General features: G+C 60.7%; 47 protein-coding genes and 4 pseudogenes (1 of these 51 running past the window's edge). 25 read left to right on the top strand and 26 right to left on the bottom strand.

Annotated elements, in window-relative coordinates:
- The 3 genes from DEIPE_RS08240 to DEIPE_RS08230 form a co-directional block, all read left to right on the top strand.
- Window positions 1-774, top strand: partial view of an IS4 family transposase gene (locus tag DEIPE_RS08240; protein ID WP_015231360.1) — the 3' portion only. It extends 327 nt beyond the left edge of the window; 774 of the gene's 1,101 nt are visible here — the last part of the coding sequence; its start codon lies off the left edge, out of view; its stop codon occupies window positions 772-774.
- A 2-nt stretch (window positions 775-776) separates the two neighbouring features.
- Window positions 777-1,097 carry a DUF305 domain-containing protein gene (locus tag DEIPE_RS08235; protein ID WP_083865762.1) on the top strand — a complete coding sequence of 107 codons (321 nt, stop codon included), beginning with the start codon at window positions 777-779 and terminating at the stop codon, window positions 1,095-1,097.
- Window positions 1,098-1,208: 111 nt separating this feature from the next.
- Entirely contained in the window at window positions 1,209-1,637 is a 429-nt protein-coding gene (locus DEIPE_RS08230; protein WP_015235523.1) for a four-helix bundle copper-binding protein, read from the top strand.
- A 215-nt stretch (window positions 1,638-1,852) separates the two neighbouring features.
- Here DEIPE_RS08230 and DEIPE_RS08225 read toward each other — a convergent pair whose 3' ends face one another.
- From DEIPE_RS08225 to DEIPE_RS24890, 3 genes are read right to left on the bottom strand one after another with little or no spacing between them, the layout of a single operon-like run.
- On the bottom strand, window positions 1,853-2,938 hold the full coding sequence (locus tag DEIPE_RS08225) for a sensor histidine kinase (protein ID WP_015235522.1): 1,086 nt from the start codon (window positions 2,936-2,938) through the stop codon (window positions 1,853-1,855).
- Window positions 2,939-2,947: 9 nt separating this feature from the next.
- Window positions 2,948-3,622, bottom strand: a complete 675-nt coding sequence (locus tag DEIPE_RS08220) for a response regulator transcription factor (RefSeq protein ID WP_041230778.1) — start codon at window positions 3,620-3,622, stop codon at window positions 2,948-2,950.
- Between the two features lie 58 nt (window positions 3,623-3,680).
- Entirely contained in the window at window positions 3,681-4,490 is an 810-nt protein-coding gene (locus DEIPE_RS24890) for a DUF305 domain-containing protein (protein ID WP_245557611.1), read from the bottom strand.
- Window positions 4,491-4,607: 117 nt separating this feature from the next.
- Here DEIPE_RS24890 and DEIPE_RS08210 point away from each other — a divergent pair, with 117 nt between their 5' ends.
- Complete coding sequence (locus DEIPE_RS08210) at window positions 4,608-5,684, top strand: flavin monoamine oxidase family protein (RefSeq protein ID WP_015235519.1); 1,077 nt, start codon at window positions 4,608-4,610, stop codon at window positions 5,682-5,684.
- Window positions 5,685-6,119: 435 nt separating this feature from the next.
- Here DEIPE_RS08210 and DEIPE_RS08205 read toward each other — a convergent pair whose 3' ends face one another.
- From DEIPE_RS08205 to DEIPE_RS08195, 3 genes and pseudogenes are all read right to left on the bottom strand, one after another.
- Complete coding sequence (locus DEIPE_RS08205) at window positions 6,120-6,404, bottom strand: AzlD domain-containing protein (protein WP_245557633.1); 285 nt, start codon at window positions 6,402-6,404, stop codon at window positions 6,120-6,122.
- Window positions 6,405-6,430: 26 nt separating this feature from the next.
- Window positions 6,431-7,132, bottom strand: a complete 702-nt coding sequence (locus DEIPE_RS08200) for an AzlC family ABC transporter permease (protein ID WP_015235517.1) — start codon at window positions 7,130-7,132, stop codon at window positions 6,431-6,433.
- 594 nt (window positions 7,133-7,726) lie between these two features.
- A pseudogene (locus tag DEIPE_RS08195) lies at window positions 7,727-8,615 on the bottom strand (IS5 family transposase).
- Between the two features lie 100 nt (window positions 8,616-8,715).
- Here DEIPE_RS08195 and DEIPE_RS08190 point away from each other — a divergent pair.
- Window positions 8,716-9,243: a helix-turn-helix domain-containing protein gene (locus DEIPE_RS08190; protein ID WP_015235516.1), complete on the top strand. Its 528-nt coding sequence runs from the start codon at window positions 8,716-8,718 to the stop codon at window positions 9,241-9,243.
- 29 nt (window positions 9,244-9,272) lie between these two features.
- Entirely contained in the window at window positions 9,273-9,767 is a 495-nt protein-coding gene (locus DEIPE_RS08185; RefSeq protein WP_015235515.1) for a transposase, read from the top strand.
- Between the two features lie 732 nt (window positions 9,768-10,499).
- On the opposite strand, the gene DEIPE_RS08175 is transcribed toward DEIPE_RS08185, so the two are convergent.
- Both DEIPE_RS08175 and DEIPE_RS08170 read right to left on the bottom strand, forming a co-directional pair.
- Entirely contained in the window at window positions 10,500-10,853 is a 354-nt protein-coding gene (locus DEIPE_RS08175) for a hypothetical protein (protein WP_157448811.1), read from the bottom strand.
- Between the two features lie 129 nt (window positions 10,854-10,982).
- Window positions 10,983-11,312 carry a hypothetical protein gene (locus tag DEIPE_RS08170; protein ID WP_015235513.1) on the bottom strand — a complete coding sequence of 110 codons (330 nt, stop codon included), beginning with the start codon at window positions 11,310-11,312 and terminating at the stop codon, window positions 10,983-10,985.
- Window positions 11,313-11,553: 241 nt separating this feature from the next.
- On the opposite strand from DEIPE_RS08170, the gene DEIPE_RS08165 reads away from it, so the two are divergent.
- Window positions 11,554-13,341, top strand: coding sequence for an RNA-binding domain-containing protein (locus DEIPE_RS08165; protein WP_015235512.1), 1,788 nt, complete (start codon window positions 11,554-11,556; stop codon window positions 13,339-13,341).
- A 290-nt stretch (window positions 13,342-13,631) separates the two neighbouring features.
- Here the strand turns inward: DEIPE_RS08165 and DEIPE_RS08160 are convergent, their stop codons facing one another.
- The 4 genes and pseudogenes from DEIPE_RS08160 to DEIPE_RS23880 all read right to left on the bottom strand — a co-directional run bounded on the left by DEIPE_RS08160 (window position 13,632) and on the right by DEIPE_RS23880 (window position 16,382).
- Window positions 13,632-15,584 (bottom strand): phospholipase D-like domain-containing protein, encoded by a 1,953-nt coding sequence (locus tag DEIPE_RS08160; RefSeq protein ID WP_015235511.1) that lies wholly within the window; start codon window positions 15,582-15,584, stop codon window positions 13,632-13,634.
- A gap of 19 nt (window positions 15,585-15,603) precedes the next feature.
- Complete coding sequence (locus tag DEIPE_RS08155) at window positions 15,604-15,798, bottom strand: hypothetical protein (protein WP_041230776.1); 195 nt, start codon at window positions 15,796-15,798, stop codon at window positions 15,604-15,606.
- A 211-nt stretch (window positions 15,799-16,009) separates the two neighbouring features.
- A pseudogene (locus tag DEIPE_RS23020) lies at window positions 16,010-16,158 on the bottom strand (integrase core domain-containing protein); the annotation flags it as partial.
- Window positions 16,158-16,382 (bottom strand): hypothetical protein, encoded by a 225-nt coding sequence (locus DEIPE_RS23880; RefSeq protein WP_157448809.1) that lies wholly within the window; start codon window positions 16,380-16,382, stop codon window positions 16,158-16,160. The pseudogene DEIPE_RS23020 and the gene DEIPE_RS23880, both read right to left, overlap by 1 nt.
- Window positions 16,383-17,094: 712 nt before the next feature.
- On the opposite strand from DEIPE_RS23880, the gene DEIPE_RS24885 reads away from it, so the two are divergent.
- The 5 genes from DEIPE_RS24885 to DEIPE_RS23875 all read left to right on the top strand — a co-directional run bounded on the left by DEIPE_RS24885 (window position 17,095) and on the right by DEIPE_RS23875 (window position 21,865).
- Complete coding sequence (locus DEIPE_RS24885) at window positions 17,095-17,550, top strand: DUF1152 domain-containing protein (RefSeq protein WP_245557610.1); 456 nt, start codon at window positions 17,095-17,097, stop codon at window positions 17,548-17,550.
- Window positions 17,551-17,934: 384 nt separating this feature from the next.
- Window positions 17,935-19,011, top strand: a complete 1,077-nt coding sequence (locus DEIPE_RS08145) for an AAA family ATPase (RefSeq protein WP_015235510.1) — start codon at window positions 17,935-17,937, stop codon at window positions 19,009-19,011.
- 10 nt (window positions 19,012-19,021) lie between these two features.
- Window positions 19,022-21,247 carry a vWA domain-containing protein gene (locus DEIPE_RS08140; protein WP_015235509.1) on the top strand — a complete coding sequence of 742 codons (2,226 nt, stop codon included), beginning with the start codon at window positions 19,022-19,024 and terminating at the stop codon, window positions 21,245-21,247.
- A 20-nt stretch (window positions 21,248-21,267) separates the two neighbouring features.
- A complete protein-coding gene (locus tag DEIPE_RS24880) occupies window positions 21,268-21,666 on the top strand; it encodes a transposase (RefSeq protein WP_083865759.1) in 399 nt (132 codons plus the stop codon).
- Window positions 21,667-21,721: 55 nt separating this feature from the next.
- Window positions 21,722-21,865: a hypothetical protein gene (locus DEIPE_RS23875; RefSeq protein WP_157448808.1), complete on the top strand. Its 144-nt coding sequence runs from the start codon at window positions 21,722-21,724 to the stop codon at window positions 21,863-21,865.
- 119 nt (window positions 21,866-21,984) lie between these two features.
- Here the strand turns inward: DEIPE_RS23875 and DEIPE_RS08130 are convergent, their stop codons facing one another.
- A complete protein-coding gene (locus DEIPE_RS08130; RefSeq protein ID WP_015235508.1) occupies window positions 21,985-22,908 on the bottom strand; it encodes a DUF3800 domain-containing protein in 924 nt (307 codons plus the stop codon).
- Between the two features lie 159 nt (window positions 22,909-23,067).
- Here DEIPE_RS08130 and DEIPE_RS25480 point away from each other — a divergent pair.
- Window positions 23,068-23,454 (top strand): annotated as a pseudogene (locus tag DEIPE_RS25480) (AlbA family DNA-binding domain-containing protein); the annotation flags it as partial.
- A 297-nt stretch (window positions 23,455-23,751) separates the two neighbouring features.
- On the opposite strand, the gene DEIPE_RS23015 reads toward DEIPE_RS25480, so the two are convergent.
- The 5 genes from DEIPE_RS23015 to DEIPE_RS08105 form a co-directional block, all read right to left on the bottom strand.
- Entirely contained in the window at window positions 23,752-24,708 is a 957-nt protein-coding gene (locus DEIPE_RS23015) for a serine aminopeptidase domain-containing protein (RefSeq protein WP_015235506.1), read from the bottom strand.
- Between the two features lie 2 nt (window positions 24,709-24,710).
- Window positions 24,711-25,067 (bottom strand): hypothetical protein, encoded by a 357-nt coding sequence (locus tag DEIPE_RS08120; protein ID WP_015235505.1) that lies wholly within the window; start codon window positions 25,065-25,067, stop codon window positions 24,711-24,713.
- An 86-nt stretch (window positions 25,068-25,153) separates the two neighbouring features.
- The gene (locus tag DEIPE_RS08115) at window positions 25,154-26,338 is read right to left on the bottom strand and encodes a type II secretion system protein GspD (protein WP_015235504.1); all 1,185 of its coding nucleotides are present in this window, start codon (window positions 26,336-26,338) and stop codon (window positions 25,154-25,156) included.
- The gene (locus tag DEIPE_RS22120) at window positions 26,339-28,288 is read right to left on the bottom strand and encodes a S8 family serine peptidase (protein ID WP_157448807.1); all 1,950 of its coding nucleotides are present in this window, start codon (window positions 28,286-28,288) and stop codon (window positions 26,339-26,341) included.
- Window positions 28,289-28,410: 122 nt separating this feature from the next.
- Window positions 28,411-29,556, bottom strand: coding sequence for an Ig-like domain-containing protein (locus DEIPE_RS08105; RefSeq protein WP_157448806.1), 1,146 nt, complete (start codon window positions 29,554-29,556; stop codon window positions 28,411-28,413).
- Between the two features lie 260 nt (window positions 29,557-29,816).
- Between DEIPE_RS08105 and DEIPE_RS23010 the strand changes: the two genes are divergently transcribed.
- Window positions 29,817-39,527, top strand: coding sequence for a PA14 domain-containing protein (locus DEIPE_RS23010; protein WP_169316596.1), 9,711 nt, complete (start codon window positions 29,817-29,819; stop codon window positions 39,525-39,527).
- Entirely contained in the window at window positions 39,524-39,853 is a 330-nt protein-coding gene (locus DEIPE_RS08095; protein WP_015235500.1) for a hypothetical protein, read from the top strand. The genes DEIPE_RS23010 and DEIPE_RS08095 overlap by 4 nt, the downstream gene beginning before the upstream one ends.
- Before the next feature lie 599 nt (window positions 39,854-40,452).
- Here DEIPE_RS08095 and DEIPE_RS08090 read toward each other — a convergent pair.
- Together DEIPE_RS08090 and DEIPE_RS08085 are read right to left on the bottom strand one after the other, a co-directional pair.
- On the bottom strand, window positions 40,453-40,770 hold the full coding sequence (locus DEIPE_RS08090) for a hypothetical protein (RefSeq protein WP_015235499.1): 318 nt from the start codon (window positions 40,768-40,770) through the stop codon (window positions 40,453-40,455).
- A 108-nt stretch (window positions 40,771-40,878) separates the two neighbouring features.
- Window positions 40,879-41,718 (bottom strand): hypothetical protein, encoded by an 840-nt coding sequence (locus DEIPE_RS08085; protein WP_015235498.1) that lies wholly within the window; start codon window positions 41,716-41,718, stop codon window positions 40,879-40,881.
- A gap of 104 nt (window positions 41,719-41,822) precedes the next feature.
- Between DEIPE_RS08085 and DEIPE_RS08080 the strand changes: the two genes are divergently transcribed.
- The 3 genes from DEIPE_RS08080 (at window position 41,823) to DEIPE_RS08070 (ending at window position 43,747) form a co-directional block, all read left to right on the top strand.
- On the top strand, window positions 41,823-42,146 hold the full coding sequence (locus DEIPE_RS08080) for a helix-turn-helix domain-containing protein (protein WP_015235497.1): 324 nt from the start codon (window positions 41,823-41,825) through the stop codon (window positions 42,144-42,146).
- A gap of 152 nt (window positions 42,147-42,298) precedes the next feature.
- On the top strand, window positions 42,299-42,880 hold the full coding sequence (locus DEIPE_RS08075) for a hypothetical protein (RefSeq protein ID WP_157448804.1): 582 nt from the start codon (window positions 42,299-42,301) through the stop codon (window positions 42,878-42,880).
- A gap of 12 nt (window positions 42,881-42,892) precedes the next feature.
- Window positions 42,893-43,747: an MAP7 domain-containing protein gene (locus DEIPE_RS08070; RefSeq protein ID WP_015235495.1), complete on the top strand. Its 855-nt coding sequence runs from the start codon at window positions 42,893-42,895 to the stop codon at window positions 43,745-43,747.
- A 302-nt stretch (window positions 43,748-44,049) separates the two neighbouring features.
- Here DEIPE_RS08070 and DEIPE_RS08065 read toward each other — a convergent pair whose 3' ends face one another.
- The 3 genes from DEIPE_RS08065 to DEIPE_RS23870 form a co-directional block, all read right to left on the bottom strand.
- Complete coding sequence (locus DEIPE_RS08065; protein ID WP_015235494.1) at window positions 44,050-45,945, bottom strand: hypothetical protein; 1,896 nt, start codon at window positions 45,943-45,945, stop codon at window positions 44,050-44,052.
- 309 nt (window positions 45,946-46,254) lie between these two features.
- On the bottom strand, window positions 46,255-46,491 hold the full coding sequence (locus DEIPE_RS08060; protein ID WP_015235493.1) for a MerR family transcriptional regulator: 237 nt from the start codon (window positions 46,489-46,491) through the stop codon (window positions 46,255-46,257).
- Window positions 46,492-46,615: 124 nt separating this feature from the next.
- The gene (locus DEIPE_RS23870; protein WP_015235492.1) at window positions 46,616-46,945 is read right to left on the bottom strand and encodes a hypothetical protein; all 330 of its coding nucleotides are present in this window, start codon (window positions 46,943-46,945) and stop codon (window positions 46,616-46,618) included.
- Between the two features lie 520 nt (window positions 46,946-47,465).
- Here DEIPE_RS23870 and DEIPE_RS08055 point away from each other — a divergent pair.
- The 3 genes from DEIPE_RS08055 to DEIPE_RS08045 all read left to right on the top strand — a co-directional run bounded on the left by DEIPE_RS08055 (window position 47,466) and on the right by DEIPE_RS08045 (window position 52,292).
- Window positions 47,466-48,599: a tyrosine-type recombinase/integrase gene (locus tag DEIPE_RS08055; protein WP_015235491.1), complete on the top strand. Its 1,134-nt coding sequence runs from the start codon at window positions 47,466-47,468 to the stop codon at window positions 48,597-48,599.
- On the top strand, window positions 48,596-50,923 hold the full coding sequence (locus tag DEIPE_RS08050) for a DUF927 domain-containing protein (RefSeq protein ID WP_015235490.1): 2,328 nt from the start codon (window positions 48,596-48,598) through the stop codon (window positions 50,921-50,923). Before DEIPE_RS08055 ends, DEIPE_RS08050 begins: the two co-directional genes overlap by 4 nt.
- Before the next feature lie 178 nt (window positions 50,924-51,101).
- The gene (locus tag DEIPE_RS08045; protein ID WP_015235489.1) at window positions 51,102-52,292 is read left to right on the top strand and encodes a tyrosine-type recombinase/integrase; all 1,191 of its coding nucleotides are present in this window, start codon (window positions 51,102-51,104) and stop codon (window positions 52,290-52,292) included.
- A gap of 262 nt (window positions 52,293-52,554) precedes the next feature.
- Here the strand turns inward: DEIPE_RS08045 and DEIPE_RS08040 are convergent, their stop codons facing one another.
- A complete protein-coding gene (locus DEIPE_RS08040; RefSeq protein WP_041230770.1) occupies window positions 52,555-53,358 on the bottom strand; it encodes an ImmA/IrrE family metallo-endopeptidase in 804 nt (267 codons plus the stop codon).
- A gap of 35 nt (window positions 53,359-53,393) precedes the next feature.
- Window positions 53,394-53,804, bottom strand: coding sequence for a helix-turn-helix domain-containing protein (locus tag DEIPE_RS08035; protein ID WP_015235486.1), 411 nt, complete (start codon window positions 53,802-53,804; stop codon window positions 53,394-53,396).
- Between the two features lie 162 nt (window positions 53,805-53,966).
- Here DEIPE_RS08035 and DEIPE_RS08030 point away from each other — a divergent pair, with 162 nt between their 5' ends.
- Genes DEIPE_RS08030 through DEIPE_RS08020 form a run of 3 tightly spaced genes read left to right on the top strand, consistent with a single transcriptional unit; the run spans window position 53,967 to window position 55,766 of the window.
- Complete coding sequence (locus DEIPE_RS08030) at window positions 53,967-54,248, top strand: multiubiquitin domain-containing protein (protein WP_015235485.1); 282 nt, start codon at window positions 53,967-53,969, stop codon at window positions 54,246-54,248.
- Window positions 54,223-55,407: a ThiF family adenylyltransferase gene (locus DEIPE_RS08025; protein WP_015235484.1), complete on the top strand. Its 1,185-nt coding sequence runs from the start codon at window positions 54,223-54,225 to the stop codon at window positions 55,405-55,407. Before DEIPE_RS08030 ends, DEIPE_RS08025 begins: the two co-directional genes overlap by 26 nt.
- Window positions 55,404-55,766 (top strand): ubiquitination-like system serine protease family protein, encoded by a 363-nt coding sequence (locus tag DEIPE_RS08020; RefSeq protein ID WP_015235483.1) that lies wholly within the window; start codon window positions 55,404-55,406, stop codon window positions 55,764-55,766. The genes DEIPE_RS08025 and DEIPE_RS08020 overlap by 4 nt, the downstream gene beginning before the upstream one ends.
- Window positions 55,767-55,817: 51 nt before the next feature.
- Here the strand turns inward: DEIPE_RS08020 and DEIPE_RS08015 are convergent, their stop codons facing one another.
- The gene (locus DEIPE_RS08015; protein ID WP_157448803.1) at window positions 55,818-56,327 is read right to left on the bottom strand and encodes a hypothetical protein; all 510 of its coding nucleotides are present in this window, start codon (window positions 56,325-56,327) and stop codon (window positions 55,818-55,820) included.
- A gap of 297 nt (window positions 56,328-56,624) precedes the next feature.
- On the opposite strand from DEIPE_RS08015, the pseudogene DEIPE_RS08010 reads away from it, so the two are divergent.
- Window positions 56,625-57,513: pseudogene (locus DEIPE_RS08010) on the top strand (IS5 family transposase).
- The last annotated feature ends 158 nt before the right edge of the window (window positions 57,514-57,671 follow it).

Raw genomic sequence — 57,671 nt, 5'->3', positions numbered from 1 at the left:
GACTTGAACGTCCTTGTGCTCGGCGTGGTGCTTGAAGGCTTCACATTACCGCTGGTGTGGACGGCCCTGCCCCATGGGGGCAGCAGCGACACCAGGACACGCGAGCGTCTGGTCGCTCGACTGCTGAAGGTGCTGCCTGCGAAGCAATGGCGCGTTCTGGTCGCTGATCGAGAGTTCGTGGGGCGGGAGTGGTTTGCCTTTCTCAGGCGTCGGGGTGTGAAACGCTGTTTGCGCATTCGAGGCGACAGCCGCGTGGATGATTTGCGGCTCGATGAGGGATGGGCGTACGTCGAGCCGGGACAGGTGGTCGGCCTGCTGGAGAAAGCCAATATCTACGGTCAGGTCATGCAACTGGTGGTGACGCGCACGCCCGAGGGTGAACTGCTCGCCCTGGCCACCGACCTGAAAATCGACGAGACCAGAGGCGTGTACCACTTGAGGTGGTCGGTAGAAAGCACCTTCAGCGCGCAGAAATCGAGGGGGTTCGACCTTGAGGCGAGTGCGATGACCAAACCCGCTCGGTTGGAGCGGCTGGTCGGCGTAGTGACGCTGGCGATGGCTTGGTGCTTGCGGATCGGTACATGGTGCCACGAGCAGCGGCCCATCAAGCGCAAAAAGCACGGACGCCGGGCGGTGAGTCTCGTCAAGTACGGCTTGGAACGCCTTGCTGCCGCTTTGCGCTGGGGAACGAGTGATCGAACCATCCTCCTGAGCCTCGTCATGCAACCTTTTCCCGCTCCAATACAGCACTCAGCTCAAGATGTGGGGTACTGAGCATGGGTGCCGTCATGGCCATCGTAATGCTCACGTTCATGCGCAGCATGTACAAGAAGCGCGGCGTAAACCTCGGCATCTTTGTGGGCAGTGCCGCCCTGCTCCTCATAGCGGTCTGGCTGGCCCGCGCGCAATTTGCAGTGGACGACGTTTCCTGGATGAAAGCGATGATTCCGCATCACTCCATCGCGATTCTCACCAGCGAACGCGCTGACATCACCGACCCGCGCGTGCAGGAACTCGCCCGGACGATCATTGAAACGCAGCGCCAGGAGATCGCCGAGATGAAGGCTCTCATCCAGAAACTGGAGAACGAGGAGTAAAAGGTGCGTGTCGTGCAGCCCACCAGAATACGCCCGAGTGAACACCGCTGAGTTCACCCAGCGAAGCGCGACATCCTCCCGAGCCCTCACCCAACAGAAGGAAGGTGCATCATGACGAACCCCATGACCCAGCCCCTGCAAGGCATGCTCGAAACCCACCCGCAGGCCGGACAAGGCAACCTCGACCAGCAAGCCTTGCTGGAGTGTCTTGCCGCGTGCTTCGAGTGCGCTCAGGTGTGTACGTCCTGCGCCGACGCGTGTCTGGGCGAGCAGAATCTCGACATGCTGCGCCGCTGCATCCGCCTGAACCTCGACTGCGCGGACGTCTGCGACGCCACCGGCCGCGTCCTCACCCGCTGCACGCAACCTGACATGAACGTTGTCCGCACGCAGCTGCAAGCCTGCCTGGCCGCCTGTGAAGCGTGCGGCGCCGAATGCGAACAACACGCGGAGCACCACCAGCACTGCGCCATCTGCGCCGAGTCCTGCCGCCGTTGCGCCGACGCGTGCCGCAACCTCCTCAGCGGCATCAGCGCCTGAGCGTTACGCTCACCTGCTGCACACCATCTTGAACAAAGCGCCTCTCACCCTCACCACTGGCTGCGTGATTGCCGGCGCGTGGTACGACGGGAATCTCGTGTATGACCACGGCATTCGCGTCAAGAAAGCCCGGCTGCCGGAAGACGCGCCACGCCAGGAGCAACCCACCAGACCGGAAACCGGGTGGACTCTCATAGTGAAACACTCTCTGCCGCTCAGCCGTGCGCGGAGGGCAGCGTGAACGTGAACACGCTGCCGCTGGAACTGGAGTCCACGCGAATCGTTCCGCCCATCCGCTCCACCAGGCCCCTGGCGATGGTCAGACCAACCCCGCTGCCCTCTCCGCGGGTCCGCGCCGGATCCACCCGGTAAAAACGCTCGAAGATGCGCTCCAGGTGCTCGGAGGGAATGCCGCTGCCCGTATCACGCACGGTGAAAGCCACGTCGTCGCGGTCACCCTGCACGCTGAGCGTCACCCGCCCTCCGCTCGGGGTATGCCGCAAGGCGTTCGAGAGGAGGTTCGTGAGCACCTGCAAGGCCCGCTCGAAATCCGCCGTGACGTCCGGCACGCCTGATGGCACCGTCCACTCCAGCCTCACGTCTCGCTCCTCGTACGCGTCCTTGAAGCGCTCGATTCCTGCCATGACGAGTTCGGTCGCAGGGAAGTTGCGCGGGTGCAACTCGACTGCGCCGGCCTCCACCCGCGACACGAGGCTGAGGTCGTTCGCCAGGCGTTCCATCGTCCTCATTTCCCGCAGGATCGCGTCCGCGGCCCGTTCTCGTGGCATCACGCCATCCTTGAGGGCTTCGGCGAACCCGCGCAGCGCGGCCACCGGGGTGCGCAACTCGTGCGCCACGTTCGTGATCAGCTCCACCCGCCCCTGCTCGACGCGTTCGAGCGTGCCCGCCATGCGGTTGAAGTGCCGTGCGAGATCACCGAGTTCATCCTGCCCATCCTCCGGCAGGCGCCGCCGGTACTCCCCCGCGGCGATCGCGTGGCTGCCATCCCTCAGGAGCGCGACGCTGCGCACGACGCGACGCGCGGACAGCAGGGCCGTCACGGCCGCGATGAGCACCGCGAAAGGAATGGCGGCCAGCAGCGCGGACGTAAGGGTGCCCCGCATGCCGTGCTCCAGGTCGGCGCGCAGGTTCGCGCCGTCCGGGCCAATCACTGCGACCATCTGCTCGACGTGCTCGCGGATGAAGGCGGACGCGAGGAGTTCACTGAACAGCAGCAGGGTGCCCATCGCAATCACGATGACCAGCAGGTGCGACAGAAACAATCGGGCGTACAGCTTCACGCGCTCAACCTATCCTGGAACGTCCGCTTTGAATTTGTACCCCACGCCGCGGACGGTTTCAATGAAGCGCGGATGGTCGGGATCGTCGGCGAGGCGTTTACGCAGGTTCGTGATTTGTACGTCCACCACACGTGCGGTACCCGGGTAATCTACACCCCAGACGCGCTCCACCAGTCGCTCACGCGTCCAGACCAGGCCGGGGTGCTGCGCGAGCGTGACGAGCAGATCGAACTCCAGCTTGGATAAATCGAGCGGCGTGCCGTTGAGCGTCGCAACACGCGTCTGAAGGCTCAGACTGAGCGGCCCCGCTTGCAGGACTTCTCGAACGCCGGCGCGGCGCAGCAGGGCATGCACGCGCGCCACCACTTCACGTGGACTGAACGGCTTGCTGACGTAATCGTCCGCTCCGGTGTTCAGCCCGTGCAAGCGGTCTTCTTCCTCCCCACGCGCCGTGAGCAGCATCACTGGCAACTCCGGGTAGAGTTCCCGGGCGCGCACGGTGAGTTCGATGCCGCTGAGGTGTGGCAACATCCAGTCGAAGATCGCCACGTCAGCCTGCGCGAGCAGGTCAAGCGCGGAGAGGCCATCCCTGGCTTCCAGCACGTGGTGCTGCTCGGCCTCCAGGTACAAGCGCAGCACTTCCAGGATGCCGGGATCGTCATCGACCACCAGGACGGTGCTCACGCGGCTACCCACCGGATTTGTGGGCCCACCACGCGGGTGGATCCTGAGAAGTTGCCGCTCAGCGTTTGAAGAGCCACAGCTTGTACGCGTGCATCTCGTCCGCTTGTGTGCGGATGATCGCCCGGGAGAGGTTCAGCACTTTTGTGTTGTCGCTGTACTGAAGGGCGAGGTTCGCCATGTCGATCGCGCTCGCATGGTGGGGCAGCATGCCCTCGACAAGCGCGCGGTCCGCATCCTTGTTCGCCTTGAGGACCTTGAGCATCCCGTTCATATCCTTGAGCATCGCGGCGTGCATGGATTTTTCCAGGCCCCCGAGCGGTTTGAGCAGGGCGGTCATTTCGTTGATTTCTTTTTGCTGCACGGCGATGATCTCTTGGGTCCACTTCTGCACTTGCGGGTCCTTAACGGTGTTCACGACCGCTTTGCTCATGTCGAGCGCGCCTTGGTGGTGGGCGATCATCATCGAGAGGAAGGCGCGGTCGAACGCTTTGCCTTTCAAGCGAGCGAGGTTCATGTCGCCCATCTCGGTCTGCCTGGTGCTGTTCGTCGCGGGATTGCCGGTGCCGTGCCCGCCGTGGTTCATCTGGGCAAGGGCGGGGGCGAGAGCGGCGCTGATGAGCGTGGCGGTCAGGACGTACCGGTGCAGTCTGGTGTTCACGCACTCAGCGTATGGGGGCGTTGTTAAGCTCTTGTAAAACGTGATGCACACTTCGTCAACAAGCCCGGTGATCAACTCAGGCCGAGGAACGAGGGCCCAGGGCTGGTGGCCTTGATCACAAAAGTCCTCAAGCAAACTGGCTGGGCCGGTCGCGTTCGCCGGTGTCGTTGACGCCAGTCCACGCGTCTCGCGCCGCGCGACCAGGTCCAAGATGCTCCGCGCCGCTTCCCCGGGAGTCATGGTCGACGTATCCAGGCTCAGGTCATACGTCACGGATCTGCCGTCGCTCGGCGGCTGTCGGCACCGACGAGCGCGTATACTCGCTCGATGAAGGTGGTCGTGATCGGCGCCGGCCTCTCCGGACTCAGTGCAGCCGACCTGCTCACCCGCTCAGGCATTCGGGTGCGGGTTCTTGAAGCGCGCGACCGGCCGGGCGGACGGACCCTGTCGCTTCCCCTGCAGGCGCGAAGCCGCGAGCACCTCGACCTCGGCGCAACCTGGGCCTGGCCGCACCAGGGCCACCTGCGGCGGCTTGCGAGCGAGTTACACGTGGACGTTTTTGAGCAGTACGTCGATGGAAACCTGACCTTCGACCAGGAACCGTCCGCTTCCCTTCATGCTTACCCTTCACCCATGACCGGCACCTTCCGCTTTGCGGGCGGTGCCATGGCACTCGCCCGCAGGCTGATGGAACGCTTACCGCAGGGGAGCGTCGCCTTCGACACGGTCGCCACTACGGTTGACGCCAGCAGGACAGCAGTGCAAGTCGGCGGGATACAAGCGGGCCGACCTGTTGCCTTCTCCGCGGACGCGGTCGTCGTGGCCGTGCCACCGCGCCTCACTGAGCACACCATCAGGTTCACCCCCGCCCTGGACATCCCTTTGGCTCACTTGATGCGTGGCACTCCGACGTGGATGGGTTTCGCCATGAAAGTCGGAGTGATCTACCACGAGCCCTTCTGGCGCGCGAATGGTCTCTCCGGTTTCGGTGTGAGCCACCTTGGGCCCCTGCAGGAAATACACGACGCCTCACCGAGCCAGCCGGGCATGGGTGCCCTGTTCGGTTTTGTGGGGTCCAGGGCATTGATGGAAACCACCAGCACTGAGGACCATCGTGCAATGGTCCTTCGGCAACTTGTGCGAATGTTCGGCCGGGAAGCGGCGCATCCGGTGGGGTACTTCGAGCTGGACTGGTCACGGGAACGCTACACCAGCGCCCCGCTGGATCGGCAGACGCCCACCGTGCACCCAACGTACGGTGATCCCCTCTTTGAAGAGCCCGCGCTTTTCGGCCGGGTGTATTGGGCTGGGGCGGAGACGACGGCGGTGGAAGGCGGACTGCTCGAAGGCGCCGTCCGTGCTGGGGTGCGGGCAGCGCAGGATATCCTGACGCGACTCAGGTGAGCTACGGGGGCCTTGTCTCGTTCAGTTTGCGGCAGGCCAAGAAAAGCAATGACGAAGTCAGGGCTGCTGTCGATTCGCGTGCTGCGGGCACCTCCTGCCAGGCCTGACAGACACCAGGTCGTTGCCCACTTCGGCCGTGCTCACAGCCCGACCGTGGTACATCACTTGAAGCATTCTCCGTGTCAACGGTTTGCCAGTTGGAAAAGTCGCGCGGGAGGGAACGCCGGCGGGCAAGGCCACAAACGACTGGGTGGCCTGTTCTGCCCAGCACAGGCGTCAGCCGTTTTGGAGGAGGGAGAAGATGGCGCAGAGGAAGTCGTACAGGTCGTTGCGATGGGGTCAAGCGCGACTGTTGGGGCCCTGGGGAGAAGCTTGAGGCGTCTCGACGGACGCTCGGTCAGGTCACTCGGGTCGTTACTCGGCTCAGGTGCTGAATCAGAGGGCTTGAAACGTCCAGAGCGCCAGCATGCCCACGAGGAGCGTCAACAGCACGTTGCGCCAGCGCCACGCCACGACGATCGCCAGCAGTCCAGCCCACAGCCGTGCATTGTCGAAGGACACGTCGACGTGGCCGCCGCGCCACAGCAGCTCCGGCAGGACCAGCGCGGAAAGCACCGCAGCTGGAACGAACGCCAGTGCTTCCGTCAGCCAGGCGGGCAGTCGTCGTTCCCCAAGAAAAAGGATTGACGAGCCGCGCATCGCGAGGCTCACGAGGCCCATTCCGAGAATCACCCACCATACCGTCATCAAGGTGTTCCTTGCCTGCGCGAGCGAGCCCAGCGCCGCGCGGCCATGCCGACGGCAATGCCGACGAGCGTGCCGATGATCAGGTTCAAGCGGTACGGCAAGCCTGCGGTGGCGACCGCCACCAGTCCCGCCGTGAGGGCCGCGAGCAGGGTGGCTTTATCTTTCACGGTGGGAACAGCGAGGGCGATGAAAGACAGCGCGACCGTGAACTCCAGGGACCACGCGGGTGGAATGCGCGCGCCGAGCAAGGCGCCTGCCAGGGTGCCAAGTTGCCAGGTGAGCCACATGATCAGGCTCGCCCCGAGGTAGTAGGGGGCGGTGCGTTCTCGCGGATTGGTGCGCGTCATGGCGAGCGCGTAGGACTGGTCGGTCAAACCGTACGCGCCGAGGAGCTTGAGTGGGGCGGGAAGTGACGCGAGGTGTGGCGTCATGGAGGCGCTGTACATGGCGAAGCGGAGATTCACGATGGCGCTGGTAGCGACGATCAGCAACGGCGGGACTTGCGCCGCAATCATCGAGCACGCCACGAGCTGGGCGGAGCCGGCGTAGACGATCAGGGACATGCCGCTTGCCTGGGTGGGCGTCAGGCCCGCTTGGAGGGCCGCGATTCCTGCAATGGCAGCGAACGGCACGACGCCTGGCAGCAACGGCAGGAAATCCAGTACGCCTCGCCAGAAGGGAGAGAGCGATGGGGTGGTCACGCCGTACTATACGGAAGCGCTCTACCGGATCAGCGGAAAACTTCTGTACGAGGTCATGATTCGCTTGATGCGATGGGCAAGATCAACGGCCTGACGCTTATCGGACGCTCTTCAAGGAAAGGCGTGCCTTGTCCTTGCCTTACACACACGAGAAGCCGCGGGATCACCCGGCCATCAAAGGGCAGGACATAAAGGGCAGGGTGCCGAGAAACGCGCAGTCGAGGGTGCGAACAGGCATCACAGTACATCAATCAGGTAGGACGCGAAGAAGTTGGCGAAGAGCTGTCGGAAACGCTTGGAGAACCGCATGGCAAGCGCCCAGCATCGCAGCACTCTGGGCGTACGAAGGTGCTCTGAATATTCCCCGAAGTACAGCTAAAGTGCGTCTGATAAAGCGCTGTTGCGGCGGAACTGTCTCAATTTGAAGGTCTCGTAGCGCAAGTGGGCTGTCCTCCATCCTGGGTTGCCGGCAAGGCGTTCCTGCCCTGTTGGGGCAGCTTCCGTCGCCAATGGCGAATGGTCGCTGTAACGACATCAAAGGCGTGAGCAGTCACCCTACGGCCTATAAACGACGCAACGCCAATTCCTGGCGATTCATACTCTGGCCAGCCATCTCAGCATCAGCCGGATCATCACCTCGTACACCACCGCTTCAGCGGTTTCCACCAGCGCCTCGTCATCCTTTGCCAACCGTCTCGATTTGCCCAACCAAGCGAAGGTCCGCTCGACGATCCACCTTTTTTTCAGTACGACGAAGCCAGCAGGAACCTCGATGGGAGCTGGCGCAGGGCTGTTCACTTCAACCCACGTTCCCTGCCACCCAGACCAGGGGTGCTTGATGATTTCCAGCTTCCAGCCCAGCTCTTCTTTCATCCAGTTCGCGAGTTTCCCGCTGTACCCCATGTCCGCGAAGACCACGTTCATGCGTGGGAAGGTCGTTTTGAGGTTATCGAGCAGCAACGTGGCGCCAGATCGGTCCTGGATGTCAGCCTTGTGCACCTTCACCCGCATCACCAGCCCGAGGGTATCGACCAGCAAGTGGCGCTTGCGCCCATTGACCTTCTTGCCACCGTCGTAGCCTCGTGGGCCGCCCGCCTCAGTGGTCTTGACGGTCTGGCTGTCAATGATTCCTGCGCTGGGCGTGGTTTCCTTTCCCGCTCGTTCCCGCACCATCTCCCGCAATCTCGTGTGCAACGCTTCCCACACGCCTTCAATGCGCCACAAACGATGGTAGTGATACACCGTCTGCCACGGTGGCAAATCGTGAGGCATCATCCGCCAGCGGGCAAGGCTCCAAAGCGCTTTGGAGCCTGCTCTGCCCAAGACAGGCGTTCCCGCCGCGCAGGATGTAGAACAGGCCGTTGAGGATTTCCCGCAAGGACCATTTGCGTGGTCGGCCAAGGTGGCGTGCTTCAGGAAGGTGGGGTTCGAGGATGACCCATTCTTCGTCCGTCAAATCGTTCGCGTACCCTGAGGTGGCCATCCCTCAGCCTACTCCCGGACCACAAAAATACCGTCTCAGCGCTTTATCAGACGCACTTTAAGTACCTCCCGGATGAGTTGATCGGATAAGGTGGGCAGAGATGGGCCGACCACACCGCTTTCTTCGACTCACGGCACAGCAAGACAACGAACTGCGCGGGATTGAGCAGAACCCCTTGTTACGGGAAAAGGTTCGGATGCGAGCTCGTATCATCCGGCTCAGCCACCAAGGCTTCAGCCTCGAACAACTGGCACAGCACTTTGGGCGAAACGTCGAAACGATCAGTCAGGACCTCGGGCGTTTCGAACAGCATGGAATCAACGGCTTGGGGGATGGGCAAGCTCCAGGCCAGCCAGCCAAGATCACGGATGAAATGGTGACCTTCGTGCAGCACAAGCTGGCTGAGCAACGGGTCTGGAATTGCGAGCTCCTCAGCGAAGCCATCAAGCAGCAATTTCAGGTGACGATCCAGCGCGAAGCCATCCGGGTGAAGCTCCACAAACTCGGCTACAGCTGGAAGCGAGGACGCTACAGCCCGACCAAGGCACCCGATCCTGCGGTGGTCGAAGCACATGACGCCTCGATCAAGACGCTGAAAAAGGGGCTCTGGACGGCAAACTCACCCTGAAGTACCTCGACGGGACCGGCTTCAGTTTGATGCTGAGCATCTGTAGCACCTGGTTCGCTCGGGGACGCGGGAAGCAGTTTGAGATTCCCACGCGGTGGCGTCGAGGCGTCTCGAGCCGTTGGGGGTCACAAGGGCGCATCAACCTGCTGGGTTCCCTATCACTGCACGGTGAGCAGCAGCAACTGGAGTACCGCCTACTGGACGGAACATGTACACGTACTGAGGTGGTGACGTACCTGGAGACGCTCGCAAAGCAGTGCCAGCCCAACGAGTTGACCGTCGTGGTGCTGGACAACGCGGGTTTCCATAAGGGCGGCGAGATGGAAAGGCACCGCGCAGCGTGGGAGCAGCAGGGGCTCTATTTACGCTACCTGCCCGCCTATTGCCCCTTCTTGAACTTGATCGAGGGAACCTGGCGCAAGCTGAAGGGCTTTTTGATGCCCAGACGCTGCTACAACAGCCTCGATGAGCTCAAAGAAGCTCTGCTTGCTGCACTCCACCTCATGCAAGCCGTACAACTTTGAAACTCATCCGGGAGGTACTTAGGTGTTTTTGAGCTCGGTCTCTCGGTAGCATGAAAAAGAAACCTCGTCCAGGACGAGATTGTGTTGGTGGAGCTGAGGGGATTCGAACCCCTGACCTCCTCATGGCGAACGAGGCGCTCTAACCATATTATAAAGTCGGACCCTTCCTGAACTTGCAGGCCCCTTGCGGCTTGCAACTTCAGAAATTGGAGATGACTCAACGCCTGTAAGGCACGAACAAGGCACGCGGGCGAATCGTAGGCCAAGTATGAAAGAGAAAACCCCCACCCAGTGGGGGTTTTCTTGGTGCACCCGAAGAGATTCGAACTCCTGGCCTTCTGATCCGTAGGTGGAAGCTCCGCCATGGTGGCTGATGGTTTTTGGTACCCGAGTGTGCCGTTATGTCCGTGTTTCTCGGCCTTCTGCGAGCGGCGCAGTTCCCTTTGGCGGTCGCATGACCCCATTGGTTCTTGTGGGCGTAAGGCACGAACAAGGCACGACACTCCTTATCATGCTGATTCGGCCAACGCATTGTCCTTCCGAAACACACCCCAGGAATAGCGGTTCGCCCGAGCCCAGGTATCGAGCGCCGCTGAAACCAAGTCGAAGACCCGCTGATCCTCCACTCGAAAAGCGCGAGGTGCCTTGGTGGAGAAGCTCAAGGTCAGGTGCAACAAACCCCGCCCTTTGCCAAGGGCGTGCAGCACTACGTCGGAGGTGTGCTCGCTCAAGTTAGGCAGGATCGTGAGGCGTGCGCGCTCGTCCAACTCGTTGTCGCGTGGGACTGTACTCCAGCACCAAAGCGTTGTCGCGCACCTCTGCACCACGCAAGACAGGCTGTTCCGCCACTGTCGTGTGCCCGACCCTCGCGCCTTGAGCGATCCACGTGGCGATGCGGCCAGCGGGGTTGTCGTCTCCATCCATGTCCTCGGTCACCCAGGCGTACAGCCCGTACGGAAACAGGCTGTCAGCCAAATGCGTCAACTCTTCCCGAGAGCCGCACACCTCGGCGCGCACCGTGCAGACCGGGGTGTTGTCAATGGACAAACCGCACTCGCGCGCGAGGTGATAGAGGTTCTGAATCAAGCCAAGCACGGCGTACGGGGAACGTGATCGGCGATGATCGAAGCTTCCCGCATAAAGAGTTCTCCTTAAACGCAGTTGAGGACCGAAGGGCTGGGTTTCAAGTTGTTCGACAGCACGGTTGAGCAGCGTTTACGTGGATGGCGTGACCCCAGGTGGTTGCACGGAGAGCGCCAGGGCTTCACGCACGATGTGGATCGCGTTCCGATCGCCGTCCTGTGCCCAGTGCAGGCCGAGCAATTCGACCTGTTCGCTCAAGTCGCGCGCCTCGACCCCTATAGCGTACCAATGCTGCACCCAGACATGCACGACGGGCTCCAGCAGGTCGTGGAGTTGCGCGCGCGCGGTCTGCGTGAGGGCATACCAACGGGCGCACGCGCTACAAAAGGACGCGCTCCGCTCGGGATGAGCGAGGGCGCGCTCGCCACACATGGTGCAGCTGCCGATGATCATCGCCGTCATCCTGCTCTGCCTCCTGACCGCGGTGCTAGGCGTTCCGCGGTTACGCCTCCACTGTTCGTCATCGGCTGAAAAAAGGCTGTCAGCGTTTTGACAGCACCTTCGCGTGACAAGACTTAGGGTTCAAGTTTGGAAAGACAACCGCGAAGCAAGTGAACCGAGGCATTTTTCCGCCCTTCATTTGAGGCGACGGTGAGTTCAAGCTGGAACGCGCTAAGGTGGGGAAAGCGTCACGAAGGCCAGCATGCGTACACGAGCGGAAATCCTCGAACTCCTCCACGAACTCAATGTCGTCATCGCCGACGATCTCGAGGACCAGACCCTCGACTTCAAAGAGCACCCCGGCAGCGCCAAAGAACTGTTGCGGATGGTGTGCGAACACGTCGTGTGCTTCGCCAACGCCAAGGGCGGCACGCTCGTCGTGGGCGTCAAGGACAAGCTGAGCGCGCCAAATCGAGCGCAAGCGATTCGGGGCCTGCCGCCCGAGTTCGACCTCGACGACGTGAGCCAGTTGCAGCGCTCGGTGTTCGATTCCACCGATCCGCACCTCACGCCCGAGATGGAGTTGCTGGACGTGCCCGAAGGGCGGCTGTTGCTCATCCACGTCGCCGCAGGCGAGAACCCTCCTTACACCTCCACGCAAGCGCCGACGAAGCGCCGCGTCGGCAAGAACTGCCTGCCCCTCACCGGCAGCATGATGCGCGACCTGATCACGCAAGCAGAGGCGGCCGATTTCAGCGCGCGCCTGATTTCGGACGCGCTGCCCGCCGACTTGGTGTCGAGCGCGGAGATGGAGCGCCTGCGCAGCTTCGGGCGGCAAAACCGCGCCCCGGCCGAGCTGATGGTGCAGGGCGACTTGGAACTGCTGAGCAGCTTGCGCCTCGTTCGTGACGGCTACCTCACCTACGCGGGTTTGCTGCTGGTCGGGCGCCAGGAGATGCTTGCGCGCTACATCTCGACGCACGAGTGGCGGTACCTGAAGATGCGCAGCGACACCGACATCGAAATCACCCAGGGCAACAACGCGCCGATTTTGGCCGCCCTCGAACGCATCGAGACGTATCTTTCCGCGGCCAACCCGGTCACGACTTTCGTGCAGGGCTTCCAGCACGCCGAGTTCAAGACGTACCCGGACATCGCCATTCGGGAGGCGGTGCTCAATGCCTTTGTGCACCGCGACTACGCGATTCCGAACCTCACGATCGTGAGGATGCTCCCGTACAAGCTCGAGGTCGAGAACGCCGGGGGCTTCATGTCGGACATCACGCCGGAGAACATCCTGCACCACCCGCCCGTGCATCGAAATCGACTGCTCGCCGACGCTTTGAACGGCTTGAACTTGGTGAACCGCAACAACCTGGGTGTCAAGCGCATGTACAAAAGCATGCTGGAGCAAGGTAAGGAGCCCCCGCTGTACACCGCCACTCCGCAGTCGGTACGGGTGAGTTTCCACGCGCAGGAACTCGACCGTGGCTTTTTGCAGTTGATGAATTGGCTCGGCGAGCAAAGCAGCCGTCTGCAGGAGCTGATCAGCGCGGACATGCTGCTGGTTCTGCACTACCTGCGCCGCTATCGCGAGGCGGACCTCGCCACCCTCGCCGTCGCTTGTCAGCTCTCGCCCGGCGACACCCGGCACCTGCTGTCGTTCCTTGAGGAAGGCGGCGCGGTGGAGCACGCCGGGTACGGCAAGGGCTTGTTTTACCGCCTCAGCCGCTTGGCGATGGACCAGCTCGGCGACAGCTTGCGGTACGACCGCAACGCACGCCTAGAGAAGGAAGCCGTGAAGACGCGGGTGCTGAGCCTCCTCAAGGAACGGCCCCTGACCAACCGGGAGGTGCGCGAGATCAGCGACCTCGACCGCGAGGGCGTGAAACGCCTGATGGAGGAGCTGCGCGAAGAAGGGCTGGTGCGCGTTGGGGGCCGCGGTGCGGGCGCGAAGTGGTACGGAACGGGCGCGTCCAAGGTGACCTCGTTGTTTGGCGCACACTTTCCCGAAACGGGCGACGACTTGTCCGCTGATGTGGAGGAGTAGGGGCAGTGCCTGTGGTCAATGGGACGGTCAACCCCATTGTGCCCCATTAAGCCCCATTAAGCCCCATTGTGGGCACTCGGCCAGGACACAGTTTTCCGCCCACTGGCCCCATTCGTGCCCCATTTGGCCCCATTCTTTGTCAATGGAAGAAGTAGAGCTTGCAAAGTAGTCCTGTCGCCAAGCACCCTAGCGAACTCGCAAGCACGTCCTGCTCGCGTATGTGAGTAAGGCCTTTTGCAGAGCGTTGGTTAACCAACATTCAATGAGCGGCAAAACGTTGCGTTCAAGCGTCAATGGCCGAAGCGGTTCCACCAGCCGCGCCCCAACCGCCGACCCAAAAACGCCTCGAGCTCCTTGCGGTGCAACACCAGATTGCCGCCCTTGGACGCCCCGTCGTTCACGAGGTACCCCGGCAAGTCGCGCTTCAGGCCCGGCACCTCGTACGTGCCCAACCGCAACGTCACCCGGTCCCCGCTGATCTGCCACGCCCGCGCGTTCGTGCGCCACAAGTCCAGCAGCACCTCCCGCACGCGGTCCTTCTGCAGCGCCTGCACCGCTGCGAGCGATACTTCCCCGCACCACTCGTACGACCGCCCCGTCGCTTCTCCCAGCAACCCCGCCACCACCCGCGACGAGAGGGCCAGCACGTCCCCCGGCGCTTCGCCCAGCCGCACGGCGGCGAGCAGCCGCCGCAGGTACGTTCGGTAGAAGCTTGTGCCTACCCCGTGCAGGATGTCGGTCACCAGCTTGTAGTTGGCGCGGAACGCCTCGCTCGACGTGTCCGCCGGGAACTGCGCGGGCGTGTAGATCATCAGGCAGCGCTTGCGAATTTCCTCGGGGAAAGTGCTGTTCTCGTCGGCGTTCATGCTGAACACCATCGGCGCGAGGTCCTCCTCCAAGTGCCCGTGATCGGTCGTCGCCTTGATCAAGGCGGGCGCGTGCTGCTGAAAGCGGGTGCGCTCCACGTCCTCGAACACCACCGGAAAGCGCCCCGACTCCGCCTGCAAACCCCGCAGGTGCGTTGCGGTGAGGTCGGCGCTTTCGCGGAAGACGTACGTGCCGAACATCGACTTCATCAGCACCTTGAGGAGTTGCGTCTTGCCGCAGTTGGCTTTGCCGTGCAGCACCGCGAACAAGGGGTAGGCGTACGGCGGCAGGTTCTGCGCCCGAGCGGCGTTGAGGAAGTCCACCATCAGGGGGCTGGCGTACAGCCAGGCCAGCAGCGCGAAGTACAGCTGCTGCTGGCGCGCCACCGGCCCCACGAAGCCAGAGCGGTAACTCTCGAAAAAGCGCGCGAGGAGCTCCGCATCGCGCCGCACCTCCTCCTCGGGCGCGTCGAGGGAAAGGGGCTCCCCGTTCAACACCAGGGCGTCGCGCGCCCCATGCAGGGCGAGGTGCGTGACTTGCTGCGCGTCGGTGGCGCGGGCTTGGCGCACGAGGCGGGCGAGCTTGCCGAGGACGCTCGGGGGAAGCTTCACGAGCGGCTGACCGCGCACCTTGTCGAGCTGCTCCGCGACGGGCCGGTAGCTTTTCGTGAGGCGCTCGGCGCGCGCGGTGAGGACGGGCGGCGGGGCGACCACGTTCGCGGGTAAGACAACGCTGCCCGACGACTCCGCCTCCGCGTTGACGGGCAGCCGTTCGAACGGTACCTCCGCTGTGTTGGGCGGCCCCCCGGGCAGCGTGAGGCGGTTGGCGCTGTGCTCGCGCACCACTTCGTACAGGCCTTCGTAGTGCGCCCAGGCGAGGTCGTCCTCGAAGGCGGCGAGCACTTCGAGTTGCGCTGGGCCGGTCGTGAGGGCGGGATCGAACAGGGCGCGCTCGGACACGTTGGCGGAGCCCATCAGGACGAGGTGGCCGTGCGGGCCGTCCAGCAGGTACAGCTTGGCGTGCGACAGGGCGGTCTTGAGCACGTGAAAGCGGGCGGTATGCTCGCGGATGCGCCGAAACAACTCGTTTTTGGGTTCGTCGTCGAGGGCGAGGGCTTCCTTGAGCAGGCCCTCGTGGACCACCTGCTGGTACGCCCACACCTGCTCGGCGCGCGCCGCGACCTGCTCGTAGCCGAACACGCACTCGAAGTCCTCGAAACGCTCCAGGAAGCGCAAGATGGTGGGGAGGCTGGCGGAGTACGTGAGGACGCGGGCGCGGGTATAGCCTTCGAGGAGGGCGAACGAGAACGGACGAACGGCCGTGGCGCGCGCGTATACGACGCTGGTGCGCCTTTCCTCCCCGAGGGTGGTGTGCATGCCTCAGCGTACGCCTCCCTCAGGTCACGTGCTCCAGCCAAGCGCGCGCCCATGGCGGCGCGTCCGCCTCGAATGCCGCGAGCGCGTTCCGCAAGCGCGCCAACGTCCGCACGCCGCGCCGAGCGTCCTCCTCGCTGCCCGGGAAAGGCAAGCCAAACGGCACGCTGGGAAGGGCAAAGTCTTGTTCGTGCCCAAGCAGCTGCTGGAGAGGCAAAGCACCGCGCGCCGCTGGTCGTCGTACAGGTGCGTGTACACCTAGAGCGTGAACGCGACGTCCGCGTGCCCCAAGCGGTCGCGCACCAACGAGCGGGCACAAGTCGCGGAAGCGCTCTTGCTGGCCTTGCTTTTCGGTAGGGGTGCTGCCGCGTCGTGCCACTCCTCGGCGAACAACAAGGGCGTCCTGGCGTCATTGCCCCCGTGTTCACGTTGTAAAACCGCCGCCAGGCCTTACTCAGCAGCTGGGCATGCGGCAGCGAGCGGAACACTCCATGTTCAGGCACTCATCGCGAAAACGCGCGTGGAAGCTCTCCGCAAAGCCGTTCTGCCAGGGGCTACCCGGATCAATACGCGCCGTCACTCGGCATGGTGGACGTGATCGAGGCGGTAGGGACGTCCGGTCGCTGCTGGTACTTCCGTCGGTCTGCCGGGCAACCGTCGGCGGTGGTGGCGCTGTTCGGACTGCTGGCTGTTCGGACTGCTGGCGTCGGCGACGGCCGAGTTGACGCGCGAAGTGGTGTACTCGGATGACGGTGCGTGGGACTTCGAGCGCTTTCCAGCTTTGCCTGCGGATTTCGACATGTGGTACCTGCGTCCGGAAGGCACATTGGTGAGGAATTCCGGCATTGGGCTGAACTGCACGTCAAGGGCTTACAGCTCAACTTTCGTCAAGCTGAGTGACACCGGAACAACTCACGCGCCTTGAGTTTTTGCTTTTGAGCGAAGGCTGCTCCTTTTGGGCAGAAGGGCGCCGGGTATCCCTGTGTGACGACCGTGCGGTAGGGTCAAGAGGCATGTTGACGTCCTTACTGCCACCAATCTTCAGCCGCCTGGACCGATCTCGCACGGTGCTGCTGGCCGGGATGGGTGGCGGGTACGACCTACTCTGCGGCTTGCCGCTCCTGTTCGCCTTGCAAGCCGCTAGAAAACGCGTCGTGCTCGCCAACCTGTCATTCAGCAGTCTGGAGCTGACCAGTGCACGGCGAGTCACAGAAGCGCTGTTCGAAGTGACCACGACTACCCGGGCGGACTTGCGGTACTTTCCGGAGTTGCACCTCGCCCGCTGGTTCGCAAGCGAAGGAATGGTGCAGCCGGTGTATGCGTTCACGAGGACCGGGGTGCGACCTTTACTCAAGGCGTACAAACACCTGGTGCAGATGCACGAGGCGGACACGGTGCTGCTGATCGACGGCGGCACGGACTCGTTGATGCGCGGAGACGAAGCGGGACTCGGCACCCCGAGGAGGACGCCATCACCCTCGCGGCGGTACGGCAACTCACGGGGGTGGAGCAGATGCTGCTGGTCTGTCTGGGATTCGGGGTGGATACCCACCATGGTGTGCCGCACGCTCAGGTTCTGGAAGCCACCGCGGACCTCACCCGCTCAGGTGGGTGCCTGGGTGCCTGGAGTCTCACACCCGAGATGCCGGACGTGCAGCGCTACCAAGATGCGCTCGCCTTCGTGCATGACGCCATGCCGGACTTCCCCAGTATCGTGTCGACCAGCGTGCTCGACGCGATCGACGGGCATTTCGGGAATCACCACTCGCTCAGCAGCACGCGTGGCTCGGAGTTGTTCATCAACCCCTTGATGGGCCTGTACTGGGCCTTCGAGTTGGAAGCGGTCGCCGAGAGGAACCTGTACCTCGAGCGCCTCACGGACACCATGACGGTCGGCGCGGTTCAGCGCGCAATCGAAGCGTTCCGAGATGAAGTTTGCGTCCGTCCCTGGCAGAACATCCCGCTGTAAGGAACGTCAGGTCTTCAAACTCTCACGGGTCGCGAGGTCTTCAGCGCACGGTCAGGGTGTACGTGACGTCCTGACGGTTGCTGCCGGCGAGTACAGTGGGGGAGTAGGTGTTCGCTCTTCCCGAGATGCCTGAAGGCCACCTTTTGCAAGACTGCATTTGCGGCACGGCAAGCGCACGTTCCGTTTGATGCTTGCAGGCATGTGCAGTCCGTCGACCCTGACAAGACACGTCACCCCTCTGCGCCCGGCGGTACCAGTGACTCAAACGTGCTGAGCCCTGGCCCGTCACCCTTCGGTGCGCGGGCGCTAACCGGCAAGTTTAGGCCGTTGAGCTCGAGCGCGTGCCGCATACTAAAGGCGCTGCAAGGCGCAAGGAGACGCTGCTTGAACCTCGACCACATTCCCACCGTCGATCACGATGGCCTCAGGGACCTGCTGATCAACATGGGCACCGTCCAGACGATCATGGTGTGGGGTCCGCCGGGCATCGGTAAAAGCCAGGTCATCGAGGACTTCGGCCGTGAGCTCGGCATGCCCGTCTCCATCCTGCTCGGCTCCCAGATGAGCCCGGAGGACCTGGCGGTGCCGCTCATTGACCCGCAGCGGTACGTGACGCGCCTGTGCCCACCGGAGACCTTGATGCGTGACGAAGCGAGCGTGGTGTTCATTGATGAGCTCAACGCCGCCGAGCCGGACGTGATGCGCGCGTTCTTCCCGATCATCAACGAACGACGCATCGGCACGCGTTACTTTCCCGAGGGAACGCTCGTCGTGTGCGCGGCGAACCCGACGTCCTTCAACAGTGTCGCGCGACCCGTGCCGGCGCCCCTGATGAGCCGCATGTACCACGTGCACCTGAAAGTCACCAGTACCCGCGGCTGGCTTGCGTGGGCGGCTGCGAACAACGTCCATCCCCTGATTCACGAGTTCATCGCGGAAACCGGCCTGCGCAGCTTGATCGGCACACCCGGTGATGACGATCAGATCAGCACCAACCCTCGCAGCTGGGCCATCGCGTCCAGGGCGCTGCACGGTTGGAACGTCGATTCTCAACCGGACGCTGGCAGCCCGGAATTCGCGAAACGCGTGCAGAAAATCGTCCAGGGCGCCGTGGCCCGCAAGGAAGCCGAGGAGTTCGGTGCGTGGCTGTCACGCCGCACGCAAGGCCTGTCCCTGCAGGCGATCTTGCGGGGTGAGCAGCAACTGCCGGACGCGAACGCGAACCGTGCGCTCGTCGCTCACCTCATTTCGCTGTTGCGATCACGCATCACCAGTGAACTGCCCCGCCTGGAAGCGGATTTACGCAGTGAATCACGACAATTCACCGATCAGGCCGTAGCGCTCCTGCAGCGCCTCGCGCATGAAGCGCCAGAACTCGCGGGTGCCTTGCTCGCCGACGAGGCAGTTCCCGCGTGGTTCCTTGACCGGCTGGGTCGTCGACTCGCCAGCACCAGCAATTAAGGAGCTTGCCTTGACCGTCACCTTGAAGGACGTGTGGATTCCCCCGCAACTGTCACGCAGCGCTGAAGAACGCACTTTTCGCATGAGACTTCAGTCCACGCGTCTCAGCGTCGCGGGACATCGTTTCATTGAGACGTTCACGCCCGGTGAGGCGTTCATTGCCGCGAAACCCCTGGGTGCGGGCGCGCCGGCCTTGCAGACCATGCCGTTGCGGATCTCCGCGGCCGGCTGGGTGCTCGCGAGTCCCTTGCGGCTCTCCCCGCATGAACAGGTGAGTTTCCTGTGGTGGACGTACCTCGCCGCGCTCGCCGTGCACGCCGTGCGCCTTGACCTGCCACGAACCGCGGCGCGTTGGGTGGCGGATGAACTGGACCGTGACGGCGTGACCCGCTGGCGTGACGCGCCCGAAGAGCAGCTGAGTCCCCTGGTGCGCGTCGCGTCCGCTGCCCTGGTGATCGTCGCGGATGGTGAATTGCACGCCCGGGGTGACGCGCCCGGCACTTCAGATCCGTCAGCAGCAGAGGAATGGGCGAAACAAGGTCGCGTGAACTTCGGCCGCCTGGGCTGGCGTGACGCCCTCACCCGGGTGCGTGACGCCAGCTTCCCGCCGGCACTGGTGGAACCCTGGGGGCCGATGCTGGACGTCAGCGGCGTCCTCCCGCAGGGCGCGCTGGAAATCCGCGGTCCGGTCGCCGAGCAGCTCAAACGTCTCGCCCGGTCCGTGCAGGGACACGCGCGGGACAAAGGAACACCCGCCGAGCACAACGTCAACTGGATTCACGAGCATCCTGAAGTGGACGCCGCCTGGGCCTGCCTGCAGGAACGCGAACGTTCAGGCAGCGTGTCACGGCTCGCTTACCAGTTCGGGCAACGCGCGCGTGACGCCGCCATGCAAGCCGCGCAAGAACGCCTTTCACGCGAGGACCACGACGACCATGACGCGCCCAGCAGCGGGCTGGTCAAGGCAATGCAGGAACTCAGCACGGCCCTCAAACCCGTCCTGGCAGGGCACCGGGGTGACCATGACAACACGCACAACGAGCAACGCGTCGATCGGGTGCTCCTGGCGTGGAGTGACGTCGGACAAGACATCCCGCATCTTCGCCCGGCCCTGAGCGAACTGCAGCTGGAACTCGACCCGGTGCGGTGTTTGCGCTTACGCGTGAGTGGCGTCGCCCTGGATCCGCAGTCCAAGACGGTGTTCGTGAATCTCGGTGCGGGTCTCGGGCAGGATGAACTCAAGTACGCCTTCGCGGAACTCGCCTTGCACCTGGTGCTCGGTCACCCTGCGCGCGGCGCGGACAAGGACGCGGACACCTGGAATTACGCGTGTGACCTGCTGCTCGCCGGCTGGCTGGAGGACATGGGTTACGGCGCGCGCCCGGACTTCGCGCCGTACGATCCCGTCCTCAGCAAGCTCCCCAGCGCGGAAGCGATTTACTTACGGCTGCTGGATGATCCGACGAAGTTACGCCGCCGCGCCAGCTTACGCGGTCAGGGCCTCAGCGACCTGCTGGGCGCCGGTGAGGCCGCCGCGCGCGCCCTCACGGATGAAGAAGACCGCTTGTGGCGTGAAGCGGCCGCACGGGGCATGGAAGAAGCGGACGCACTGCGCTGGGCGGGCACGCTCCCCGCTGGGCTCGATCGCGAGTTGCGTGAACGCGCAGCAGAACCCATTCCGTGGCGTCCGGCGCTCCAGGCGTACCTGGGTTCGATTGTGCCGCGTCGCGTGCGTCGCCGCACGTACGCGCGACCCAGTCGCCGCAGCAGCCTCGACCCGCACGAGCCGCGCGCCGGGCGTGGGCGTGACGAGCCGGGACCGCGCCATTCGCTGGTGCTGGTCGTTGACACCAGCGGTTCCATGAGCGACCGTGACCTTGCCGAAGCGCTTGGCGGGGTGCGCACCACCTGCCAGGTGCTCGGCATTGAGCGCGTACGCGTACTCGCCTGTGACGCGGGCGTCACGGATCATGGCTGGCAGGTACCCTGGCGGGCCGGGGACCGCCTGATCCTCAAGGGCGGCGGCGGCACGTCATTGATTCCGGCGCTCGCACTCGCCGACCAGCTCGCGCTGGAAAGTGACGGCGTGCATCCCGACACGCCCATGCTGATCGTCACGGACGGCCTGTTCGATGATCGTGTTTCACCCGCCCGGGAGCATGCCTTCCTGATGCCGCCCGGCACTCGCCTGCTGTTCCCCACGCGTGCACCGGTATTCACCGTCCGCACCACCTGAGCCGCCGTTTCCACTTTGCGGTGCACCACCTCGGCGCTTGGGTCGGGCGGGACAGTTCACGCGGCGAGGTCATGGCGAGCGCGGCGGTGATTCCCTTCTGGACCACGACGCAGATCTGGTCAACGCACGGGCTGGCACAGATTGTTGACCTGGCCGAAGAATGTGCGCGAATGGTGCGGCAACGCGACGCATCACAACTGGGAAGGTGGCTGGATTCAGCGTTGCACAGCGGCGTGGCGGCTCTGAAGGGGTTCGCGCAGGGTATCTGGCGGGACTTGGAGGCCGTGCGGGCAGGTTTGACGCTGGAGTGGTCAAACGGGCCTGTGGAGGGGCAGGTGAACCAGCTCAAGACGCTGAAACGGCAGATGTACGGTCGCGCCGGCTTCGACTTGCTGAAACAGCGCTTCCTCAGTGCGTGAGCTGCCAGCGCCACCGAGAGTTGGTCAGAGCCTTTATTACTCTGACCTTATAGGCTTGACCGCCCTCATCGTGAACCCGAAAGCGCGGGTGCAGCCTGGAATCAGCAAACGCCAATTGTTGAGACGCACGGACGACGTACTCGCCGCTGCGTACAGCGTCCGTGCTTGCTTGGGATACCGGGACATCTACTCCGACTGACCTCGAATGACGGCTACGGTCATTCATTGCGCAGCTTGACAATTTTTATTTTGACATACTGAGAACAACATGGTATATTGTTGATGGAGGCTCTGCTGCAAGGCATTGCCTTTTCTTTTTTATTCCTCGTCGAACTCCGACTCGCCGAGCAGGGTGCGCTCCCCGACCGGGCGTAGGTCGCGGATGTGGCAGATGCCGAACACGGGCATGTCGCGTTGACGCTGACCATCGAACCGCCGCCCGCGAAACTGCAACTCGGCCGCGGCAAAGCCAAACGGCATCAGTTCTTGGCGAGTCGGTTTGGTCATCTTGTCTCTCAGGCGCCAGCCCCAGTTGAGGCAGTACGCGACAAGGTCTGCGACCTGCACCAGCGTCGTGAGGTCCGAGTGCACCCAGAACGGCTCGGGCAGAATGCGCGTGGCCCGCCGCCTGCCTTTGGCAGTGTCTTGAAAGTACGCGCGCATCTGGGCGCTGAGGCGCCTCGACTGCGTCTTGTCGAGTTCGTCGAACACCACGATGCCGTGCTCGTGCGCTTCGCCCGCCTCCAGGCTGTAGTAGAAGCGCTCGAACAAGTACGAAAAGTCTTTGCGTAGCATGCGGCCCTGTGGTTGAGGCGCGTCAAGCTCGACGATGCTCGCGAATACCCGCACGTCGTGCAGCGCGCACAGTTCCAGCACAAACGAGGCGTACGCGAGGCACGCTTGGGCGTAGGCGGTCAGCTCCAACCTGGTGACTTGTTCTTGCACGCCGCTGTCCCGAGCGCGGCGGCCCTTTTCGAGCAGGGCACGGGCATGATCGCGCCGCGACGATTCCTCGAGCGGGTCGAGTTGGCGCGCCAAGCGGAACGTCTTGGTTTTGAGGAGCTTGCTGCCCTTGAACTCAGGCAGCACGTCCGCGAGCGGCACGCCGAAGAAACGCAGTTGTGCGTCGCGGATCGCGAGGATCAGCTGCCACGCTTCCCGGGCCCGCACACTGATGCCCGCCAGGACCTCGTACGGCGCTTGGTGGTGGTCGGTGCCGCTCTCGTCGATGAAAAATAGCATGCGTGCCTATTATGCCCTGGCGCGCCGTGGTTCTCACTAGAAAGTCGCGGGTGGTGTTGCGGGGCAGCAACTTCGCCACTTTGCGTACCGAGGGAGAGTCGATCCAAAGCACATGAATGCACTCCATCATTCCCGGGCGCGGCACGATAATCAGCACACATGACGGACTACACCGCGCCTGATGACCTGCATTTACAGCACCTCCTCCACGCCGTTACCCTCAAACGCGAACACGAAAAGCACAACTACAAACGGATGATCGCAAAGCCCGACGATGTGCTCAAAGACCTCGTTGCGCTCGCCAACACACCCAGCGGCGAGTACGCCGGGTACGGATACCTGATCATCGGGGTGGACGACGACGGCACCGTGCTCGGCTTGCACGAGCGCGAACGGCACCTGAGCGCCGATGACCGCGAGCGACAGCTGCAAGCGGCCGCCGACAGCAAGATCGCGCCGCACCTCGCGTTCACGGTGCGGGAGTTCACGCTCGACGGCGGGCACCGCGTGCATTTGGTGATCGTGCCACCCAACGACATGGCGTGGCACATGATCGCGGGCGACGGTCCTTTGCGCGGCCACTACGTCCGGCGCGGCGAGCAGCAGCGCTTCAAGATCCGCGTCAGCGTACAACTGCCTGGCGAAGTGCTCCGGGCTGAGGAGCCCCTCGACGAACTCCTCCACGGCTCCAAGGGGCTCGGGAGGGAACCTGAGCTCTCAGTCGCTGGGCATGCACTTCAGTCTATGGGCACACTCGCTCCAGGCGCGCCGCCACGGTCGTGTTTTGTGAACCGAAACACGCTCCAAGCGATCTTCTCTGGGCTGAAGTTAGCTGTCCTGGCTCTACGGAAGGCTTTTGACAAAGCTCGAAATATAAGGCACCAATGGTTCCGAGAGCGCAGCGCTCCGATCGAAGTTCGGACCTTTATTTCCTGCCTGATCTTGAGTAGCGTCCTTAAGGGTCAGGCTCATATTTGGAATGAATTTGTTTTGCCCAGCGTTGACACTTGAGAGCAACTGGCCATCTTCTATACTCACGGCTGGGTTCTGACCCCCCTGAATAATTAGCAGTTGGGTCTTGAGCTTACCGAGTTCTTTGACTGGATCGTATTTACCCCAGGATGCCATGAACGCCAGTTCATTTGGGCCGTACAGTCGAGTGAGTTCTGTTGGCACGTTGGTTGGGGTCACTCCTGCTTTGAGGCTCCTGACAATTCCCTTTTCCGTTTCACGAGCCACGCTGTTCGGCCGAGCATCAAGATCCGCCAGTGCCGTGTCGTACATATTGCGTCCTCTGCCATCAATAGATACCAGCCCAACTACTGGGACCTGTTGAGCAGCGATCGAGCCGACGAGCACCCCTTCGCCATGGCCAATCACCACGATTTTCGAGAACCGACTATCTCCCTTCAGCGTAGCAAGCCAAGCTCTTGCGTCATCGGCGTACTGATCGAAGCTTGTCGGAGGCGTGCGCTTGGTTGGGTCAGGATTGACTCCTCGCTTTTCAAAGCGAAGCGAAGCAATTCCTTGTTGGGCCATTCCCTCAGCCAATAGCTTGTAATGGTTGCTGCCGATCGCGCCACCAGGGAAGTTTCCATCACGGTCCCAATCTCCAAATCCGCTCAGGATGAGAGCCACTGGAACAGCTCCAGCAGCTGACGTCGGGAGTATCAAGGTGCCTTCCTGATCACCAGAGGTGGTTTTGAGCGACAACACTTGTTCAGTCGCTGCCCGAGCATGGAACGCCAAGAGAACGAGTGTCGTGAGGGAGATAATTGCTAGTCCGAGTTTCTTTTTCATGTTCACTCCTTCGTACGGCACATTGTTGTGGGTAGTGTTTCTGTGCTTTGACCGCTAAGGTAGCCATATATCAACTTTGGCCGCTGGCGCTGGTCATACACAAACGCCCGGACGTTCCTCCCGTTGGCCGTCATGGTCATGAACACCAGATCATCACCGCGCGTGAAAAAGGCATTCTGCAAAGGACAAAAGCCGGGATTCAGTTGATAGAAGCGGTTGAGGGCCTGCTCGAAGGCGCCCAATTCCACGCCTTCGTACGCGTACACGCTGGCCTGCCTGACTTCAATCCCAAGTTCCTGAAACGTCCCCTCGAAGCCCGGGACCAACGAACGGTACTCCGCTTCGCCGAGTGCGCGCACGGGAAACTCCTGCGGCTGGTTTTGAACCTGCCGTGGGGCACAGCCCGTCAGGCATACCACACAGAAGAACCCGGCAACTGACTTCCTCATCTTTGATTGGGGCTCAGCACCAGACGCGGCGTCACAATGATCACCAGATCGGTGTTGCGCGTTTCGGTGCGGGTGGTGGTGAAGAGCTTCCCGATGATCGGCAGATCACCCAGCAGGGGCACTTTCTGGGTCGCTTCGATCTTGCGGTTCTCCAGCAATCCACCGATCGCGATGGGCTCCCCATTGCGGACCCTCACGGTCGTGCTGGCTTCCCGGCTGGAGAACTGCGGTACCCCCTGCGAGGTTGTCCCGGTCGGCGTGGAGACGCTGATGCTGAGGTTCGCTTCGACGGTCCCGTCCGGCGCGACTTTCGGCGTCATGCGCAAGGTGATCCCGGTGGTGATGTTCTGCACGCTCTGGGTGTTGTTCGCCCCGGGCACGATCACCGGGGTGGTCTGGGTGGAGTTGATGCGCGCCTCCAGCCCGTCCAGCGTCGTCACACGCGGCTGCGCCAGAACCCGCGCCGCCCCGTTGGCTTTCAGGGCGTTCAGTCCCAGCGAAAGGGTGAGGGGACTGCGTCCCACTTTTCCGAGGTTCAGCAGCTGCGGCGCGTCCCCCTCCGTCAGTTTGAAGGTGAAGATGCTGTCGTACTGCAACCCCAGCGAGGTCGTCAGGTCCTGGTTGACTTCCAGGATCTCCGCTTCGAACATCACCTGGGGCCGTTCGGTGTCGAGCTGCCGCACCAGGTCGGTGATGAGCTGCCGGTCGGCCGGATTCACCAGGATCAGCAAGGCCCGCTGACGCTCATCGACTTCCACCCGCACGTTCGCGTAGAGACGCGTGACCAGCGCGGCCACCAGGGCAGGCTGGGCGTTCGCGAGCGGCAGGAAAATCGGCGCGCGCTCGTCTTTCGGGATGGCGGTCAGGGTGTTCGCCGGCAGGATGGTCAGGCGTTTGTTGTCCGGCGACAGGGACACCGTCGCGCCGACCGGGAGGGTTACGATCAGGTCCGCGCCGCGTTGCTTCCACTGGGTGCCCTCGGGGAACTTGGCGCCTTCGCCGAGGTGCACGTTCGGCAGCGTCACGGTGTTCGCGTTCGGATCGACGGTGTAGCGGATGATTTCCGGGCTGACGATGACCAGCCGGCCATCCTGGGTGGTGGGCGCGACGGTCGTTTCCTGCGCGAAGGCAGGCGAGAGCAGCAGGGCGGACAAGGTCAGAATTCGCAGGGACTTCAGCATTCAGTGCTCCAGGGTCACGGGGGACGATCCGTCAGACGGATTGAAGGTCAGGGCCGGCAGGTCGAGAACGTGCCCGCCCTTGAGAGAAAGGGTGGCGGTGGGAGAAGAGCGCAGTTCGCCGGCTTCCCCGAGAACACGGTTGTTGTTGTCGTCACTCAGCGCCAGCAGGCGAACGGGGACGGCTGGATCGAGATTGCTGAGGGCATACGTACCGTCACTCGCGACGGGCGTCCAGCCGATGACGCTCCCCGCGTCATTCAGGGCCAGCACGTACGAGCGTGGTGAGTACGGCAGGGCCGCGCGGGCACTCACGAGTCCCCGGCCGAACTTGTCATCCTCACCGAGCGGTCCGAGGTCCGTGGCGCTGTTCAGCAGGGTACTGCGCAACAGTTCTTGCGGAACGTCACTCGACAGAGCCAGCGCGGCAATGCCGGCCACCTGCGGGCTGGCCATCGACGTCCCCATCCGCATGCCGTACCCGGGAGCGCCGTTCGCCAGGTCAGTGGAAAGAATGCCGTCCCGCACGCCATCCGCATCCTGATCTGCCGCCGCGTCTCCACCGTAGGCGGCGAGTCCCGTGCCCGGTCCCTTGCTGGCGTATCCAGGCTGGTAGGTGTGCTTGGGGCCCGCGACGCCCGTCACGGCCAGCACGCCCGGGTACGCCGCGGGATAATGGAGGGCTCCGCCGCTGTTCCCGGTCGCGGCGACCACCAGGACGCCCGCGGCCTGCACCCGCGCGACCGCTTCGCGCATCGCTTCACTGTCGTCGGGCGTACCGAGCGACAGGTTGATGACCTGCGCCGGATGGGGGTTCGGGTGATCATCGAGCAGACCGGCCGCCCACAAAATGCCCTGCGCGACCGTGAAGGCGCTGCCGCCTTTGTCCCCGTCGAGGACCCGCACGGGCACCAGTTTGGCTTTTGGCGCGGCGCCCGTCACCTGACCGTTCGCGGCGATCAGACCGGCAACGTGGGTGCCGTGTCCGGCGCGGTCGTCCGCGACAGAATCCTCGTCGACGAAGTCATAGCCGGGCAGCAGGTTGTCCTGCAGGTCCGGATGTCTGAGTGCGATGCCGGTGTCGATGACGGCGACGGTCATGCCATCCCCTTGCGTGGCCTGCCAGGCGAGGGGGAGTCCTTGCAGGGCCCAGAACCATTGCTTCCCCAGGCCAGAGGTCGTCGTCTGTCCTTGCGTGCTGACGGCGTCAGACTGAACCAAGTGATCGAAAGTCACGTTCTCGACGCCGGGCAGAGGCGTCAGGAGGCTTTTGGCCTGTCGAGCTTCGGCGGAAGTCCGGAAGGCCAGGCGGGTGAGATGCAGGGACGGCAGTGAGTCGGCCCGATGTACCCCCAGCAGGAAGTGACCGCGCAAGGCTGCGGGCTCATGACGCACGATCAGGGTGGTGAGGTCGTCTTGATTGCCCACCGACTGGACGGTGACGCTGCGGAGGGCGGCAGGTTCGACCTGGGCGGCTGGGCCTTCTACCGTGCCGCGGACCGTCGCCGCTTCACGCAGCAGGCTGAAAGTCGAGCTGGTATAGCCGCCCACGTTCACCCGCAGGTGCAGGGCGCCGTAGGTGGTGCCGGCGCCGAGGTTGACGCGCAGCTGTCCGTTTACCAGGGAAGGCGTGAGGATTCTGCCGCTGGCGTCCACGCTGACTCCAGTCAGGGTCCCGCCAATCGGCCATCCGGCCCCGCGGAGCGTCAGATTGCCGCCGTCCAGCACGACCGCGTCGATGCGCGGTACGACGGTCGTATTGCCCACCAGGGGCGTCCCTTCGACCTGGATGCTGTGATCGCCCGCCAGCGTGGTCTGGGGCAGCTGAAGGGAAGCCCCGCCTGCCGTCACGGTCGTCGGAACGCGGTCGGCTCCGAGCTTGAATTGGGCGTTCTTCGGGAAGCTGCCGATGACGCTGAGGGTCTCGCCGGGCAACGCGGGGTTGGGGAGCACCGCAGTCAATGAAAGCGGAGGAGGTTCTTCCTTCCCACCGCAAGCCGTCAGCAGAGCGGCGGTCAGGAGGCCCAGCACACCCGAGGCGCGCTGAGCCTTGCTCCCGAATCTCTGCGTGTTCATTATTGGGCGGGAACCACGAAAGTCCGCGGAGCGCTGAAGGAAAAAGCGTCTGCTTGTCCGTTCTGGTTGAAGCCCACTCCCGCGACCCACCAGTAGTAGGTGCCGGCGTTGAGTGGCGCTGCCGTCGCGGGGTAGGTGGCGCTGAGTTTATCGGTGGTTTGCGGAGCGTTCGTCCAGAGGATCTTCGCGGTCGCGTCGAAGGGATTCTTGTCGAAGACGTAGTAGAGGTACCCGACGGCTTCGCTGTTGGCGTTCCAGGTGAGGACGGGTTTGCCATCCAGCAGGATCTGCCCGTCGGCAGGGGAGGCACTTTGCTGCGCGATGGTCATGAAGCGCGCGTCGTCGGCGTTGCTGAGACCCGTTTCGACGGTCTGGTTCTGGGTGATGGCGGTGACCACCCCCAGCAGTGGCCCTTTGGCTTCTTCGGAGGTGATTTTCTTGCTGAACTTCTGGGTGCCGCTGGTGGCGGCCGCCTGGTTGCGCATGCGGGTGTAGGGTCCGGCGAGATCGGTTTTGCCGAGGAAGATCCCGTAGCCGTCCGCACCGGGGTAGGTGGGCCAGCCCCACTCGACCGCGAGCGTGCGACCGCTGTCATCCGCGAGTGGTCGAAGGGCAGAGGTGGCGGCACGCGGGGAACGTGGGGGTTGGGACTGCGGCTGCATTCCCGCCGGGGGCTTCACGGTATCGACGTTCAAAGCCTGAATGACAGCGGTGTCGAGACCATCGTGACTGTCAACGCTGCTGGCAGCGACGCGGGTGTCCGGGGGCAGGTTGAAGCCCGCGAGGTAGGACAGGACCGGTGAGCCGGGATTCTGGATTTTGACGCGGACCGGGTCACTCTCGCCGGAATTGCCGCTGGTGTCGAGGGCGACCGCGTATACCTCGAGGTCGCTGGCGTTGGGGTACTGAGGGGTGAACCAGGACACCACGTAGGGTGCCTGCGTGGCGCTGCCGATCAGGACACCCTTGTTGGTGGCACCGTGCGCGCGGGCGTACACGCTGATCTTGGCGACGCCGCTGTCGTCCTGGGCGCTGAGCTGGACACCGACGGTGCCGCTGAGGGGTTGTCCGCTGGCGGGTGAGGTGACGGAGACCGTGGGAGCGCCCTTGTCGACCTGATTGCAGGCGACCAGTGTGAGCAGCATGGGTAACGCAAAGATCTTTGTGCCTGAGAAAAAGTCGACCTTACTTCTGAGAAAGCTGAGCATCACTCTCAGTCTTTCACAAGGGGGCATCTCGAGACTGCTAGTTTGCGGCATGAGACCTGAGTGAATCATGAAAGACTGTGAAGATGACTCATAAACGGAAAACTCCCTCTTCATTTTCTCAAGGAAGACGCGCTCGGAATTGGAGAGCCATATCTCTTGCGGCTCTCTATACCATCAGCAGTAATCTTCCCCTTGGCTTGGCCGCAGCCATGCCCTCATCGTTCAGCCGTCCAGGTGCGGGTGCGTCTCGCCTTCCCCTGCAAGTCACTTCTTTCGACGCGCCTGGATTCGGTGAACTTGCTGACGCCATCAACATCGCCAACGGAAACCTGTACGTGGATGTGGGCGCAGCGTCCCGGAACACGACCCTCCAATCAGGTGATGAGCAACAGGGCCTTTTTGGTAGTCAGTGGAACCTCAAGGAGCGCCTACGACTCGCGGGGTTCCATAATGCGCTGGCGTTGAGTCAAGCTCCTGCTTCCTTCGCGCTGATGAGTGGCGATGGGAGTGCGCGCTCATTCATCAAGATCACACTCGCCGACACAGAATTCACGAGTAAGCCTGACTGGATCAAACGCTACCGCACGCTGAACTCCTCGTCAGGGGTCGTCTTTTACCGCTCTCAGGCCCAAGCCGGCACCATCAATCCCGAAACTTGGCTGGTACTTCTGCGAAGCAACAACTCTACATTTGCTCATCTATACGAACCAGACGGGACGCGGGTTACGTTCAATGACAGCAATGCAGGTGAGTATGCCGACTATATTCAAACACTGCACGAACAATACCGTAGCGCGACTGCAGCCGTCAGTGATACGGAAGGGCGTTCCAGTACCAGTCCAAAAGTTGACCTGACCTACGGTAAATCAGGTCAACTTTCTCAGACTAAAGACGCCTGGGGCCGTATCACCACGTACCTCTGGAACACCAACGATGCCCTTGAGAGTATTCGTTATCAGCCTGACGGGAGCACCAAAGAAGCGAGAAAAGTCAGCTTCGCCTACGCTGGCGATCAACTCACAACAGTGGATTACTACACCACCGATGGCTTTGGCAATCCCTTGAAGCGATCGTACTCATTTGGCTACGGTGCAGCATACACAGCAGGTCCGATAGTACTGCAACGGCTCACGCGCTCGGTCCCACCAGCACCAGGCCAAAGCAGTACCACCGTGACCACAACCTACATTTACGAAAAGAGCCCTCAGGGAACCCCTCGCATCAAAACGGTGATGGTGCCGGGTCTGGAGCCCATCAACTACACGTTCACCACCAGCACTGCAGCCACCGGCCTGAACGCAGAGTACTTTCAAAACAAAGACCTTGCCGGAGTTCCTGTACGCAAGGTGGAACCATTTGCTGAGGGATTCCAGGTCAACTGGGGCTCTGGTGCGCCCGAAGGCATCAGCACCAACGCAACTTCCTGCCGGAGTGCCAGCGTCACCGACTGCTTCAGCAGCCGCTGGACGGGACGGATCACGGCTCCGGCTACCGGAAGCTACACCTTCACCGCGTACAGTGATGATGGATTCCGCGTTTGGGTACGAGGGAAGCTCGTCATTGATCACTGGCAGAATGACTGCTGCGCCGACTACTCCGGAAAAGTCGAGCTTGTTGCCAACCAAGCCTACGATATTACCGTTGAGCATTTTGACGGCCAGGGAGATGCACATTTCCGCTTATCCTGGACCCCACCGGGTGGGTCGAGCCAACTGGTTCCCGCGAGGGTACTAACGCCAGCCACCTCAGGCAATGCTTCCTTCCTCGACGCTGTTAAAGTCATCGTCCAGCAAGGCGATAAACGCTCAGAGTATCAGTACGATCATCTTGGACGTTTGCGCCAGAAGAGCCAGGTGGACAGTAATCCTGCCTTAACGACAAACGGCACCGAACCTTACGAGAAACCAACCAAAACCCTCACTTGGAGATACCGCTATTACGACAGCGGGTATCCAGCAACCGTTGAGGAACCTAGCGGAAGAACAACGCATTATGCTTACGACGCTCGCGGTAACCTCACCCGACGTGCGGTATACATTTCCGATCCGTTCATCGAGGGTTCATTGGTCTACGCGCCAAGCGTGGCCGTTGCTGGAACGCGAAGCAACAACTTGTACGCACCGGCTGAAGACGTCATCTTGAACGCCAAAGTTACCCATGACAGCTTGGACTCCAGTAAACAAGGTGTACTTTGGCGTACGACCCTCGAGCAGACGGATTCAAATCCGTACAACGGAACAGGGGGCGGGCGTGGCTGGGGAGGATGGTGGGCGCCTCAACCTGTGACACCCGGTTACCAGGATGACGCTGGCCGATCCGCTTACCAGATGGCGGCGGCGGCTGATTTCGGTGGCACGAATAATGCCTGGAGCGGCATGATCTCCTACCGTCAACACGGCATTCCGTTGGAGGCTGGCAGGTACCTTGTCTCCTTCAATGCCCGGACAGTTCCCGACAGCGGCCGAGCACAGAACCTGGACGTACTTTATGGGCTGGATAACGCCGTGGGTGCGTGGGCCACGCTCACCCCGAAATGGCAACGCATCGAGCAGGACTTCCTGGTAAAAGAGACCATCAATACTGACCGGATTTTTCAAGCTGGTGAAGGGCTTCTGAATAATCCTGCATGGCAGATTGCCGATATCCATGTGACTTACCTTGGCAAATGGGAAGGCGTTGGCAGTAATTCGGAAATTAGGTTTTCCGCGCCTCGAACCAGCACAACAAGCGCAAATCACATCGACTTCTATAAAGTCTGGGCGGTCAGTAAGGCCGACATGAACCGAGCGTCTGCACCTGTAACGATTCAAGTGCAATCCCCGATTGAACGAATCGACATCTATGGCATTGGCAGAATCAATGTCGCCCCAAGGACAGACGCCAGTGCTCGAACAATTCAGTTTGGTGCCACGGTGAAGGGACGAGATGGTCGAGTGATTCCTAACTCCAAGCTGGTCTGGTCGACATCAGGCGGGACTATCAGCCAGGCCGGACTTTTTACTGCCCCCCCTTGGGAAGATATCAATCCATATGATTCAGTTGGACCAACGAAATCGTGGGTTGTGAGTGTCTGCAGCCAGGAAAATAGCAATATCTGCCAACAAGCTTACGCGAATGTTGGTTACTCCATCCTTGACTGGGTATCGGGCTGGAAGCACGACGGTGAGACATACCGAGACAACAGCTACCTGGGCTACAGAGTTCAGTTCGTCAATCCTACTCCACGGATCAAGGAAGCCTCTTCTGTTCGCTGGACTACGTCCGACTGGCGGTCAAGTATTAGTGGTAACGGATGCGCTTATTTCCCAGAACAAAGCGTTTGGGCGCCTGGCCCTTACGCCACGGACATCCGCGCTCAAAGTGAAACTTATCCTGAGTTGATCACTACACCAACAAAAACTTGGTGGGTGCGTTTCGGTACCCTATCAAACTGCCCTTCTCTCCCAGGTGTATGGCCTATAACCGACTGGAACGTTCGGCCCACCGTACAGAAGTTGTTTCGTTACACTCCATCGATTTACGCATTCGGTACCACCACCAGCCCCTCAAACGAGGAAGTGATTACCAGTGACAACTCGGTGATCGTCCATGAAACGTCATCCGCTATGGTCTCCACAGCGTCGACTGATTCGTCCGGGGCTTATTTTGTTGCTCAGAACAGTACCACCGCTCTTCAACCTGTTTCCCTGAGCTATAGCGCGGCGACTCCGAGTGCACTGATCGGTGACGCGCAGGCAGGATCAGTAAGCACGGCGGCAGTTGAGCAAGAGCCTTCCAGGCTGCTGAAATCTAACTTCAGCGAACTTGAGAACTTCAATTACGATGACAACAACCGACTTGTCTCGCACATCAAACCTAAGTTCGATGTAAATCAGACAACTGTCCAAACTGACGTCAGGGACTCCTTGATATTTCCCGCACATTATCAAGACTGGCGGGAAGTTCACACTTATCAGAACCACAGTGTCACGATCAACGGGCAGACGTTCAATGCCACCAAAACTGACTCAGTCTCGACCCAAGTCGGAGCTTCTGGTGGTCTGGAGGGGCAGTCTTTCACCCCTGGTACCGAACGAAGGACTACCACCCACTCCATCGATACCTTTGGACGCGTTGCGCACGTTGAACTTAAATGGGAAAACAATACCCAATGGCGAAAAATAACTTTTGGGTACCCGGACCCTAGCCTCACTCCTGCCAATGCCATCCTTCCAGGTGTCAACGCTGATGGAAGCGCACGGACAACGACCAGCACGGCCCTTCAGTTCGCCGATTTAGCGCAATCCGAAACAACGAGCACCTCTGACGGGCTTGAAAAGAGACATGAGTTCGTGTACGACGCCTTCGGGTCTGTCGCTCAAGACACCCTCAAGAACGGCATCGCAAGCGATGACGCCACCGTCGCCGGATCGACAGACTTGATCATCTCACGATCCTTCAATGGATTCGGTCAGAAAACCTGGGAGCGAACTTCCCGTCAGGTCGGTGGTGTCGCCAGCCAGCAAGTGTGGTTCTACGCGCCTGGTGGGGAGTTGCTCAGCACCTGGACCGGACGCAACACCAACCAAACCAATTACTCGTACAACAGTAGCGGCCTTCTCGAACAAATGCAGCGGGGCATTGGTACGGGGAGTGGGGCGACCGCAAAAATAACAACGGCGCACCAGACCATCAAATATATGTACGATACGTACGGTCGTGTGAACCTCCAGCAGGAACTCGGCGAGCCCGGAGCAACCGGAGAAACATGGTTCGACGCAACCACGAAATACGATACGCTCGATCGACCAGTCGAAATTACTCTACCTGATGGTGGTAAAACTATCCTCGCTTACGACCATCATGGTGAACTCGGGTACAAATCCACCACCAAACTCACGCAAACGTGGAACCGGAATCCGCTAGGACGGGTCAGATCAGAGACACTTACACCCTCGCACGGAACCGCACTGACAATCGTACATATCTATGACCAGTTCGGTCGATTGTTGAGCTCCACTCCGACCGGAGCTGAGGCGAACAGCATCAGCTCCACGGCCGACCAGGCCACCACCAGCTACCGATATGACACGGAAGGCAACCTACTGGCGACTGTCGGCCCGGCCTTGCGAACCAACACCCTCAATGATGGCGAGGCTTACATCGATAACCGCAGGCCGGGAGTCGCGTATCAGTACGACACACTGAACAGGCGCACTAGCGAAACTACAGCCCTTACCGGAGCAGTCGATTTTGATACTGCCCTCACCGCTGGGCAGGCGCTCGAGGTCATCACCAAATACGACGGGCTGGACCGACCGACTGAGATCATTGACAACAACGGTCAGGGCACTGCAAGTAAGAAAAACTCCGAGGTCAGCCGCACAGGTTACAAGAAAACCACACAGTATGACCTGGCCGGGAACGTCACTGTCGTGATTCAGGATGTTTCACGCTCAGGGGACTTCGGGTACACCACCGGCACGGCTACATTAACGACCCGAACGTACTACGACGCAGCCGGACGCGTCCTGAAGAAAGTGGACGCTGCCAACCATACCCGCAGATGGGAGTACGACCCGCTCGGGAACGTCACTGCCGAATTCGATGAAACCGGAAAAGTCATCAAGGGCTTCGAGTACACCAACGACGGTCTGCTGCAAGGAACTTACGAGCCTGTCATCAATCTGGGCGGATCGACAAGCTTCACCCCTGGCAGCAGTGCCTTCAATCTGACCGAATGGAACGTATATGGTAACCGCCCATACCCCACGACGACATTCAAAGCGACGACAAAAGGCGGTACGGGTACGCTCCAGGCAGATGACCTTCCGGTGAAGTCCACGGGAGGGTCGGCAACTGGAGGCGTGCAGACCTCCTACACCTACGATTACGCTGGACGACCGACAGTTGTGAACACGGCAGGTCGCAGTACTTCAAGAAGCTACGATCACGCTGGTCATCCCACGGTCGTAAGCGACGCTGATGGATTCGTAACGATCAATGAGTACGATCACGCTGGACGAGTCACCAGAGAAGTGCAGGCTGCCCGTTCGACTGTCGTGAATGGCGTCACAAAAACCAATGATGTCGACGATAAAGCTGGACTTTCGCAGGGACTGACCAGCACCTTCAGATACGATGTCTTCGGCAACCTCACGTACAAGCTGCAGCGTGGCCTGATCACCGAATACGCTTACAACAGTCTTGGTAATCCCATTCGTGAGAGTCGTCCGCGAAGCTCTGGAGCGGCGCAATACAAGTACTACGCCTATAACCTTACCGGCATCAAAACAGCCGAAACCACTTTTGATTACCAAGGTGATCTCGTCACCAGAAAACTCGATGCACCTAAGACACGGGATAACTTCCCACTCGTCAGCCGAGGGAGCGTGCAGGTCTTCGAGTTGGATCGCCATGGGAACACCGTGAAACGCGCTGCTCTTGGGGCGAACGGCACCAGATCCTCCGAAGATCACTTCGCTGAGTTTTGGTTCAATGGATTGGATCAACCCGTCAAACGGGAATTCAGTGGCTATGGTGGTCTGGATACGGAAGGAAATCTCGAAGGGTTGTACGTGCAGCAACGCAACTCACTCGGGAAGCCAGAAAGTGACGCCAACACACAACGCATTACGAGCTACGACACGTACTGGACGTATAACAACCGAGCTCTGCTGGAAAGCAAATGGGATACCTACTCAACTGACACGAAAAAAGGGAGTACATATATTTTCCCGGAAGCAGCCAAACGCAATAAATTCACGTACACCTATACCACGACCGGTAAGGAGGCCACGGTCACACGTACCGTAAAAAGCGTCCTCAAAACGCTGTATGACGATCCAGATCTGCTGAATGACGACATGCTCTTGGCAGCCAGCATCGGGATAACCTCAACGCAATACAACGAACGCGGCCTTCCGAGGAGCATCACCGTCAGCGATCAGAGTCCTGCGGGAAGAAACGCGCTCACTGCAGTCACCTACCGGACCACGATCTACGGCTATTACGCGAATGGCGCCAAGAAGACCGCGAGTATCCATAACGTTGATCTCGCGAAAGTTCGAGACAACAACAGGGTCGCCTATACAGACTACAAGTACGATCAACTCGGTCGACAGGTAGCGGTGTTTGATTCGAATGGAACGGACCTTCCCGCACTTCCAGAGTGCAGCAGCACCTCGGGAACGTGGAATGCGAAGTGGCGGCCCGGTTGCACTGCTGACAGCATCGGCACTGGAAGTGCAACCACCACCACAGCCTACGAAGCGAATGGTAAACGTACATCCACGACCACATGGGCCAACGGATTCAGCGCAACGCGCAGCGATACAGCTACCATTGGTGGCCTTCCATACTTCAGTGAGGAAGCACGTTCGGATACCACTCGCGTCATCAAGTCAACTGCGACCTATACCAGCTACCGACCGGACGGTCTCACTGCGCGTACACAACGCACGACGATGAACCACCAGAAGGACGCCGCTAACGGTACGATCAACACCATCACGGAAACCAATACCACGACGTTTCAGTACACGCCCGATCAAGCTGACCCGACATACTACCCGGATCAAGCGGAATACAAGCGCACTGACCGGACGGAATGCAGCAGCACGACCAGCAGTTGCTCGGGTGGGTACACCACCACCAAAGTGAGCAAGTACAACTTGAATGGTGACCTCACCAGCGAAACGTACAGTTACTCCAACGCGAGCGGAACATTTACAAACCGCGCGGGTATGAGCAACTCATTCACGACCACTTATCTTCTCGACGCGCGTGGGAACCGATATGCAGTACAAGACTCCCGAGCTGGACGGGCGAAGTACGATCATGAACCCGAAAACTACAACGCCTACCGAAAGCGTTACGATGCGGATAACCGCGTCGCAGAATTCTACAAGCTCATTCCGAATGCGGACATTAACAACCCACGAGCAACCACTGAAATTGCGCCGCAGAAGGTTCCCCTTGCAGCGTACACGGAGTTCTTTTATGACCCTCAGGGCAGGCAGGTTCTGTCGAGTACCAGTGGTCTGATTCAAAGCGGAAGCGAGCGAAGAACACTCGTCTCCCGGGAAACAAACTCGACCTTTGCGGTTGATGACCGCGTCGTGACGGTACGGAAACGTGAAGGAGCATTTGGTGCCAAGCGCGCCGTTAACGTCCTTGGCGAAGAGTTCTACCAATCTGTCACCACATACTCCACCAACGACGCCTTCAAAGATGAGGCTTATACCCTTGCCGATGGACTCGAGGACTCCCGGCAATGGATCGGTGTAGCACTCTTCAATGTGCCGGCGAGCGGTGTCATGCAACCCTTGGAGGCGCCCGTAGAGCCGGTGTCCTTTACTGTACGTCTGGATCCGGTAAGTATCCTTCCACCCAGTACAACACCAGTAAGTACCCCAGCTCCTGAGGATGTGAAGACTCCTAAGAGCGAGGAAGAAGCTGAAGCACAGACGCTCAGCCAACCTGCGCTGGGTATCACGACACTCCACTTGCAGGCACTTCCCGATCTGAGCAGCGTTGACAAGACGAATACCTCGTCAGCGAGCGGGAAGAAATCGGTTCAGCCGGAGACGGGAAGTGCGACCGATTTAAAGACCACCAGCTTCGGTGTAGCACAAGCGCTCGACGCTCCGGTATCAGCCCTTCCAAGCACCATTCGCAGTGTCAACGTGCAAGCGACGGCCGAGCCTCTCGCCTTAAGCAACAGTCTCCTGCCGAACCCGATTGCAATTACCGAACCGATCCATGCCGGTACACCAGCGGTTGGAACGACACCAGCCGATGGCATACCCAACATCACTCCGCCAGGTACAAGTGACGTCGCGACGCCAACCATCCCGAGTATTACTCAACCAGGCGAAAATCTCATGGCGGTGCGCGCGCCCGTCGGGGTACAGCAGACTAATGTCAAACCACTCGGCATCGTTGTTAACCCATGCAACGAGTCTTGCGGCGAAGACCGGCCTTCAGAAGATGTTGCCGGGAGTGCCGGTGACACTCAGGATGAGCAAAAAGCGCGACTTGGCGACGGCTTCAAAGTAACGGACCCAGCGGAGGTCCTCAAAGCGTTGCTGGAGAATGCAGGCTTCTCAAGCTTGGAAGCTGACCAAATGGCTGGTCGCTTCATGGCAGAAGCCGACTGGATGCCACGCGATGACCTCATGGATATTGTTGTGGGCCTGGCTGATGGCTTTGACTTAGGAGCGCTTGATAAGAGCAGTTTGGGTGGATTGGTCGAAGCCATGACCAGAGCTTCCGAGCGTCCATATAATGCGTGCTCTGGCTTATTCTGTGGAGGATCGACACCAAGCAAGAAAACCTTTTGGGATCGCGTACTTTGGGAACTGGGTATAAGAAACCTACCTGAAAATCCGGAGGAATGGCAGGAGCAGTTGCTGGGATTGGCAGATAATATTAGTCAATACCCTGGAGGTGGGCCTAGTGGTAAAGGCCTGTCACTCTTGGTGGGGAGTAAAGCGGGTGTGCTCCTCATTGGTATGGCAGCGAAAGCTGGGCAATCCGCAAAGATCTTACTTGTAAACGGTACAAAAATTACCATGCATGGCAAGCCATTTCAAAAGGAAGTCGATTTTGTTACAAGCACACTTGCGGGTCTCTATAAAAATGTTGATATTCGGGGACGGGAAGCACCTGGAGCTGACTTGATTCTCGATGGCGTACGCTGGGAGTTGAAAACGCTTGAAGCCGCAACGGTAAATGCTGTCCGACAGAATATCAGAAATGGCATTGATCAAAGTGATAACCTGTTTATTGACGGCCGCAATATTGGACTGACTCTCAAAACTGCTGCAGATGCTGTGGCGGCGCATGTAGGGTCGGGTAGGATGAAGGGACTGCAAGAACTACGAGTATACACTGTTGACGGAATTTATACATGGAGGGCAAAATGAGCGGTGGATTTTATGCAGTATCAAAGAAGATGAAACTTGTACTGAACTTGGGCAAGCTAGTTTGCTATGACGAAGATGGGGAGCCGGTAAAATGGCAGTTCACCGGCTGGATTGACCATTCTACGCGTAATAGAACAACGAATAGTCAGCTCTGGGACGCATTTTCCCACTTTATTGCACATCTGGGTTACCACCACAATGATGAGGCGATAATCGTAGATGAGAGGATGTTAAACAGCATTGTCGGTGACGACGATTTTGATGATTGGCACTATCTTGAATCGATTTCAGAAGTGTTTGAATTACCCACGCTCGACGATCTATAGGTTTCTGTGGGTTTCTGACGCAATGTTCGCAGTGACGCCGTTAAAACTGCTGCTTACTCGCAAGGTAAATTTAAAACACGCTTGCTCCGGCAGGCGTGTTTTCTCTTACTGATCCCTGCTCGTCTCGCTCACGATTTTGGACGGTTTAACCTATTCTCTGGCAGGAGCTAAAGGCCACCCACGAATAGAGCCAAGGCATTCCAATGCACGGCGGCTACGCGAGCAACGCTCCCCAGAAGGGTAGAGACGCATAGTCTGCATCCGAAGTAACCCTGGCCGCAAACACTTGAGCCCAGTGCTCAAAGCCAGCTGGATCGGCTTCAAGGAGGACTGGAGTCAGCTCATTCAGGTTGTGAAACGGAACGGCCGGAATGCCTGGAGGTCCTCCTAAGTGCACTCTGCTACCGGCGCGTCCCTGTCAGGAAGGCCAGGTAGAACAGCAGGTTTGTACTTGTGGGCGCACAGTTTCAAAACAAATGTGGGTCAAAGGACACGCCGAAAAGCGTGTCCTTTGACCTTCACGATGAACGGGTGGAACGGTGGGGCCTGCTGTGCTCAGGGATAGAGCAGGCCACATTGTCGGTGTTGCCCGACCTGAGTCACCACCAGTCCCAGGCGATGGCGCCCCGTTCAGCATCAGGATTGATGCGTTCGAAGCGCACTTCGTCACCGATGAGGGCGGCGTACTCCTGTTCCCGTGCCTGCTGCCGCCACAACTGCTGGTAGCGGCGCTTGTACCGCCGTCCACCGTGACGTGCGAGGACGTTCAGGCTTTTGTACAGCAGCGTCCGTTTGACTGAGGCGAGGGACGGCGTTGCGCCCAGATAGAGTCGACTCCAGACGAAGGACGGTCCGGGGTGTTCACGCTGGTAACGGCGGGCTTTGCGTGCCCGCCAGCGGTCTTTGGTGTAGCCCATGGCCAGGAGCCTCCTTTTACGCTCCTAGCAACGCCCCCACCACCTTTCGCATGACGTCAGCTTGCCCCAATCCCACCGGCGTCACAAGGCCCATGGGGTGCCATGAACTCAGCTCGGTTCCTCTTTTTTCTTGGGGAGCGGGTGGCTGAACGGACTCTCCGGGTACTCCGGGTCGCTGTTCGTGCGGAGCGCCTGGACCTGATGCTGCTCGCGCAGTGAGGCCGTTTCCCGAATGACGCGCAAGTGTCGTTTGGCAGTGTTCACCGCGTCATTGGTGTCCGCGTTCCTCAGGGCCCACAGGCCGAGGTGCATGCTCAGCGCGTCCGCTTCCTCTTCACGAACGTTCTCGTTGGACATCAGTTCGCGCAGCAGGTCGTGTACGATTTGGCGGTCACGCTTTTGCTGAAATTGCGCGCGGACGTGCGACGGCAGGTTCCGCATCGGCACGCCCAGCCCGACGTAAGGGGGTTTGGCTTGCAGGCGCGTCGGGAGGTACCCGGGTGAAGTGCGCCATTGGCGCACTTCACCGTTATTGTGTTGCGCTTCGGCGAGCCGGCGTTGCCGTTCCACTTCCTGCATTTGCAGTTCGGCAATCCGTTTGATACGTGCCAGCAGCAGGGCCTGCATGGCCAATCCGAATTCGGGTTCGATCGAGAGTTGGTCGAGACGGTGGGACCGCATGGCCAGCAGCAGCGCGATCAGGTCGTAGGGGGTGAGACCGGTTTCTGCAGCCCAGCTGCTGAAGTGCTGCTGGATTCGCTCGTGCTGGTCCGGATCGAGTTCGATGGGGTAGAGGGCGCGGAGGATGCTTTGCTGGATGCGGTGTTCCGCGTCATCCGGCAGGGGTTCGTGGCGCCGCAAGAGGCGCTGGGTTTCGAGCGCCTGGTATTCCAGGTCGAGCAGTTCTGCGTTGGTGATCGTGTCGCCGCCGAGGACGGGTTTGCGCATCGGGTGCTCCTTTGGTTGGGAAACGCTTTGCTGGACTTTGTTTTAGCATGCTTTGTAGAAAACTTTCTGTGGTGTTGAGGTGAGGGGGTTCCTACGGTGATGCGGTGCCCACCTCGACACGCGCCGCTGGGACGAACCGCAAACGACCCCGGCATCCCATCGACCATTCCGCCCGGCTGGGTCGGGTGGTGCAGCGCTTACGGGAGGAGCAGGAGATGTCGCAGGAAACACTGGCGGACCTGGCGGGCATCGACCGGACGTACGTGAGCATGCTGGAGCGCGGGTTGCACCGCGTGTCGCTGGAACTCGCGGCAGCAGTGGCGGGCGCGTTCGACTTAACCTTGACGCAGCTGATGGAACGGGTGGACCGTGAGCCAAAAGTGAAAGTCAAGCCGGCTCGTCGGGCTCAGACGAAATCTCCCAGCTGATGTTTGGTTGCCGGAGATGAGGATCGGTGCACCCGGTTTCGGCACAAAAGCAGATCATCCTGTAGACTACTTTCTACATGAAGTGCTCATCTTTGGTTTTGTCTGGCCTTCTCCTGACACTCAGCGCCTGCAGCTCCACCCCCACCGGCAGCGTGACCACGAACGATACCGCCCTCACGCTCAGTGGACGCGTGGTGAACTGGCCCGGTGGTCCCGCCACCCTGGAACTGCGCACCTCGACTGCGGTGCTGGCGCGGGGCACCGTCAGTGAGACGGGCGACGTCAACCTGGTCCTGCCTGACGCCAGCACCATGAGCTCCACCCTTATGCAGGTCGATCCCAGCACGTTTGGCAATTGCACCAGCACCCTCGTGTACAGTGACCTGCAAGCGCGTTGGCGGAACTTCAAGGGAGTCGGTGTGTACCGCAACGGAACGTCCCTCGGCTCGGTTGGGCGTGGGTACGGCCTGACTCGCTTCGACCAGGCCAAACCAGGTGATTACCTGGTGCGCTGGATGTACGTGGACCGCCCCCTCAACGTGGTCGGTACGTACAGTTGCGCTGGCCACAAGGAAACCGTCGACTTGCGCTTCAAGCCGGGCTGGAACGCGTACCTGCAGGAGTACACCACCAACTACAGTGCCAGCGGCGGCTACTACGAGATCCGTACACACAGTGGCAGCGATGCGACCGCCCGCTGGGGCTTCCAAAGCGCACAGGGCGCCGGGCAGTAACTTCTTCCGCGCATGAAGCAGAACGTTTCCACCTCACTGCAGCGCCCTTCCCAAAAAAGCACCTGGCTCGTCCTGACCTTGATCACCATCGGCGGTGCGTACACCTGCTCGCCGGACTACTGGTTGTCCATCGTGCTGCTCATCGCGGCGGGCAGCTTGGGCCTCGTGACGCTGCTGTACGCGCGCGAACGCACCTTGCCGTTGGCCGTGACGGGCGCGTTGACCGCCGCCAGCCTGACCCTCTTCGTGGTGTCGCACGCCCAGGTGCTCGGAGCACGACACCACGCGGAACTCGACCGTCAAGTGGCCGAGCGACAAAGTTTGGAACGCGAACGATTGCGGCAAAGTGCGGAAGCGCAAGGCTTGACGCGCTTGCGGCTGGAGCAGGCCGCCCAGAAGGAACAAGCGGCGCGGCAAGAACAAGCCCGCCAAGCGGCCCTAGCGCAACAAGAGCGGGCGCGGCAAGCCGAGCAAACGCAACGCGCTCGGGCAGAACAGGCCGAGCAGGCGAGACGCCTTCAAGCTGAGCGGGCCCAGGAAGCCCAGCGGCAGCGCGAGGAAGCCCAAAGGCGCGAGCAAGTCAGCGCCGCGCGTGTCGCCGCGGCAACCGTTCCCACGCCCACCACCGTGCCGAACGAGGAGGCCGTTTTTCGGCGGCGCTGCCTGGACGCCATCGCGTCACAACTCGACGTGGAACGCGTGTCGCGCTCGCCGGGTGGAATGCTGTCACCGGAACGCTGGGGGCCGCCACAGGACAACTTGTGGTTTTGGAAGCCGAACGTGCGCCGCTGGGACACGGGCGAAGTCCAGCAGTTCACCTGCCGCACGAGCAATGACCGCGGCTTCGAAGTCTTTCCAGGAATTTAGAAGTAAAAGAAAAGCAATGAAGCTCAGCGGGACGTCTATTCATGCGGACGTCCTGCTGAGCTTTTATCCAGAGGGCCTTGTCGGCCCTCCATGACGACGCACGAGGCTGAGGAAATTCTGTGTCGCTTCACGTGCCTGTGAGGCCTGAACTGTGAGGTGCTTGTACTCTCATACGACTTCCGGTTGAATGAGTACTAACCCATTCAATCCGGGCTGGGCGAGTAGGAAAGGGATACGGGTTCCTGGCGTTGAAGTAAAGTCCGGCGCACTCCCGGACTTTACGGAAACAGACGGAATCTGTATCAGATGCAACTCTTCAACTTGGCGTAGTAACCCTCGTCGAGCAGTTTCTGTTCGTCAGGCTTGAAGTACTTGCGCCAAACCGTTTCGATGGTATCCCCCAGCAGCGTCGCCGCTTGCTGCACATCCTTCACGTGACCGCTCGCGACGATGAATGTCGCTACGCAGTGCCGGATGAGGTGCGGTCGGAAGCGCTGCTCCATCCCCTCCAGTGCGGCATCATCCACGCAGTCCAAGCAGTATTTGTGGCTCATGGGGGTCCAGAGGTACGCCCCTTGCTCATCCTTGAGGGTGGAGAGCATCGGGAACACCAGCGGCGTCGTGCGTTCGAAGTCATCGCCAACGAACAAGCGCAACTGCTCGCGCCACCACTCAATCCACTCGCCCGCCTGCTCAGGCAATTGCAGCTTGTATTCCCGAATGCCACGGCTGTACGAGCCGTTCTTGAGCTCGTCGCCGACGAACTGTACGTGCCAACCGCCGTGCTCGTCCCGCTTCAAGTTCTTGCCCCACCGCATCTCCCGCCAGTTCCGGCCGCGTACGGGCATGTAGATCCCCAAACCGAAGAACACCGCCGAGAATTTTCGTTGAAACAGTTGGCGACTCGACGGTCGACGACCGTCGGTCGTGCGAGGCGTCATTGTCTTGCAGCGTTTGGCCAACTCCGCAAGCTCGAGGGGCGTGCGCAGTGGGATCGACTCAGCCTCCACGTACTGCTGCTTACTCTTGCCCTCGGCCAGCGTGGCTTTCCCTTCCGCAACGAACACGGACCAAGGTGCGTCCGGGTGCTTCGATGTCACGTCAAATTTCGTGTCGAGTTGATCGATTGCTTTGAGGTACCGCGCCACGTTTGCGAGCGCCGAACATGTTGCCCGAAACTGTGCGTATCCGCCTTTGGTGACACGCTCAAAGTACCACGCGCGAAAGCGCAAGAAGCGATCGAAGTCCAGTAGGTCGTGAAGTGTCAAGTGCTGCAGCTTCTCCTCGTTCACGAGGAAGTCCACCACGCGGTTAAGGCGAGTGCGGGTGTTCTCGCACGACACGGGACGCCAGCGGTGCTTGCGGAAGTAACGGTGCCCAGGTCCCGCATAGTTGGAGTCCGTGAACGCACTTCGAAGGCCCTCGAACTCGGCCCACAAGCCGCGCGGCCATTCTTCCGCCCTGAGGCCCTTTTGCCAGCGACCCTTCTCGACTTGGCGCATTTGAAGGGCCGCTTTCGGTGCGACGCCCGGCAAGTTTAACAAAGTGCTCAGGGAGGAATGCACCCGTTTGAGGTCCGAGCGTAAGTTCGACAAGCGCTTGCGGTCCGGCCGACTCAACACCTGATCCTCGCTGAGCCCGAGCCGTCGTCGCATGCCGCGCTCCAGATCATGCCCGATCTCTTCGAAGTCGCGCGCAAGGAAGCTCAAGGACACGCGAGACAAGTCTTCGGTGCCCTTGAAACCCAGGGCCGCGTCAAAGCAAGCCCTTCGGTGGTTGCCGAGGTCGCTCGCTGTTCGGTCCGCATTCGTCTTACTGGCGTCCTTATCATGAGGCGAAGCAAGAAAGATATTCAAACCATCGAGCAGAGTGAGCTGTGTCAGGTCACGCGTCCCGATGAGCTGCAGCGTCATTTCTCGCGTTCGAGCGGAGGAAACATCTTGTGCTTTTTGCCCGGCTTTCAGCGGGGCAGCCATGGCACCCGCGGCGACGAGCCGGGCCTGCACTTCGGCCTTTCGCGCTTGTCGTGTCGTGTGCTCGGAGATCTGACTGCGGCTTGGGTCCTGGGGCGTGAGTGTGGAGGCAATCGAACCACCGGGGTTCACGCTGTCGGTATTTGTTGAGGGTGCAATTGGGGTTTCGTTCGGCGCGGTTTCCAAGTGGTCGAACAAGCTTTGTTGTGCTGAAACCTGGGTCATGACTTCTCCTCAAGTGTGATTACTCGCTCGTGTTCAGGAACAATGCAAGTGGGGATGGCAGGAATTCGGTGACTTCTTCCTGAAAAGGCGCGCAATCGGGCGTTCAGGAAGAAGTTGGAATGTTAACGTGGTAAAAGGACCAAGCTCTTCCTGAAGAAAAGTGGGCAGGGAGCGTCAAGGAGCGTCAGGAACACCGTGCTGCACGAAGGGTCAACAGACCGCATCGTCAAGCAGGCGCAGGAAGCGTCACGGAACGTCATGATGCGTTCCTGAAAACGCGAATAGTGTTCCTGAATGCCGTGCTGGACGCTACTTGCCGGGTTCCTGTTTTTTACCTGGTTTGACGCGGATGGCCAGCAGTGACGCCGTCAAAATGCGGGGAGACGCGCCCACGTAAGTGACCTGCAGCTCACCGCGATCGATCATGCGGTCAATGGTGCTGACGCTCGTTTTGGTGATCCGCGCTGCCTGTTGCCGCGTGACGAGCAGTTCTGGCCAGGCGTACGTTTCAGCTTCGCTGACTTGCGAAATGTCATGGTTTTGCATTGCTTCCCCACGGTCGGCAGCCGACCACAGTATTCTTTGGTGTGGTCGTACATGCCGTGGCGCTTTTCAGCGCGTGTCATCGATGATTACGTTGATGGTTGTCGGTACAACTACGGACGCTTCATCAGTGTTGTGGTGGGGCGCAAACCTGAACAGCAGGGTGAAGAATTCGCAGTCGACTGAAGGGAAGAAAAATGCACTCACGGCGATTTTTCTCGGATTTCCCGAGAAAAGCAGAGAGCTTAAGTCTCGCTTCCATTTTCCTGTCTTGCATCGCGGCAAATTGTGTAAAGACCTGCCGGCGGGCCAGAATTCGACTGAGGCGAAGTGAGGCGTTTAGACGTTTCAAGTTCGGCACTTTTGAAAACAAGCGAAACGCTTGCTCGCAATCGTATTCAATGCGATCGTTAATCGAGTCGCGCGCCTGTTTTTTGTAAAATGCTGCTTTCGACATAAACACCTCCTTCGCTTACCTGCCTGTTCGGCTGTATCTTGAATGTACGAGCTGGACTCGAAGAATACAAGGGCTATCAGTTTCTCGGCTTCTCGAGTAAACGAGCTGTCCAGCAGAAATCCTGGATCAATATACGCAATAGCGTATCCGCCGGGTTTCTGCAAGTCAAAACCTGCCCGGAGTTAATGCCGGGGAGCTACGACTACTCAAAAACCGGCTTTGCAACGCGGTTTTTGCAATTAAGTGCCTACACCACCCACGAAGCTTTGAAATTTCAGTACACTGCGAATGTTCAGTCGGCGCCCTGACAGGCCACCATCGCCTTGCAGCCCGACGACAAGCCACGGTGCACGCGGCACCTCACCGTGCCCTCGCGTTTCACTTCAACCCAGCGCATCCTTCGCCGAACCCGACCGGGTTCGGACTTCGTCATTCCGGAGCTGACCATGTACACACCCCGCACGCCCCGTCCACGAGCTGTTCAGACCAACTCCCCTGCCCTGAAAAGGTCACGTCCAGCATGACTTCACGTTCTCGACGCAGCAACGGAGAAGGCAATATCCGGCCACTCCCCAGCACCAACTGGAATTGGCGTCACACCGTGGGCACCACCGTGGATGGCCGTCAGCTCATGGAAAGTGGCACCGAACCCACCAGGCGAGAAGCAGAGCGAGTCTTACGGGAATCCATCACCGACTTTGAGCGTGGCCTCACCCCCCTCCCGAAATTCTTGACCGTCGAGCAATGGCTGCGTCAATGGCTGAACGTCAAACGCGCCGAGCTGGCCCTCACCACGCACGCCAACTACAAACACCTCATCGACCGGCACATCCTCCCAACTTTGGGTGACAAGCGCGTCCAAGTCCTGAAGCCCAGTGACTTACGCGAACTGTACGCCCAGTTGGTCGAACGAGGCTACGCCAAGTCCACCGTGCGGCAAGTCAGTGTTATCCTGAGCTGCGCTTTGCAGGACGCGCTGTACGACGAGATCGTCGTCCGTAACGTCGCGCAGTTCGCTCCGCTCCCCAACACCAAAGCACCCGAGAAGGCCCGCGCGTTGGACGTTCCTGAAGTGCGGCAGTTTTTGGCCGTCGCGCGAAGCCATCACCTCGGTGTCCTGTTCGAAGTGGCCCTCGCGACCGGCTTGCGCCGCGGGGAAATCTGCGCCCTCAAATGGCGCTGCGTCGACCTGAATTCCGGGACCTTGCTGGTCCGCGAGAATCTTCCCGTCGTGAACGGCCGCCCGGTGCCTGGTCCCCTCAAAACCGAAGCGAGTGCACGTGATATTCCCCTCGCTGCGGAAACCGTGGCGCTGTTGCGTGACCATTATGAACGACAAGCGCTCTATGCTCCTCACGCGGAGTCGTTTGTCTTCACGAACCCGGACGGCTCCTTCGTTAATCCCAACACCTTGTCCCGCTGGACGCGTCAGCTCGCCGTGAACGCCGGGCTGGGCCGTGTCCGCTTTCATGACTTGCGGCACACGCATGCCAGCCTGCTGCTGCGGCGTGGCGTGCCCGTCGAGGTGGTATCGCGTCACCTGGGGCACACCAACGTCGCGTTCACCCTCAGCCGCTACCGGCACGTCTACGCGGACGAGGGTCGCGTGCATGCCGTGGGGCTCAGTGCCCTGCTGAGCGGCGGAGCGACGTGACCACCATCGCGCGCCCCCGCTCCTTCCCGCACCTGACTCCCCCACACCTCACGTTCCTGCAGGAGCGCGGCATCTCACCCAACGTGATTGGGGCGCGCGGGTACGGCAGCATTCACGACACGGAGGTCTTGTGGCAGATCGAGCCGCGCTTCGTCGGGTCGCAACGCCCGCACGGCCAGACGCTCGTCATTCCGCATTACCGTCTGGGGCAACAGGACCCGTTCGTGTTCAGCGTCCGTTATGGCGACACCCTCAACGGGGACTTCCGGCACCGCCAACGGCCCTACGACGTGCACCCCATCTTCGACCTGCTGCCCCTGCACAGGGAAGGCCTGCTCGATCCGTCCCGCCCGATCGTGTTCGTTCCGAGCGTCCTCGACGCGGACGCGCTCACGTCACGCGAGGGCCAGAGGGTCGTCCCGATCGCGCTGGAGGACATCGCCCGTTCCACCTCGACCTGGCCGGAACTCGATGAGGTGCGCTGGGAAGGCCGGCCCGTGACGCTGGCGTTCCCGGATCCGCACGCCGACCCACCCTTGCTGCGCGCCTTGCAACGCCTCGCGCGGGCCCTGTTGGGACGCCAGGCCCAAGTGCGTGACCTGTCGTCGGATGATGAAACGCAAGGCGGAGCGCGGTTGTTTCGCGGTGCGGCCTTCACGGACCAGAAGGTCCTCACCTTGCATCCTGAAACACGTCAGGAAGTGCTGCTTCCGGACGGTTTCGAGGAAGTCAACGGGAAGCTGTGCGAAACCGACGACAACAAAGGCAAGGTGCTGTACACCGGCCGGCTGTACGTCTCCGCGATTGGGACGAACGTCGCGACCGGCGAGCGCCTGTACGAAGTGAGCTTTGACGATGGCGGGCAACTGCAGGTCGTCACGGCGCCCAGCCGAACCTTCGCGCAGTCCGGCAGCCTGATCAGGCTGCTCAATGCGCGGGGCGCGTTCGTGCACAACGGTAACGCCGCGAAACTCGTGAAGTACCTCGCGGCCTGCGCCGCGCACAACATCCACACCCTGCCCAAGCGCCTGGTGAGCGACCGGCTGGGCATGCTGCCCAACGGGATGCTCGTGACACCCGCAGGGAGTACCGGCGGGCGTGTCCAGTACATCGGACGGTACGCCGATCACCTGACACTCCGTCCGGACGACAGCGCGTACCAGGAGGCCCTGCGGGTCGTCGCGACGTGGGAAGGGACGTCGGTGCTGTGGTGGCTGATCGGCCAGACGCTCGCTTCACCCTTCCTGCGGCGTCTCAAGCCGCGCCGTTACCCTGCGACGTACCTTGCGGGGGACTCCGGAACGGGCAAGACGACCAGCGGGAACTTCGCGCAAGGCGTCTGGGTGATGCCCGGTGAGGAACCGTTTCAACTGCAGGGCATGCGCACCACCCAGGCGGGCATGCTGCAGACCCTCGAGCAGCTCGGTGGGCTGCCGCTCTTGATCGACGAAGCGCACACCTGCCCGGACAGCGCGGGGTTGGAGCGCACGGTGTACTCGTTCGCGAACGGGCAGTCGTACGCCCGTGGTTCCGCACACGGGCAAGTGCAAGGCGGCGGCTTGCTCGGCGGAGCAATTCTTCTGGTCGGCGAAGCCCGCCCGGCCTTTCAGCACGCCGGAAGCCACAACCGCCTGCTGCTCCTCAGCGCCGATGAGCATCCGCCGCTTGGCGCGGATGCGGGACGCGCGACGCGGCTCGGGCAGGAACGTGCCCGCGTGCTGGAGGACGCCTGGGAACGCGGCGCCGGGCACCTGGGGCCGCAGGTGGCCCGGGTGGTGCTGGAGGACTGGGCGGCGTTCGAAGCGCGCGTGCGTGACAGGCGCGCTCAGGAGGACCTGCGGGCCCTGCAGGAGTGGGGGCACGCGGTCGCGGCCGTGCAGGCGACCCTGAACGTGCTGTTCACTGCGGTGCTGCGCTGCCCTCCGCCAAGGGAGGTAACGGCGTTGCCAGTTTTCCTGAGTGAGCAGCTGCGCGCGCACCGCAGCGCCAGTAACCCGGCGAGAGAAGCCTTCGAGGACCTGCGCATGCTGATCCTGCAGGCGCGTCGACATCAGGGTCCGGGTAGCGTCACGCTACACGTCGGGCGGGAGTTGATCGCGTGGCAGGACGACGCGCACACTTTCGTCCTGACGGGCACCCGGGCCTTCAAGGGTCGCCTCGGTGAACTCGGGGTGCAGTTGCACGGCAAGCGCTGGGCGGAGCAGGGTTGGATTGCTCCGGATGCGAAGAGTGGCGCAAGTACCCGCTCGGTGTACTGCGCCATGACCAAAGGACAGGTGCGCGTGCTGGCCGTCCCGAACAGCGCAGTCGTCGGTGACGGCTGACCAGAGGTGTGAGGTGGGTGGAAGGTCAGGAAAGCCTCGCTGAGCGCGGAGTTCCGGGGTGTTCTCCCATCTCACGTCCCATCCGCGCGTGCGTAGGCATGCGACTCGCTATGGCGCGCAGTTAGAGCGAACATCCCACACCAGGCGCAGCGACACGCGCGCTGGAAAGGGAAAACGCATGAAGCGACGCGACAACGGAGAAGGCTGTGTCAAGAAACTCCCCAGCGGCAGTCACCGCTGGCAGATCACCCTCGGCTTCGACGAGCACGGCAGGCAGATCCTCAAGAGTGGCACCGAGAGAAACAGGAAAGACGCGGATCAGGCGAGGATTCAGGCGCTGGCGGACCATCAGCGCGGCCTGCTGCCCATTCCCAGCCAAATCACCCTCGCGGACTGGTTGCCGAGATGGCTGGAGCTCAAACGCCCGAACCTCGCGCCGAAAACCTACGCCAATTACAAGTACGCCATCGAGAAGCACCTGACGCCGCTGCTGGGCAAGAAGAAGCTGCAGGACCTGAAACCGAGCGACGTGAAGGGCGCGTACGGCCAACTCGCCGATCGGGGCTTCTCCAGGAGCCTGCTGCACCAAATCCGGGTGATCCTGCGCCAGGCACTGCAGGAAGCGTTGCTGGACGAGCTCGTCGCGCGGAATGTTGCGGAAGTGGCGAGGTTGCCGAGCTTCAAGCGCGGCAAGACCGCCAGGGCGCTGGATGCCGGGCAGCTCCAGGACTTCCTGGTGGTTGCGAGAAAGAGGCGACTCGGGCTGCTGTTCGAGTTCGTGGTGGCCACCGGACTGAGAAGGGGAGAGGTGGTGGCGTTGCGCTGGGCGAACGTGGACCTCGACGCTGGAGTGCTGCACGTCCGCGAGAACGTCACGGTGGTGGACGGACAGCCGGTGCTGGGCCCTCCGAAGACGGAGTCGGGTATCCGCACGCTGCACCTCGCACCGGAAACCGTGGCGCTGCTGCACAAACACCGCAAAGCACAGGACGAGGAGCAGCGCACCACCGAGGACTGGCGTGACTCCGGGTCCGTATTCACGAACCGCCGCGGAGAGCGATTGCATCCGGATACGCTCAGCCACTTCGCGAGCGTCATCGCGGACAAAGCGAAACTGGGTGGCGTGCGTTTTCATGATCTGCGGCACAGTTACGCTTCGCTGATGCTGTCCAAAGGCGTTCCGATGGAAGTGGTGAGTGAGAAGCTCGGGCACTCCCGGCCGAGCACCACGGCGGACATCTACCGGCATGTGTTTCTGGAGGAGCACGAGCGGCACACCTGGGGCTTGCCGGACCTCCTCACGCCCGTGCCGCTCAGGTTGCGCAGCGCGGCGAAGCGGCACGGGATGGAAGAAGAACCCGCCGCTTGAGGATAAAAGCAATCGGGGCCGCTTCACTCGGCGGCCTCTGTTTTTTACTGTCTCGTGCTGAGCTTTGTAGCTAGCATAAACACGTTTGAAACACTCCTCGCGTTTGACTTCTACTGAGTATGCATTGGATGTTGTGTACCATCTGGATTCAGATGATGCCGCAGCGTAAGCCGTAGAAGGTGTGTTCAAGCAGCTTTCGCTGTTGCCACCTCTACCGATAATCAAAAAATATTCGGGCAGTCAAGCAAACAGTTAATTATGGTTAGAACAGAGCGGGCTGCCGATCGTCAATTCGAATAACGTGCTCAGCACGATTGAAGAAGGCAAGTGTACGGCCCCGACCATCTAAACAAGCCCGCACTCGCATAATCCAGCCCCGGTTCCCGTTACTAAACGGCACGGGTGCGTCAAACATCTCCATTATGTCAGGCGCAAAACTTGAGGTGCGGAGGGCATGCTGCTCCTCGACGAGGAAGTTTCGCCCAATTGGATAGGATTTTGCATGCCCGTGGTTGACACTGTCCAGGACGAGACCTTTGGCGTTCATAAGCACGCCAAACGAAGGTACGTCTCGGTGCCACATCACACGTCGCAAGGCTGCTTGTGCCGAGGCGCCGCTACGAGTGACAAGGAAGAGGGCTGTCAGCGGGCTATGGCCGTGAACACGGACAGCCTCCTGTAGCAGATGATTCGGCATCAGGAGTAAGGCTGCAGCCGCGTCGCACAAATCCTCTTCGTGGTGCTTCGCTGCTTCAGGCGAGTGATGGAAGATGTCCTTGAGCCGAGCTCTCAAGTACCCGTCTTCCGATTCTTCAAAAAGGTGGTGCGCAATCTCATGGAGACCGCTGAATCGGGCACGCTGTTCAGCAACCTGCTCGTCCACTACGATGAAGCGCTCGCCTGAAGTTGTGATGGCTTGGTTTGAGCGCCCAGCTACCACAGTCACGCCAAGCCGCTGTGCGAGCGCACGGTAGTCGGTGGTGAACTCGTGCTCGGCATGCCGACGTTCGACTTCTCGAAGGAATGCGTCACGAATTTGGTGAAGGGAGAGCTCGTCGTCGAGCACGCCGGAAGTGTAGCGCGCTCAGCGTTGCCAGGCTGTCAACTTTGCTTGGCTGCCAAGGCCCGACGCAAATCCACGAAGATGGTGAGCCAATCGTCGGGTTCTTCAGGTCGACGGCCACGTAAGCGAATGCCGTTCAGCATGTTCTGCCAATCGCGGTCGTGCAGCTCGGGAAACTTCTCTCCGTACTCGTTGATGAAGCGCGCAAGCGCAACGTCGAGATTGACGGTGGAGTGTTCGCCTGTGAGGCCAGCGGTAAGGTCCTCAAGGGTGACGCCGTAAAGGTTGGCGAGCTTGATCAGGACGTCCAGTGTCGGATTGCCTTCGTCACTTTCGAGCTTAGAAAGGTACGTGACGGAGATGTCCGCCTCACGGGCTGCTTCGCGCATGGATTTGTTGCGCTCGACGCGAAATTGCCGCAGGCGCTGGCCAAAAGTGCTATCCAACATGCTCTGTCTCAGTTGACAGAATGGCGATAGTGTATTTCATCAGTTGACACCCACATTGGCTCATGATACCGTCCACTATAGAGGTACTAATCGTAATTTTGATAGTCCTCAGTTGACGGATGCGGTTAGTGCAATCCCTATCACCCACGATCAGGAGGACCCATGACGACACCCTCGACCCAACACAACGACGATCACGGCCGCGACAAGGTCACGACCATCATCGTCAACGGCCGTGAAAAGCAAGTGACGGACAAGGAAATGACGTACGACCAAGTCGTGCATCTTGCCTACGACAACCCGCCCAGCGGACCTAACGTCCTGATTACTGTCACGTTTCGCCGTGGCCACGGAGATAAACCTGAGGGCAGCCTGACTGCCGGGTCCAGCGTTCGCCTTAAGGAAGGCATGATCTTCAATGTCGTCCTCACTGATAAGTCGTAGTTCGGACCTTACCCGGCTCGTCAACGACGGATACCGGGTGGAAGTCCGCAACAATTACCTACTGATCAGGGACGTCCCGTACGTGAATGCCGAACGCGAGGTAAAGTTCGGCATTCTCGTTTCGGAGCTCACCCTTGCCGGCGACATCACGACCACGCCTAGCACACATGTTGCCTACTTTATTGGGGGCCACCCCTGCAGAAGTGACGGCACCAAACTCTCGGCGATCGAGCACCAAACGTTTACTCAGCAGCTTGATCACGAATTAACTGTTCACCATTCGTTTTCGAGCAAGCCGCCTCAGGGGTATGGGGACTACTACGACAAGATGACTACCTACGCTGCGATCCTGAGTTCGCAGGCGCAAGTCATCGATTCCACGGTTACGCAGCGCGGACGGGTAACTCTGGACGAGCAGGCTGAAGCGGCGGAAGATTCGGTGTTCCATTACCGCGACACCGCTTCCAGCCGCGCGGAGATCAACCTGTTGGCTCGCAAGCTCGAGGTCGAAAAAATCGCCATTGTCGGGTTGGGTGGAACGGGCGGTTACATGCTCGATCTCGTCGCCAAGACCCCCGTCAAACAAATTCATATCTTTGACGGTGACACCTTCTCGAATCACAATGCTTTTCGTGCTCCTGGGGCGCCTACCCTTGAGGACTTGCGCGACCGGCCTCAAAAGGCCGCGTACTTCCACGACATTTACTCCCGAATGCACCGCGGCATCGTGTGCCACGATTTTTACATTGAGCAGTCGAACGTGCACCTGCTCACAGAAATGGACTTCGTGTTCATTTGCTTGGAAGGTGTCGCGGCGCGCAATTTGGTCGTTTCCGCGCTCCGCGCCGTCAACGTGCCGTTCATTGACGTTGGGATGGGGTTGTCGGTTGTTGACGAACGGCTGCTCGGCTCCCTTCGCGTGACGACGGAGACACGTGAGCGCACGGCCCGAGGCGTGAGCCCCCACCTGCCTTTGGGCGACGTGCCCGCGGACGACGTGTACTCCCGCAACGTCCAAGTGGCGGACCTCAACGCCCTCAATGCCGCCTTGGCAGTCATTCGGTGGAAGAAGTTATGCGGCTTTTACGCCGATTTCGACAACGAGCGGCACAGCGTGTACAGCATCGACGGCAACCACTTGCTCAACGAGGATACGTGACAGCACTTCACCACGAGTTCGTGACCGCCATTCCCGCACGCTTGGAGGACAGCGTAGTGTACGTGAGCATCGTGTATGCCACAGTCGCTCACAAGTGCGCTTGCGGTTGTGGCCAGGAAGTTAACCTCCCCCTTAGCCCGACTGACTGGTCGCTTATTTACGACGGGGAAACGGTCTCGCTCTCTCCGTCCATCGGCAACTGGAGCTTGCCCTGCCAGTCTCACTATTGGATCAAAAACGACAAGGTGGTGTGGGCGAAGGCATGGAGTCAAAAACGGATTGAGCAGGGCAGGAAAGCGGACCAGCGAAAGAAGGGCAAGTTTTTCGCAGCCCGATTCAAGCGTGAGCAACAGGATTAACATCGCAAAGCGCCCACTTGTGAGCAATGACCGATCAGTAACGCTGGTCGGTCATTCCTCCTTTGTGGATATGAGGTCCGCTATCTGGCGCAGAGTTCTTTCGACACCGCCTTCCTCGAAGACGACCTCCACCTCGAAGGGTTCGTTTGGCGCACCGAGCAAGTACGCCCGGACCCAAAACAGTCCTTCCTCGAAGCCGACGACCATCAGGATATGACGGTCGTCGAACAAGCCGAGCTTCAGACCGCGCCTAAACCAAGCTGCATCCCGCTCCGCCTCCGCGAGCTGCTCGTCGGAATGAATGAGCCAGTTGCCGCACCAGTCCGCGTGGCCTTGCAGCACCTCCCCAACCGCTTCACTCCACCCCAGCGTGAAACGCGCGTCGATGTCGAGCACGCCGCGTTCCTCGTCGTGCTTGTACCACCACGGCAACCCGCTCGTGCCTGCCAGCAGCACGTGCAGCGTGTCTTGAAAGTGATGCCCGAAGATCAGGCCGCCCCGCGTGCGTCCCGGCAAGCCGAGTTGCCGCTGTAGGAACTTCCAAGCGGTCGCGTATAGCACCACCTTCTCGATGTTGTCTGGCTTCGTGGAGGACGACAGGCGGAATTTCGGCCGTTGACCCAAGGTGCGTTTCAAGGCTCGCATGAGTTGTGATGTTCGCTCTAAATGCCCAGGCGAGGGTGTGTAAAGGCTGTGGTGCGCTTGTACCAGCGAGGCGTTTTATGGGGCAGTGCTACCTGCAAGCCACCATCTGTATTCAGGGTGGCGCGGCCCGGGCCTGTACCTTCCACGCACTGCTAAAGTGCGTCTGATAAAGCGCTGAGACGGTATTTTTGTGGTCCGGGAGTAGGCTGAGGGATGGCCACCTCAGGGTACGCGAACGATTTGACGGACGAAGAATGGGTCATCCTCGAACCCCACCTTCCTGAAGCACGCCACCTTGGCCGACCACGCAAATGGTCCTTGCGGGAAATCCTCAACGGCCTGTTCTACATCCTGCGCGGCGGGAACGCCTGTCTTGGGCAGAGCAGGCTCCAAAGCGCTTTGGAGCCTTGCCCGCTGGCGGATGATGCCTCACGATTTGCCACCGTGGCAGACGGTGTATCACTACCATCGTTTGTGGCGCATTGAAGGCGTGTGGGAAGCGTTGCACACGAGATTGCGGGAGATGGTGCGGGAACGAGCGGGAAAGGAAACCACGCCCAGCGCAGGAATCATTGACAGCCAGACCGTCAAGACCACTGAGGCGGGCGGCCCACGAGGCTACGACGGTGGCAAGAAGGTCAATGGGCGCAAGCGCCACTTGCTGGTCGATACCCTCGGGCTGGTGATGCGGGTGAAGGTGCACAAGGCTGACATCCAGGACCGATCTGGCGCCACGTTGCTGCTCGATAACCTCAAAACGACCTTCCCACGCATGAACGTGGTCTTCGCGGACATGGGGTACAGCGGGAAACTCGCGAACTGGATGAAAGAAGAGCTGGGCTGGAAGCTGGAAATCATCAAGCACCCCTGGTCTGGGTGGCAGGGAACGTGGGTTGAAGTGAACAGCCCTGCGCCAGCTCCCATCGAGGTTCCTGCTGGCTTCGTCGTACTGAAAAAAAGGTGGATCGTCGAGCGGACCTTCGCTTGGTTGGGCAAATCGAGACGGTTGGCAAAGGATTACGAGGCGCTGGTGGAAACCGCTGAAGCGGTGGTGTACGAGGTGATGATCCGGCTGATGCTGAGATGGCTGGCCAGAGTATGAATCGCCAGGAATTGGCGTTGCGTCGTTTATAGGCCGTAGGGTGACTGCTCACGCCTTTGATGTCGTTACAGCGACCATTCGCCATTGGAGACGGGAGCTGCGCCGACAGGGCAGGAACGCCTTGCCGGCAACCCAGGATGGAGGACAGCCCACTTGCG

The sequence above is a fragment of the Deinococcus peraridilitoris DSM 19664 genome (genome assembly GCF_000317835.1).
In the GTDB taxonomy this organism is placed as follows: Bacteria; Deinococcota; Deinococci; order Deinococcales; family Deinococcaceae; genus Deinococcus_A; species Deinococcus_A peraridilitoris.
The sequence above is the reverse complement of the archived record's forward strand: the minus strand, read 5'-3'. Positions and strand labels throughout refer to the sequence as shown.

What these genes read in the sequence shown, in the direction of transcription:
- DEIPE_RS08115 (WP_015235504.1), bottom strand. Translation starts at nt 26,338, where the DNA reads ATGCTGAAGTCCCTGCGAATTCTGACCTTGTCCGCCCTGCTGCTCTCG.
- DEIPE_RS08070 (WP_015235495.1), top strand. Translation starts at nt 42,893, where the DNA reads ATGAAGCAGAACGTTTCCACCTCACTGCAGCGCCCTTCCCAAAAAAGC.
- DEIPE_RS24885 (WP_245557610.1), top strand. Translation starts at nt 17,095, where the DNA reads ATGCTGCTGGTCTGTCTGGGATTCGGGGTGGATACCCACCATGGTGTG.
- DEIPE_RS08090 (WP_015235499.1), bottom strand. Translation starts at nt 40,770, where the DNA reads ATGGGCTACACCAAAGACCGCTGGCGGGCACGCAAAGCCCGCCGTTAC.
- DEIPE_RS08160 (WP_015235511.1), bottom strand. Translation starts at nt 15,584, where the DNA reads ATGCACACCACCCTCGGGGAGGAAAGGCGCACCAGCGTCGTATACGCG.
- DEIPE_RS08205 (WP_245557633.1), bottom strand. Translation starts at nt 6,404, where the DNA reads ATGGGCCTCGTGAGCCTCGCGATGCGCGGCTCGTCAATCCTTTTTCTT.
- DEIPE_RS08190 (WP_015235516.1), top strand. Translation starts at nt 8,716, where the DNA reads ATGGGCCGACCACACCGCTTTCTTCGACTCACGGCACAGCAAGACAAC.
- DEIPE_RS08105 (WP_157448806.1), bottom strand. Translation starts at nt 29,556, where the DNA reads ATGCTGCTCACACTGGTCGCCTGCAATCAGGTCGACAAGGGCGCTCCC.
- DEIPE_RS08210 (WP_015235519.1), top strand. Translation starts at nt 4,608, where the DNA reads ATGAAGGTGGTCGTGATCGGCGCCGGCCTCTCCGGACTCAGTGCAGCC.
- DEIPE_RS08065 (WP_015235494.1), bottom strand. Translation starts at nt 45,945, where the DNA reads ATGACCCAGGTTTCAGCACAACAAAGCTTGTTCGACCACTTGGAAACC.
- DEIPE_RS08130 (WP_015235508.1), bottom strand. Translation starts at nt 22,908, where the DNA reads ATGCTATTTTTCATCGACGAGAGCGGCACCGACCACCACCAAGCGCCG.
- DEIPE_RS08030 (WP_015235485.1), top strand. Translation starts at nt 53,967, where the DNA reads ATGACGACACCCTCGACCCAACACAACGACGATCACGGCCGCGACAAG.
- DEIPE_RS08165 (WP_015235512.1), top strand. Translation starts at nt 11,554, where the DNA reads ATGCGTACACGAGCGGAAATCCTCGAACTCCTCCACGAACTCAATGTC.
- DEIPE_RS08185 (WP_015235515.1), top strand. Translation starts at nt 9,273, where the DNA reads ATGCTGAGCATCTGTAGCACCTGGTTCGCTCGGGGACGCGGGAAGCAG.
- DEIPE_RS08045 (WP_015235489.1), top strand. Translation starts at nt 51,102, where the DNA reads ATGAAGCGACGCGACAACGGAGAAGGCTGTGTCAAGAAACTCCCCAGC.
- DEIPE_RS08060 (WP_015235493.1), bottom strand. Translation starts at nt 46,491, where the DNA reads ATGCAAAACCATGACATTTCGCAAGTCAGCGAAGCTGAAACGTACGCC.
- DEIPE_RS08035 (WP_015235486.1), bottom strand. Translation starts at nt 53,804, where the DNA reads ATGTTGGATAGCACTTTTGGCCAGCGCCTGCGGCAATTTCGCGTCGAG.
- DEIPE_RS08235 (WP_083865762.1), top strand. Translation starts at nt 777, where the DNA reads ATGGGTGCCGTCATGGCCATCGTAATGCTCACGTTCATGCGCAGCATG.
- DEIPE_RS23015 (WP_015235506.1), bottom strand. Translation starts at nt 24,708, where the DNA reads ATGAAAAAGAAACTCGGACTAGCAATTATCTCCCTCACGACACTCGTT.
- DEIPE_RS23880 (WP_157448809.1), bottom strand. Translation starts at nt 16,382, where the DNA reads ATGTCGAAATCCGCAGGCAAAGCTGGAAAGCGCTCGAAGTCCCACGCA.
- DEIPE_RS08025 (WP_015235484.1), top strand. Translation starts at nt 54,223, where the DNA reads ATGTCGTCCTCACTGATAAGTCGTAGTTCGGACCTTACCCGGCTCGTC.
- DEIPE_RS08085 (WP_015235498.1), bottom strand. Translation starts at nt 41,718, where the DNA reads ATGCGCAAACCCGTCCTCGGCGGCGACACGATCACCAACGCAGAACTG.
- DEIPE_RS08170 (WP_015235513.1), bottom strand. Translation starts at nt 11,312, where the DNA reads ATGACGGCGATGATCATCGGCAGCTGCACCATGTGTGGCGAGCGCGCC.
- DEIPE_RS23870 (WP_015235492.1), bottom strand. Translation starts at nt 46,945, where the DNA reads ATGTCGAAAGCAGCATTTTACAAAAAACAGGCGCGCGACTCGATTAAC.
- DEIPE_RS08230 (WP_015235523.1), top strand. Translation starts at nt 1,209, where the DNA reads ATGACGAACCCCATGACCCAGCCCCTGCAAGGCATGCTCGAAACCCAC.
- DEIPE_RS08095 (WP_015235500.1), top strand. Translation starts at nt 39,524, where the DNA reads ATGAGCGGTGGATTTTATGCAGTATCAAAGAAGATGAAACTTGTACTG.
- DEIPE_RS08055 (WP_015235491.1), top strand. Translation starts at nt 47,466, where the DNA reads ATGACTTCACGTTCTCGACGCAGCAACGGAGAAGGCAATATCCGGCCA.